This is a genomic window from Microcoleus vaginatus FACHB-2002 (assembly GCF_040004035.1).
Lineage (GTDB): Bacteria > Cyanobacteriota > Cyanobacteriia > Cyanobacteriales > Microcoleaceae > Microcoleus > Microcoleus vaginatus_C.
Window position 1 is genome coordinate 57,672 of sequence record NZ_JAMPLN010000019.1, and the last position, 57,671, is coordinate 115,342.

49 protein-coding genes and 1 other RNA gene (1 of these 50 only partly in view) are annotated in these 57,671 nt (G+C 46.5%); 31 read left to right on the forward strand and 19 right to left on the reverse strand.

Going from position 1 to position 57,671, the window contains the following annotated elements; translation table 11 throughout:
- Positions 1 to 56 precede the first annotated feature (56 nt).
- Positions 57 to 860 carry a DUF2267 domain-containing protein gene (locus tag NDI35_RS17200; protein ID WP_445313800.1) on the forward strand — a complete coding sequence of 268 codons (804 nt, stop codon included), beginning with the start codon at positions 57 to 59 and terminating at the stop codon, positions 858 to 860.
- A gap of 425 nt (positions 861 to 1,285) precedes the next feature.
- Positions 1,286 to 3,895, forward strand: coding sequence for an EAL domain-containing protein (locus NDI35_RS17205; protein ID WP_445313801.1), 2,610 nt, complete (start codon positions 1,286 to 1,288; stop codon positions 3,893 to 3,895).
- A 124-nt stretch (positions 3,896 to 4,019) separates the two neighbouring features.
- Here NDI35_RS17205 and NDI35_RS17210 read toward each other — a convergent pair whose 3' ends face one another.
- The gene (locus NDI35_RS17210; protein WP_445313802.1) at positions 4,020 to 5,672 is read right to left on the reverse strand and encodes an alpha-amylase family glycosyl hydrolase; all 1,653 of its coding nucleotides are present in this window, start codon (positions 5,670 to 5,672) and stop codon (positions 4,020 to 4,022) included.
- 439 nt (positions 5,673 to 6,111) lie between these two features.
- Complete coding sequence (locus NDI35_RS17215; protein ID WP_333057024.1) at positions 6,112 to 6,831, reverse strand: response regulator; 720 nt, start codon at positions 6,829 to 6,831, stop codon at positions 6,112 to 6,114.
- Between the two features lie 397 nt (positions 6,832 to 7,228).
- Here NDI35_RS17215 and NDI35_RS17220 point away from each other — a divergent pair, with 397 nt between their 5' ends.
- Entirely contained in the window at positions 7,229 to 9,097 is a 1,869-nt protein-coding gene (locus tag NDI35_RS17220) for an ATP-binding protein (RefSeq protein WP_445313803.1), read from the forward strand.
- Positions 9,098 to 9,346: 249 nt separating this feature from the next.
- Here the strand turns inward: NDI35_RS17220 and NDI35_RS17225 are convergent, their stop codons facing one another.
- Complete coding sequence (locus NDI35_RS17225; protein ID WP_445313804.1) at positions 9,347 to 9,874, reverse strand: orange carotenoid protein N-terminal domain-containing protein; 528 nt, start codon at positions 9,872 to 9,874, stop codon at positions 9,347 to 9,349.
- Positions 9,875 to 10,202: 328 nt separating this feature from the next.
- Between NDI35_RS17225 and NDI35_RS17230 the strand changes: the two genes are divergently transcribed.
- A complete protein-coding gene (locus NDI35_RS17230; protein WP_445313805.1) occupies positions 10,203 to 10,571 on the forward strand; it encodes a hypothetical protein in 369 nt (122 codons plus the stop codon).
- A 208-nt stretch (positions 10,572 to 10,779) separates the two neighbouring features.
- Here NDI35_RS17230 and NDI35_RS17235 read toward each other — a convergent pair whose 3' ends face one another.
- Both NDI35_RS17235 and NDI35_RS17240 read right to left on the reverse strand, forming a co-directional pair.
- Positions 10,780 to 11,940 (reverse strand): glycerate kinase, encoded by a 1,161-nt coding sequence (locus tag NDI35_RS17235; protein WP_445313806.1) that lies wholly within the window; start codon positions 11,938 to 11,940, stop codon positions 10,780 to 10,782.
- A gap of 203 nt (positions 11,941 to 12,143) precedes the next feature.
- Positions 12,144 to 12,476, reverse strand: coding sequence for a DUF565 domain-containing protein (locus tag NDI35_RS17240; protein WP_445313807.1), 333 nt, complete (start codon positions 12,474 to 12,476; stop codon positions 12,144 to 12,146).
- A gap of 361 nt (positions 12,477 to 12,837) precedes the next feature.
- On the opposite strand from NDI35_RS17240, the gene NDI35_RS17245 reads away from it, so the two are divergent.
- The 4 genes from NDI35_RS17245 (at position 12,838) to NDI35_RS17260 (ending at position 16,652) form a co-directional block, all read left to right on the forward strand.
- Positions 12,838 to 13,416 (forward strand): hypothetical protein, encoded by a 579-nt coding sequence (locus tag NDI35_RS17245; protein WP_445313808.1) that lies wholly within the window; start codon positions 12,838 to 12,840, stop codon positions 13,414 to 13,416.
- Between the two features lie 120 nt (positions 13,417 to 13,536).
- Positions 13,537 to 15,702 carry an ArnT family glycosyltransferase gene (locus NDI35_RS17250; protein ID WP_445313809.1) on the forward strand — a complete coding sequence of 722 codons (2,166 nt, stop codon included), beginning with the start codon at positions 13,537 to 13,539 and terminating at the stop codon, positions 15,700 to 15,702.
- A 42-nt stretch (positions 15,703 to 15,744) separates the two neighbouring features.
- Entirely contained in the window at positions 15,745 to 16,272 is a 528-nt protein-coding gene (locus NDI35_RS17255; protein WP_445313810.1) for a GNAT family N-acetyltransferase, read from the forward strand.
- Positions 16,273 to 16,409: 137 nt separating this feature from the next.
- Entirely contained in the window at positions 16,410 to 16,652 is a 243-nt protein-coding gene (locus tag NDI35_RS17260) for a hypothetical protein (protein WP_445313811.1), read from the forward strand.
- 23 nt (positions 16,653 to 16,675) lie between these two features.
- Here the strand turns inward: NDI35_RS17260 and NDI35_RS17265 are convergent, their stop codons facing one another.
- Positions 16,676 to 17,293: a hypothetical protein gene (locus NDI35_RS17265; RefSeq protein ID WP_445313812.1), complete on the reverse strand. Its 618-nt coding sequence runs from the start codon at positions 17,291 to 17,293 to the stop codon at positions 16,676 to 16,678.
- Positions 17,294 to 17,311: 18 nt separating this feature from the next.
- Here NDI35_RS17265 and NDI35_RS17270 point away from each other — a divergent pair, with 18 nt between their 5' ends.
- The 9 genes from NDI35_RS17270 (at position 17,312) to NDI35_RS17310 (ending at position 25,902) form a co-directional block, all read left to right on the forward strand.
- A complete protein-coding gene (locus NDI35_RS17270) occupies positions 17,312 to 17,530 on the forward strand; it encodes a hypothetical protein (protein WP_333042039.1) in 219 nt (72 codons plus the stop codon).
- Positions 17,527 to 17,796, forward strand: coding sequence for a ParE family toxin-like protein (locus NDI35_RS17275; protein ID WP_445313813.1), 270 nt, complete (start codon positions 17,527 to 17,529; stop codon positions 17,794 to 17,796). Before NDI35_RS17270 ends, NDI35_RS17275 begins: the two co-directional genes overlap by 4 nt.
- 134 nt (positions 17,797 to 17,930) lie before the next feature.
- Positions 17,931 to 19,691 (forward strand): serine/threonine protein kinase, encoded by a 1,761-nt coding sequence (locus tag NDI35_RS17280; protein WP_445313814.1) that lies wholly within the window; start codon positions 17,931 to 17,933, stop codon positions 19,689 to 19,691.
- A 231-nt stretch (positions 19,692 to 19,922) separates the two neighbouring features.
- Positions 19,923 to 20,313, forward strand: a transfer-messenger RNA (tmRNA) gene (gene ssrA, locus NDI35_RS17285).
- A gap of 625 nt (positions 20,314 to 20,938) precedes the next feature.
- Positions 20,939 to 22,057 (forward strand): NADH-quinone oxidoreductase subunit NuoH, encoded by a 1,119-nt coding sequence (nuoH, locus tag NDI35_RS17290; RefSeq protein WP_445313815.1) that lies wholly within the window; start codon positions 20,939 to 20,941, stop codon positions 22,055 to 22,057.
- 103 nt (positions 22,058 to 22,160) lie between these two features.
- A complete protein-coding gene (ndhI, locus tag NDI35_RS17295) occupies positions 22,161 to 22,736 on the forward strand; it encodes an NAD(P)H-quinone oxidoreductase subunit I (RefSeq protein ID WP_333042046.1) in 576 nt (191 codons plus the stop codon).
- 197 nt (positions 22,737 to 22,933) lie between these two features.
- Complete coding sequence (locus NDI35_RS17300) at positions 22,934 to 23,557, forward strand: NADH-quinone oxidoreductase subunit J (protein ID WP_445313816.1); 624 nt, start codon at positions 22,934 to 22,936, stop codon at positions 23,555 to 23,557.
- 193 nt (positions 23,558 to 23,750) lie between these two features.
- Positions 23,751 to 24,056 carry an NADH-quinone oxidoreductase subunit NuoK gene (nuoK, locus tag NDI35_RS17305; RefSeq protein WP_333107704.1) on the forward strand — a complete coding sequence of 102 codons (306 nt, stop codon included), beginning with the start codon at positions 23,751 to 23,753 and terminating at the stop codon, positions 24,054 to 24,056.
- A gap of 295 nt (positions 24,057 to 24,351) precedes the next feature.
- Entirely contained in the window at positions 24,352 to 25,902 is a 1,551-nt protein-coding gene (locus NDI35_RS17310) for an AGE family epimerase/isomerase (RefSeq protein WP_445313817.1), read from the forward strand.
- A gap of 262 nt (positions 25,903 to 26,164) precedes the next feature.
- Here NDI35_RS17310 and folB read toward each other — a convergent pair whose 3' ends face one another.
- The 4 genes from folB to NDI35_RS17330 form a co-directional block, all read right to left on the reverse strand.
- Positions 26,165 to 26,521 carry a dihydroneopterin aldolase gene (folB, locus tag NDI35_RS17315; protein ID WP_445313818.1) on the reverse strand — a complete coding sequence of 119 codons (357 nt, stop codon included), beginning with the start codon at positions 26,519 to 26,521 and terminating at the stop codon, positions 26,165 to 26,167.
- Positions 26,522 to 26,674: 153 nt separating this feature from the next.
- Positions 26,675 to 28,042, reverse strand: coding sequence for a protein kinase domain-containing protein (locus NDI35_RS17320; RefSeq protein WP_445313819.1), 1,368 nt, complete (start codon positions 28,040 to 28,042; stop codon positions 26,675 to 26,677).
- A gap of 397 nt (positions 28,043 to 28,439) precedes the next feature.
- A complete protein-coding gene (locus tag NDI35_RS17325) occupies positions 28,440 to 29,534 on the reverse strand; it encodes a formylglycine-generating enzyme family protein (protein ID WP_445313820.1) in 1,095 nt (364 codons plus the stop codon).
- A 130-nt stretch (positions 29,535 to 29,664) separates the two neighbouring features.
- Complete coding sequence (locus tag NDI35_RS17330; RefSeq protein ID WP_445313821.1) at positions 29,665 to 30,948, reverse strand: glutamate-5-semialdehyde dehydrogenase; 1,284 nt, start codon at positions 30,946 to 30,948, stop codon at positions 29,665 to 29,667.
- A gap of 226 nt (positions 30,949 to 31,174) precedes the next feature.
- Here NDI35_RS17330 and NDI35_RS17335 point away from each other — a divergent pair, with 226 nt between their 5' ends.
- A complete protein-coding gene (locus NDI35_RS17335; RefSeq protein WP_445313822.1) occupies positions 31,175 to 32,887 on the forward strand; it encodes a zinc metalloprotease HtpX in 1,713 nt (570 codons plus the stop codon).
- 155 nt (positions 32,888 to 33,042) lie between these two features.
- On the opposite strand, the gene NDI35_RS17340 is transcribed toward NDI35_RS17335, so the two are convergent.
- The 5 genes from NDI35_RS17340 to NDI35_RS17360 all read right to left on the reverse strand — a co-directional run bounded on the left by NDI35_RS17340 (position 33,043) and on the right by NDI35_RS17360 (position 36,618).
- Positions 33,043 to 33,222 carry a hypothetical protein gene (locus NDI35_RS17340; protein ID WP_445313823.1) on the reverse strand — a complete coding sequence of 60 codons (180 nt, stop codon included), beginning with the start codon at positions 33,220 to 33,222 and terminating at the stop codon, positions 33,043 to 33,045.
- A 4-nt stretch (positions 33,223 to 33,226) separates the two neighbouring features.
- Positions 33,227 to 34,300 carry a class I SAM-dependent methyltransferase gene (locus NDI35_RS17345; RefSeq protein ID WP_445313824.1) on the reverse strand — a complete coding sequence of 358 codons (1,074 nt, stop codon included), beginning with the start codon at positions 34,298 to 34,300 and terminating at the stop codon, positions 33,227 to 33,229.
- Positions 34,301 to 34,381: 81 nt separating this feature from the next.
- The gene (locus NDI35_RS17350) at positions 34,382 to 35,104 is read right to left on the reverse strand and encodes a peptidylprolyl isomerase (protein ID WP_445313825.1); all 723 of its coding nucleotides are present in this window, start codon (positions 35,102 to 35,104) and stop codon (positions 34,382 to 34,384) included.
- 98 nt (positions 35,105 to 35,202) lie between these two features.
- Positions 35,203 to 35,946, reverse strand: coding sequence for a hypothetical protein (locus NDI35_RS17355; RefSeq protein WP_445313826.1), 744 nt, complete (start codon positions 35,944 to 35,946; stop codon positions 35,203 to 35,205).
- Positions 35,947 to 36,096: 150 nt separating this feature from the next.
- A complete protein-coding gene (locus tag NDI35_RS17360) occupies positions 36,097 to 36,618 on the reverse strand; it encodes a DUF4242 domain-containing protein (RefSeq protein ID WP_445313827.1) in 522 nt (173 codons plus the stop codon).
- Positions 36,619 to 37,188: 570 nt separating this feature from the next.
- Between NDI35_RS17360 and NDI35_RS17365 the strand changes: the two genes are divergently transcribed.
- Positions 37,189 to 37,806 (forward strand): hypothetical protein, encoded by a 618-nt coding sequence (locus tag NDI35_RS17365; protein WP_445313828.1) that lies wholly within the window; start codon positions 37,189 to 37,191, stop codon positions 37,804 to 37,806.
- A 42-nt stretch (positions 37,807 to 37,848) separates the two neighbouring features.
- Here the strand turns inward: NDI35_RS17365 and NDI35_RS17370 are convergent, their stop codons facing one another.
- Positions 37,849 to 40,983 (reverse strand): ATP-binding protein, encoded by a 3,135-nt coding sequence (locus NDI35_RS17370; protein ID WP_445313829.1) that lies wholly within the window; start codon positions 40,981 to 40,983, stop codon positions 37,849 to 37,851.
- 401 nt (positions 40,984 to 41,384) lie between these two features.
- Here NDI35_RS17370 and NDI35_RS17375 point away from each other — a divergent pair, with 401 nt between their 5' ends.
- The 7 genes from NDI35_RS17375 (at position 41,385) to NDI35_RS17405 (ending at position 49,759) form a co-directional block, all read left to right on the forward strand.
- Positions 41,385 to 42,230, forward strand: coding sequence for an SMP-30/gluconolactonase/LRE family protein (locus tag NDI35_RS17375; protein ID WP_445313830.1), 846 nt, complete (start codon positions 41,385 to 41,387; stop codon positions 42,228 to 42,230).
- A gap of 122 nt (positions 42,231 to 42,352) precedes the next feature.
- Positions 42,353 to 44,077 carry a hypothetical protein gene (locus NDI35_RS17380; protein WP_445313831.1) on the forward strand — a complete coding sequence of 575 codons (1,725 nt, stop codon included), beginning with the start codon at positions 42,353 to 42,355 and terminating at the stop codon, positions 44,075 to 44,077.
- Positions 44,078 to 44,403: 326 nt separating this feature from the next.
- Positions 44,404 to 45,867: a DUF1565 domain-containing protein gene (locus NDI35_RS17385; protein ID WP_445313832.1), complete on the forward strand. Its 1,464-nt coding sequence runs from the start codon at positions 44,404 to 44,406 to the stop codon at positions 45,865 to 45,867.
- A 338-nt stretch (positions 45,868 to 46,205) separates the two neighbouring features.
- Positions 46,206 to 46,541 carry a photosystem II reaction center protein Psb28 gene (gene psb28, locus NDI35_RS17390; protein WP_333070859.1) on the forward strand — a complete coding sequence of 112 codons (336 nt, stop codon included), beginning with the start codon at positions 46,206 to 46,208 and terminating at the stop codon, positions 46,539 to 46,541.
- 83 nt (positions 46,542 to 46,624) lie between these two features.
- Positions 46,625 to 47,131: a MogA/MoaB family molybdenum cofactor biosynthesis protein gene (locus tag NDI35_RS17395; RefSeq protein ID WP_006632696.1), complete on the forward strand. Its 507-nt coding sequence runs from the start codon at positions 46,625 to 46,627 to the stop codon at positions 47,129 to 47,131.
- Positions 47,132 to 47,413: 282 nt separating this feature from the next.
- The gene (locus tag NDI35_RS17400) at positions 47,414 to 48,283 is read left to right on the forward strand and encodes a methylated-DNA--[protein]-cysteine S-methyltransferase (protein ID WP_445313833.1); all 870 of its coding nucleotides are present in this window, start codon (positions 47,414 to 47,416) and stop codon (positions 48,281 to 48,283) included.
- Between the two features lie 123 nt (positions 48,284 to 48,406).
- Positions 48,407 to 49,759, forward strand: coding sequence for a cytochrome P450 (locus tag NDI35_RS17405; RefSeq protein ID WP_445313834.1), 1,353 nt, complete (start codon positions 48,407 to 48,409; stop codon positions 49,757 to 49,759).
- Positions 49,760 to 49,791: 32 nt separating this feature from the next.
- Here NDI35_RS17405 and NDI35_RS17410 read toward each other — a convergent pair whose 3' ends face one another.
- The gene (locus NDI35_RS17410; RefSeq protein WP_445313835.1) at positions 49,792 to 50,115 is read right to left on the reverse strand and encodes a hypothetical protein; all 324 of its coding nucleotides are present in this window, start codon (positions 50,113 to 50,115) and stop codon (positions 49,792 to 49,794) included.
- A 337-nt stretch (positions 50,116 to 50,452) separates the two neighbouring features.
- Between NDI35_RS17410 and NDI35_RS17415 the strand changes: the two genes are divergently transcribed.
- Positions 50,453 to 50,731: a type II toxin-antitoxin system RelE/ParE family toxin gene (locus tag NDI35_RS17415; RefSeq protein ID WP_445313836.1), complete on the forward strand. Its 279-nt coding sequence runs from the start codon at positions 50,453 to 50,455 to the stop codon at positions 50,729 to 50,731.
- Positions 50,732 to 50,780: 49 nt separating this feature from the next.
- The gene (locus tag NDI35_RS17420; protein ID WP_190743612.1) at positions 50,781 to 51,092 is read left to right on the forward strand and encodes a HigA family addiction module antitoxin; all 312 of its coding nucleotides are present in this window, start codon (positions 50,781 to 50,783) and stop codon (positions 51,090 to 51,092) included.
- A 182-nt stretch (positions 51,093 to 51,274) separates the two neighbouring features.
- Here NDI35_RS17420 and NDI35_RS17425 read toward each other — a convergent pair whose 3' ends face one another.
- Entirely contained in the window at positions 51,275 to 52,105 is an 831-nt protein-coding gene (locus tag NDI35_RS17425) for an abortive infection family protein (RefSeq protein WP_445313837.1), read from the reverse strand.
- Between the two features lie 214 nt (positions 52,106 to 52,319).
- A complete protein-coding gene (locus NDI35_RS17430; protein ID WP_445313838.1) occupies positions 52,320 to 53,267 on the reverse strand; it encodes a class I SAM-dependent methyltransferase in 948 nt (315 codons plus the stop codon).
- 333 nt (positions 53,268 to 53,600) lie between these two features.
- On the opposite strand from NDI35_RS17430, the gene NDI35_RS17435 reads away from it, so the two are divergent.
- From NDI35_RS17435 to NDI35_RS17445, 3 genes are all read left to right on the forward strand, one after another.
- Positions 53,601 to 54,503 carry a hypothetical protein gene (locus NDI35_RS17435; RefSeq protein WP_445313839.1) on the forward strand — a complete coding sequence of 301 codons (903 nt, stop codon included), beginning with the start codon at positions 53,601 to 53,603 and terminating at the stop codon, positions 54,501 to 54,503.
- 207 nt (positions 54,504 to 54,710) lie between these two features.
- Positions 54,711 to 55,652, forward strand: coding sequence for a glutathione S-transferase family protein (locus NDI35_RS17440; protein ID WP_445313855.1), 942 nt, complete (start codon positions 54,711 to 54,713; stop codon positions 55,650 to 55,652).
- Positions 55,653 to 55,975: 323 nt separating this feature from the next.
- Positions 55,976 to 57,671, forward strand: partial view of a COR domain-containing protein gene (locus NDI35_RS17445; protein WP_445313840.1) — the 5' portion only. 1,256 nt of this gene lie beyond the right edge of the window; 1,696 of the gene's 2,952 nt are visible here — the first part of the coding sequence; the start codon lies at positions 55,976 to 55,978; its stop codon lies off the right edge, out of view.

Here is a 57,671-nt window from a genome sequence, read left to right on the forward strand (position 1 = left end):
AGTAAAAAAATCAGTTTTTACATGAGCTTTACCGGATATTAACCTAGGAGGTTTTAATGACAATTCCAATCAGAGACGACCTGACTTACATTTTGCTCAAAAAGATTGACAGCGGCAACGGCAGGGGAGAGTCGGAAATTAGGAAGGCAGCGGAAGAATATGTCGGTCACCCGGTGGCGGAAGCGGAATTGCTCGGTCATTTGGACTACCTCAATCAAAGAGAATTTATCAAAGCTCAGTTTAGTGGCGAGCCTTATGGAGGAGCTGAGTTAGTGCCGCCTTTAGTGGCATTTCAAGAAGCTGAGTTAACAGAAAAAGGTCGCAAACTGTTACACAAAATGGAGACGAATCCTCCGAACTCGCTCCACCACGAAGGATCGGCAGTTCCTATCGCTTCAAAGGATATGCCGTTTTTGGAAAAAGTGATGGTAAACGGTCACTTGGAGGATATTTTTGATGCCCGCGACATTACCGAAGTAGTGTACCGGGTCATGCGCGACGTGATGACAAAAGACGCCATCGAGCACGTGGAATCTGAATTGCACAAAGAAGTTTTGCCTACGGATGACAAAACCCTGCAACAAGAAATAGCAGACCTCTGGAAAGATACCAATCCGCTGGTGGGATTGCTGAGCCGGATACGTCAGCCTTTGACCGGCCCGCCTGCACCTGCGGGGATCGATGGCAATTTGTTTGCACGGAGGGTGGAACTAGAAGGCGCACTTCCTTCAGGAGTAAAACCGGAAACTGCGATCGCGGCTGTATTTTCGGCAACGAAGGATGAGCTGTCCGAGGAGCGAATTCAGGAAATAGCTGGCTTTTTGCCGGACAGAATTCGGGGAATTTGGGAGTCGGCTTAATGAGACCTTTTAAGGTATAAATACTTACCCGCCGGGTTGACCAACCAGTATTCTCCCTCCAGAGGGCAGAATACTGGTTGGTCAACCCGGTTTCTCTATACCTCTTGGCTTGTAACTCTGCAAGGGCTTTGTAGTGAGGACGAAAGTCCCGATCCAACTCGATCGGACTTTCGTCCTCACTACTTGTCAGATCGCTCTTTCCTTGCCTTGTAAGTGCTGTGAAAAACCCGGTTTATCACCGAAATTTGTCGAAAAACCCGAAATATCCCCAGCACCGAGTTTCTCGCTCTTGGGTTGGGTCAAGCCGCTAGACGCCGCGAAAGTGTTGTAATGTATAATACAGGGCAAGTTAAGACTGTGGCTCCTAAAAATGCTGTCAACAGCCCGGGAGATCAAAAGGCATGACCCGCACCAAAGTTAGACAAATGTCACGATCGACTTTAAAACAAGAGATTTTACTCAATCGAATTACCAATCGCATCCGCAACTCTTTAGAACTGCAAGAGATTTTGACGACAACTGCGCGAGAAATCCGCAGCTTTTTAGAGAGCGATCGAGTAAAAGTTTATCGCTTTGAGGCCGACGGTAGCGGTGAGGTCATTGCTGAGTCCATCAACGGCGACAATTTGCCCTCTATGTTGGGTTTGCGCTTTCCACCAGGCGACATTCCCCAGAGTGCTCGGGAAATGTTTCTCAAAGCGCGGCAGCGAGTGATTGTAGATGTGGAATTGAAGCATCAAACAATTAATCGGTTAGATTGTCCCGAAACCGGCAAAACTTTAGCAGTTGAAGATATTAGCTATCGTCCTGTAGACCCCTGTCACGCTGAATATCTGAAGGCTATGGGGGCACGTTCTTCTCTGACAGTGCCGATTGTGCATCAAAATCAGCTTTGGGGACTGTTGGTGTCTCACCACAGCCAACCGAAACGGTTTAGCGATCGAGAATTGAAAATGGTGCAGTTGCTTGTGGATCAACTTTCAATTGCGATCGCCCAATCTTTTCTGCTGAGCCAAGCTCGACAGCAAGCGCGTGACGAAGCCGTTATCAACCAAATTACCAGTTTGCTGCATTCTCCTCTGGAAATCAACGAAATTCGGAAAGCAGTTCTCGAACAAACTGTCAAGCATTTGCGTGGTTCAGGAGGGCGACTCTACATTGCAGCCGAGTTTGGCGATCGGCCTGCTTTGCTTTATACCTGTGGCCAGCAGCCCGCGGACATCGACCTTGAACTCAGCCCATTTTGGCAGCAGATCATGGGGAGGGCAAACCAAGACGATCCATCACAAACTGCTAATCATACAAGCCAATTAGGTATTTTTGAAAATCTCTATTCCCAGCATTACAGTTCAATTGACAGCAATATTTCCAGTTTGATCGTACCGCACTTGTACGCAATTTCCGATATTTCTAAAGAACCTCAACTCAAATCTGTATCTGCCAATTTAGTCGCAGCTTCCATTCGCTCATTTTTGGCAGTACCGCTGCAATATCGCCAACAGTGCATCGGCTGTCTCACCGTTTTTCGCAGCCCTATACAAACCGAAATTTTGTGGGCGGGCCGTTGCAGTTCGGACGCGCGGCACGATCGTCCCCGACAGTCCTTTGCAGCTTGGAAAGAAATCAAAACAGGCGAAGCTCAAAAGTGGACCAGCGAGGAACAAAAGCTAGCACAATCTTTAGGAACTCACCTGTACATGGCTGCAATGCAGAGGCGCGTCGAGGCGATGATCCGACATCAAGCTTCTCACGATCCATTAACGGGTTTACCTAATAGATTACTGTTTAATGAAAGGCTGTCTTTAGCTTTAGCTAGCGCTCACCAAAAGGGAGAAATGCTGGCGGTAATCTTTCTAGATTTGGACAGATTTAAAAATGTTAACGATACTCTCGGTCACCCAGTGGGCGATTTGTTGCTGCAAAGTGTTTCTCGGCGTTTGACTAACTGTTTGCGCGTGGGGGATTCGATGGCTCGTTGGGGCGGAGATGAATTTACTGTACTGCTGTACAATATCAACAGCCCAGAGGAAGCAACTAAAATTTGCCAGCTAATTATCCAGAGTTTAAGCAGTCCTTTTGATTTTGAGGGTCTGGAACTTTATATTAAGGCTAGCTTGGGAATTGCTTTGGCTCCTTACGACGGAGAAGATGCAGAAACCTTGCTGAAAAATGCTGATGCTGCGATGTACAAAGCTAAACAGAAAGGTCGCAATAATTATCAGTTTTACACACAGGCGATCGGCAGTAAAGTCTCCGAGGATCTTAACTTAGAAAATAATCTTTACAAAGCTCTAAAAAATTCTGAGTTTGTGCTGCACTATCAGCCGCAAATAAACTTAAAGACTGGCAAAATAGTGGGCCTGGAAGCTCTGATTCGCTGGGAGCATCCCGAACGCGGTTTGATTTCTCCCGATCGATTTATTCCCTTAGCTGAGGAAACAGGATTAATCTGCCCGATTGACGAATGGGTGATGCGGACTGCTTGCTTGCAAAATCGAGCGTGGCAGTTACAGGGATTGCCGCCGATGCGGATAGCGGTGAATTTATCAGCCCGCCAGTTTCTGCAACCTCACACGGTACAACTCATCGCTGAAATTTTATCCGAAACCAAGTTAAATCCCGAGTATCTAGAAATAGAAATTACTGAGAGCATTGCCATGACAGATGTGAGCTTTACGGTGTCGGTATTGCAGCAGTTGCAGGACATGGGAATTCAGATTGCTCTGGACGATTTTGGCACAGGTTATTCTTCGCTGTGGTCTCTGAAAAACTTTCCCCTCAATAATTTAAAAATAGACAAATCTTTCGTGGCCGATTTGGTGACTGGCAGCAGCGGTGCTACTATTGTGAAACTGGCGATCGCCTTGGGACAGGGCCTGAATTTACAGGTGATTGCTGAGGGAGTGGAAACAGCAGAACAGTTGGCGTTTTTGCGATCGCATCACTGCGATATGGGTCAGGGTTACTTCTTTAGCAAACCCATACCGGCGGCGGCTATAACCCAATTGTGCTTACAAAATCAATCGGGGAAATAATATCAATTCCGGTTGCACCGTCCGTGATTGTTGACTGTTGACTCACCGTGAACAGTCAACAGTCAACAGTCAACAGTCAACAGTCAACAATGATAAGGAGTGCAGCCGGAATCGATAGGACAGCTTACTGCCAAACAAACACTTTCGCTTCGTATTCCGGCAAGTCAATCATAATATTGTCATCGCCAGATTCAATATCATAATTACCTGTCCATTCGTGCCAAGTTCCGTTTGCCGGGAAGTGGGGAACGCTGTAACCTGCTAGATAATTTTCCGACATATTCGCCACTACTACAACTCTCGAACCTTCATCGTTCCAGCGAGTGTAAGCAAAAACTTTCGAGTCGGGGTCTTCGTGGAAAAAGTCGATGTTTTCTGTGTAAAGTGCCTGGTTATTTTTACGCAGGTGAATCAAGCCTTTGTAGTATTCCCACAAACCTTTATTCATGTCATTTCCTAGCAGCGTCCAGTCAATTTTAGATTGCTCAATTGTTTTGGCTTTGTATTCGCCAAATTCTTCGCCCATCCAAATCAGCGGCACGCCAACTGCTGTCATTAACAGCACGGTTCCCAACTTCGCCCGCTTGAATGCTGCTTCATCCAAAATTCCGCGCTCGCCCAATTCGGCAAAAATGCGATCGTGGTCGTGATTACTCAAATAATTGACTACATTCGTAGCACCCAAGAAACCTTGTCGCTTGCAGTCGATTACCTCTTTGAGCCGTTCTAAATCAAAATTGTCCCCGCAGAGTTGTGGAATTATGGAGTGATAGAAACTGTCGTGCCAGCAGCCGTCCATCGGCCCGTCTAAATTCGTGATGCTGGGATTTTCGGGAATGTATTCGGCAACGGTATAAAATGGTTTGGGGCCGGCGACACTTTTGGCTTCTTGAACGACCCAGTGCATGAAATCGTAGTTAGCAATTTGTCGCGCCGCGTCGAAACGAATGCCGTCGAGATGATATTCTTGAATCCAGAAGCGGACTGTATCGCCAGCAAATCTGCGGGCCGGGTAAGTGTCTAAGTTTTCGTCGTAGAATTCGTAGTTAAATTCCGGGCCCCAATTGTTGTCTGGATCGCGGGGTTCGTGGTGATACCAATAATCGTGATCGATTTGAGTGAGGGGGCTCGATGCTTCCGAGTGGTTGTAAATCCCGTCGATGATGACGCGAATGCCGCGCCCGTGACACTCGTCTATCAGGTTTTTGAGTTCTTCTGTGGTTCCGTAGCTGGACTCGGCAGCGAAGAAGTAGCGGGGGTTGTAGCCCCAACTGTAGTCGCCTGGGTATTCTTTGAGGGGCATGAGTTCGATCGCGTTGACGCCGAGTTCGACTAGGTAATCGAGTTTTTCGACGACGTGCTTGTACTTGCCGCGGGCGAAGGGATCATCTTCGCCGCCGGAAAAGTCAGCAACGTGCATTTCGTAAATCACTAATTCCCGATCGGCGGGTAGCGGTTTGTCGTCGTGTTTCCACACGTAGGTATCGACAATGCGATCGCCATCTTTGATCCGAACAAGGCCGTTTTGAGTAGGATCGTCGATGTCAGTCGCGTAGGGATCGACTATATCTACCCACTGATCGGCTTCCAGAAACCAGCTTTTCGACTGAACGCGAAATTTGTATTGATAAACGCCATCCTCCAACTCAACTCGCGTGCGAAAATAACCCTCTTCGTCCTTTTCCATCGGAATCTCTTCCCAATTAGAAAAAGAGCCAATCAAGACCGCTCCTTTGTTATAGGGAGCAAATAACTTGAATTCAATTGGGGCGGCCATAATACCTCTTTCTAAAATATTTCAGTAGCAGTTGATACTTTTAATTTCGCAACTTTAAGCGAACTCAGCATCGCTCTGCGGATATAATTTTTTTAAGGCTTAAGTATTCCTAAAAGTATGTTATTCTTCCCTCTGCCTGCGCCTTTTCTGAATTGATCTCGCGCAATATTGGCAGTGCGAGCGAAATTTATCTAACTGGGGATCGCTCAACAATAAGTATTAGTAATATGGTAGCTTTTTATCATCTATCTCAAGATAGATTTACTTCTCAAAAGTTTAAATAAAATATCTGTACTGGGATAGATGCGGCCTTAAAGTTTGGCTTTTTTTAACAATAAACAATTAGTAAGTCGGTGTGCAGTGCACACCCTAAATCAGTGGTCGTAAGGTGCGCCTAGCGCACCCTACTTTTAACTTGATTTTGCCTGATGATAAGGCTTCATCCAACCAAGCCAGAACGCAGGGCGAGAACGGCAGCCTGAGTGCGGTCATCAGCACACAACTTGTTCAAAATATTGCGGACGTGAGTCTTGACTGTACCGACAGTAATGTACAGCTTTTCGGCGATTGCAGCATTGCTGTAACCCTGCACGATCAGTTCCAAAACCTCTAATTCCCGTTCCGTTAAAGGGTAAGTCTCAATGATGTGACTAAACTCAGGTTCAGCAGCCTTAATTGTGACTCTTTTGCCCTCAGCCTTCGGTTCTTCCGGCGCAGGCTCCTGAGTGCGAGCTTGTTTCAGAACGATACGGGCGATCGCCGGATCGATCCAAGAGTTACCTTCGTGAGTTACTTTTACTACATCTAATAACTGATCGAAGCTAATATCTTTCATGCAGTAAGAGTCAGCTCCAGCGGCAAAAGCTGCTAGAACTTCTTCTTCATTGTCCTGGAAAGTCAGAATCAAAATTTTTGTATCAGGATCGGACTCCGCTACGGATTTTTTGAATTTTTGTGTAAGTTCAATGCCATCAAAATCCGGCAAGCCAATATCTACAATTGCCACGTCAGGTTTTGAAGACTGAAGCAGTTTCAATCCCTCTGTAGCGTTAGCCGCATCGCCGACAACTTCTATCGTGTCACGCTGTTGTAAAGCTGTGCGGATGCCGACTCTTGTCAGGTCATGGTCTTCTACCAAAGCAACGCGAATTTTACTCATCTTTCTTCCAATAGTCCGCTAAACTTTTAAAATATCGTCAACTGACTCAGCTAAACTGAGTAAATTTGAGAATGTGTCCTGATTTAGGGTTTTACAGGTCGCACATCATTTTAAAGCATACTCATGCAGCCGCCAAGAATGCAAGTTAATTTTTAAGTTATTTTGCGGCGATGCCTGCACGAGCCTTCCTCGGGACAGGTAAGCTCTCAATGTTTCAACATTTTAACTGAATTATCTCCTTGTCCGCCCGTTGATAGAGGTAAAGATTCTACTACCCAGATAAATTTAAAGTATAAAAATTTTGATGCACTTGGGCCCTCAAAATCAATAAAGCTAGCAGCACGAGTCTTTAGCCGGTGTTAGGGGTCTAGTCCTATGCTTATTTATATAACCTGTTATGACTCAGTATCACGGCAATAAGTCTTTTCCGTCGGAGATTTCCGACTCGGAAATATTACACAAAGTATCTGAAATAACATCCCCCCAACCGCAAGTTTGCGACTGCCCAACTCAGGACGATCGCCTGTGGTCGGCAATTCCTCACATAATTTGGAAAACAAATGCCGACGGCTGGGCGACTTATTTCAGTCAGCGCTGGGAGGAGTACACCGGGGTACCAGCAGCAGCAGCTTTGGGTTTCGGCTATCTGGCGCGCGTCCACCCAGAAGACCGCCCTCGTCTATTGGCGAGATCGCACACTTCTAAGTTCCCGCCGCCAAGCTACGAAATTCTATTTCGTCTGCAGACGCGAGAGGGCACTTACCGCTGGAACGTAGCCAGAGGATGGCCCGCTAACCCCGACAGTCAGGAAGTTTTGGAGTGGGTGGGAACCTACATAGATATGGAGCCGATCAAACAAACTCAAGCCGAGCCCCCAGCAGAACAAGAGTTTTGGCGCGATCAAGCGCGCTCGGAAGCTAACTTCAAAGATCAAAAATGGTGCGAAGCCCCGACGGTAATAGAGGCTGGGCGGGAGTTAGAGGTGATAGAGCAGTTTACAAATATATTGAGCCAGCGCGCGGGTAGCTTGTGCCAGTTGTTGCAAGGCATTGCGGATGCGACTGTAGAGGCGATAGCAGGAGCGGAATTTTGCCTAGTTGCTCTCCTGGAGTCGGATTGCAGCGGCCTCAAACTCAGCGCTGTCGGGGGCACGGAAAACTTTGGTGAGGGCAAAACCCCGCACGTGCAAAACAAGCTGCTGTGGAAAGCATTTGCGACGGGAGAGTCTGTACTGTGGCGGTCGGAGGGCCACCTAGGCTGGCTGCCGGCGGCGGCTTGTGCAGCGGCGATCGAGTCGGGGCCAAGCGGGCGTTTGGGTGTGTTGGCCATCGGCAACGGGGAAGACAGCACGGCGATTGACGGGGATACTCAGCAACTGCTGGCGGTGATGGGAAAACAAGCTGCGATCGCGATTAACAACGCGCTGGCGATCGAAAAATTAAAAAAGCAGGAACAGCTTTTAGACTTGCAAAACGAGCTGCTAATTCGCCAGCAGGAAGAACTGGAAAAGCAGGGGCGACGCATTCAACAGCAAAAATTGCAACTGCTAGAAGCCACCAAGTTAAAATCGCAATTTTTGGGCATTATGTCCCACGAATTGCGAACTCCCATGAATTCGATTATCGGCTTTTCCCAATTGCTGCTGCGCCAGCACAAACAACTGCTGACCGCCCAGCAAACAGAGATGGTGGGGCGCATTTTACATAACGGCAAAAATCTGCTACTGCTGATTAACGATATCCTCGACCTCTCCAAAATCGAGAGTGGCCGCACAGAATTAAAAATTGAAAAATTTAATTTAGCGCATTTAGTAATGGATGTCGCCCTGGAATTCGGAAATCAAGCCACCGATAAGAACGTGGCCTTGTCCGTCAGCGTGTGCTTGCAGGATCAGTTGATAGTTAATGACAAATTACGCCTGCGGCAAATTTTGGTGAATCTCGTTTCCAACGCGGTTAAATTCACGCATGAGGGGAGCATTTACATTGAGGTGCGGGAATTAAATTGCGATCGGCTAATTATCACCGTTCGGGATACAGGAATCGGCATCTGTGAAAAGGCTCTTCCCCACATTTTCGACAAGTTCCACCAAGGCGACCAAACCACAACTCGCCAATATCCAGGCACCGGTTTAGGACTAGCTATTTGTGCTTCTTTAGTCAAGCTGATCGACGGTACAATTACTGCCGAAAGTCAACCCAAAAAAGGTTCGATATTTCGGATGGAATTCCCGCGAAAAGTTTACCCTAAAAAACTCACTTGCTGACTGAAGACCTTTTTATATTTCTCAGACGAGCCGATTTTAACTGATCATACAAAAACCTTCGTCCCTCTCTAAGACACGAAAGAATAAATATGAGTAAGAGCCAAAAAAGGTTTTACCTACTAATTATAGCGGTAGGGTGCGCCGAGGTGCACCCTACATATAGAGGTTTTGGGTAATTCCTTTATTTTTGAGTCCCTCTCTGCTAGGAGGAGAGTTTGTGTAGGATAGGTTGCAACAGCAGACTCTTATCTACAGACTAGAAGTTTTCCCTACTTCCGCCTGAGTAGCAATTGGTTTAACATCGGTGTAGCCCATATTATTAGCTACGTCGCGCAGCACTGTAATTTGCTGTTCAAACTCAAGACCTTCAATTTGACCCAACACGCCATTGACAGCCTCAGTTGCCTCATATCCTTCGGGGATATCGACAATTGTTTCTCCCATACCAATAGCCCAAGCATACCAAACCACCAACTGATTGTTAGCAGTTAAAGCTCCGTAAGCGTGGGAATAGGGCGTGTCGTCGCGGTTGACAATACCCCGCATTATATTCAGTTGTTGGTCATGGGAAAGCTTGTAAAAATCATCCAGCAGCATGGGAGCTAATTCTGGTTCGGCGGCGGCGGGAGCGGCTGGTGTAATTGAATCTCCCATTTTTTCATAAACAAAGTAGAGCAGCGCCAGTTTTTCATCTGTACCCAACCCGTTGATTGTCTGAACGATGTTTTGAGTGTCGTTGGAGAGAGAGTGAGGATTGGTCGCGGCGGGTGAGTTCATAAATAAAATTCCTTAAAAAATGTTTCCAGAATATATAAGTATCAAGATTTGTAAGTGCAAGTCACCATCCCCTAGAGGTAATACGATTTGAGATTTGAGATTTGAGATTTGAGATTAAACAATGGGGAATGGCTTAGTATGTATGGGTTGGGAGCTTGCCTAAAGCTGCATTTTTTTCGGAAAGTGGTGTAATGTTAACACACCACCCTAGAATAAATCATCCTTAAGATAGAAGCCAACGATACATCTGCGGGTAGATGAAAAAGCCGGGAACTAAAGTAATAATTGATACAGTGAATTGTTAAATAAAACTAGCAAGGAGTCGGCTATGTCTGAAATCAATACAGAAGTCAATAACATTGAAAACTTTGACGCTCAGCAGATCAATGAAAGCGCGGAAGCTGGAGAACAAAAGTTGCCGACCGTTAATGTATCAGCAGACTACGAAGCTTCAAAAGAATTCAGCGTTAGTGACATCGATCGCACGGGTGCCGGCGCTCAAGCTGCCGCCGCTGCAACTGCACCTAAATTTCCTATTCCCGCTGCTCAAGATAATATTGCAAAGCCGGCAGATACAAGCGGCAATCCCAATGATTTTCGTTCGATGGCTCAGGAAATTAAGCCTGCAGGTACACCGGGCGATGTTAGCGACGATTTGATCCAGAAAGCGATCGATCTTGGTACTCCTGGCAGTTAATTTATAAATTCTCGCTCCTCAATGCAAAACCTCTGTATTGTAGGGTGCTGATGCCCCGCCTTACCCCTATAATTCCCGCGTCAAATCACGTTTTGCATAAGTCCTGAATTGTCAAGTGAGTGCAGGATAAGCTGCCATACAGTAGGGACACAACATAGTTGTGTCCTTAACGGCTGCAATAGGGTAGGGACACAACTATGTTGTGTCCTTAAAGGTTTAATTTTAAGTCGATCGCCCGACAAATTTTGCCGACAGTGCGATCGCCCAAAATTTCAATTACTAAATCCACGCGATCGCCCTCCAGCATCGACTTAATAAATAACTCTGGATGCAGCGCTTTCCAGAAATATTCAACAAACCGATTAATTTCAGCTTCTGACATTCCCGACTTCCCCGCCGCCATCATTTCCCGTTCCGCCTGATTGCGCCAGACTTGAGAAATGCGATAATTTTGGGGATACAAAACCATCAACCGATCTAATCGGTTCCACAGCGGCAGATAGTCGTGCAGCTTCGCATTCATATCGCGCGCAAACTGACAGTCGCTTTCTGTGGAAATCGGAAACGGTGCAGCCGCCAAAAACTCGTTCAATTTGGCATCAACCACCGGATTCACACCGACAAACCAACCTTCAAAAAGTACAATATCCGCACCCGAAATAATTTCCGGTTGACTTCTATCTCCAGCACCTCCGTAGGCAGATTTGTCAAACCTGGGAATTTCTATATTTTTATTAATTATATCCGGTTTGATGGCATTAGATTTAGGATTTTCCCCGACTGCTAAATTGTGAGTTTGAGAACCGCGCAACTTGTCTAAAACTGCGATTCCCAAGTCAATATCGTGAGTGCCGGGGGGGCCGCGCCAAATTAAACGCGGGTCTGCTTTTTGGAGTTGTTGGCGATCGGCATAAGTCTTGTAAAGATCGTCTAAAGAAAGGCTGATAGTAGAATATCCCAATTTTCCCAGAATCAGCCTCAAAACTTGGCATAAAGTAGTTTTTCCCGTTCCTTGCACTCCTAAAATTCCTTGAATTAAAGGACGGTTTAAACTTTGTTTTGCAGTCGATAATTGCATGGCCAGCGGCAGCCACAGATTCCACAAAGTTTCGAGGAAAACAGTTGACTTTATGGGGAAAGTATGCAGTTCGTCAAGAAGAGAAAAGAATAAATCGGTTTTGCAGCGGACAATATCGGCTACATTGTCGGGAGTAATGCCAAAAGCGCGCGTTAGCGAAGCCCTCGAAGAGGATTGCCCATCATCCGCAAGTTCCCAAAAAGCCAGGTGATCGAAGTCGGCAGCGATCGGGCGATCGCCGGCTTGCCATCGATGTAAAATTTCAACAGGGGTTACAGTCGATCGATCCATATCCTAAAAACTCTCTATGCGGGGGCGGGTTTTGTACAAATACTATCTGTAATTGACAAATATTTGACCCCACCCAACAACGAATACAAGCCCCAACTCCGGTCGTGGAGAGTTCAAAAATTCCGACCCTAGTTCAAATTAAAATTTTTTAAGATCACGTTTTTATAAATACTATCTACAGCAGACCAATATTTCACCATTTTTTAAGAACCTAGTTTGAAAGCTTCCACAAATAAATTGTAAGTCACGCCAATTTTCAGAGCATTGAGCATATCTACCCAAAAAGAACCTGCTACAGGCCGCGGCCCGGCGTAAACCAACCAGTTGGCGAACTCCGTCAACAACACCAACAGCCCGGCCGCGATAATATCCCAATCAGCAGATTGTCCAGTGATCGTCGAAATAGCTGTTCCCAAAAAAGTGCCGAACAGCAGGCTAATTAGGAGGAGCGAAATCCGCCGCCAAGGATTTTTCAGCCAGCCTCGGAAGCGATCGCCCAGAACATCAATTAATCTGTTAATTCGGGTATTCTGCATAAAAGTTATACGATTTGAGATTTGAGATTTGAGATTTGAGATGCGGAATGACTGATGAATATTGGGGTTGGCAGTACGGGCCTATAGTGGTACTCTTTTTTTCAACTGCTATTAAAAGCTATACCGATGAGTAAACAAATGACCCTCCCGACCAACTCCAAATCCTTACCGGAGTCAGTATGTCGCCATCTAAAATCTCAAATTTAACATCTAAGATGGTATTGAGCGATCGCGGACTTATAGCCGAGAACGGTCAAGTAATTAAGTGTAACTGTATCTTGTGGCACAGCAGCCCCTGGTTTTACATTAAAAATAGTTAAGACTCATTACCGGTGCAGTCTATCCTGTAAGCCTAAAATTTATGAATCTTAAAATTTACCAGATCGTAATTGGAGCGTCGATCGTCCTAATTACAGGAATGTTTCTAGGACGTTTTGAAATCACTATCTCCAACGGTTCAAATCAGTCGAGCGACTGGCCCTCACAAGCCACCGCACTCCCCCCAATACCCCCCGTTTCCCCAGTTGAGACAGCTTCTGCCGACACCGCCAGCGAGCCCAAGCCCGACTCAACACCAACCCCCCCAGATCCAGAGGAGGAATTGCTTTCCTCAGTCCCTGTAAATGCTAAAGCCTCCGGCCTTTTGCGCGTCAGCAACCGCAGCGAACACCCAGTGCGAGTGGCCCTGCTGTCGAAACGGCAAGCCAAGGAATCCTATGGAAAACCCGCGCACTGGGATTTTGCGCCGGGGGAAGGCGGCGGCAAGGGACTGATGCTATCGCTGCCGGAGGGCAAGTTAAAAGTCAAAGGGGGAGACATTCTGGTGGTTTTTGCTCAGGATGGTTCTCGCCGCTACTGGGGGCCTTTCGTCGCCGGGGAGACACCCTCGCCGGCTTGGAACAGCACAGCCGGAGAATGGCAGTTAATTTTGCAGCCGTGAACGCTTAGCTGCAGATGCCGAGATTTTGGTCGAGAAAGCCGGTTGATACGGTTTTATTGAGAATGGTGCCGCTATGGGAGTTAACCTCAGATAGCGGCATCATTATAAGGAACAGGCAAGATGCCTGTGAAGCGAAGAGTGAATTTTCTTGTGGCGAGTAGGGTTTGGGCAGCAGAACCCGCCCATGAAAGCCTTGTTGAGAATGTTGCAACATCTCTGTTTAATCGGATTCGATCGAGTTGGGAGTTTCGAGAATGCGAATCTTTCGGTAGACTCTCTAAGCGAGCTAAAATTTTAAATCTAAAATCGCAGGAAGTTTGGGTGAAGGAAGTTATTAAAAATTTGTCAGAGTTTAGAAATCGCCGGATCGCACCAAAGCTGCTGTCGCTGTTGTGGCTGTTCGCGATCGCCTGGGTAGGTTTCTTGTGGAATCTCGGCAACATCGGTTTAGTTGACGAAACGGAACCGTTGTTTGCCGAAGCCGCCCGTCAAATGACGGTGACAGGACATTGGATCACTCCTTATTTCAACGGCGAAACCAGGTTTGACAAGCCGCCGTTGATTTACTGGCTGATGGCGGTGGCTTACCGCACTCTGGGCGTTAACGAATGGGCCGTGCGTCTTCCCTCGGCCTTGTGCGCGATCGGTCTGACTTGCCTCGGATTTTATACCTTATGGAAGGAAGAAGGAAGAAGGAAGAAGGAAGAAGGAAGAAGGAAGGAGGAAGAAGGAAGAAGGAAGAAGGAAGAAGGGCACGACACGGATTCGGACACGGATACACGGATGAATGTAACTGTCTTTCCTCCCTCAGTCTCCGACTCTCCGACTCTCCCACTCTCCCCCTCTCCCCGTCTTCCCCTCTTTTTTTCTACTCCTTGGATTGGTGCTGCCCTAATAGCTTTAAATCCCCAAACTATAGCCTGGGGACGGACTGGCGTTTCAGATATGCTATTAGTTAGTTGTATGTGTTCGGCACTACTCGCATTTTTCCTCGGTTACACTCTAGAAGAACAGAGAGAAAAAGCAGAATTTTCCACTGTTTCCGCTTCCAGATTTCCCAATAAGTGGTATCTGACTTTTTACGTACTAATTGCCTTAGCAATTCTGGCTAAGGGGCCTGTGGGAATTGTCATTCCAGCGCTGATTGTTGGCAGCTTCGGGCTTTATTTGGGAAATTTTCGGCAACTTTGGCGCGAAATGCGTCCGGTGTCGGGAATCTTGATTATTCTGGCGATCGCCTTGCCTTGGTACATTTTGGTTATTTTAGACAACGGTCAAACTTATATTGACAGCTTTTTTGGCTATCACAATTTCCAGCGTTTTACTGGAGTAGTCAACAAGCACTCGGCGCCTTGGTATTTTTACTTTTTTGTAGTGCTAGTGGGTTTTGCACCTTGGTCGATTTATTTGCCGGTGGCGATCGCCCGCACCCGTTTTTGGCAGCGCAGTTACTGGCGCCGTCAACCGCGATCGGCTCAGTTGAGTTTATTTGCCTTATTTTGGTTCGGCTGCATCTTTGGCTTTTTTACGATTGCCGTGACAAAATTGCCGAGTTATGTATTGCCTTTAATCCCCGCCGCTGCGATTTTGGTAACGCTACTGTGGAGCGATATTATTGCAGGTAACGAACCAGAAAACAGGCGGATAAAGTTAGAAAAGAAACCGAATTCTTTACCGCGAGGGCTGTTAGTTACATACATTTTCAATGTCATATTTTTATTAATTGTAGCCGGAGCAACTTTCTACTGCTACAACTGGCTGGGAGACGACCCGGCAATGCCCAATTTTCCCCAAGCAATTCAGCAGTCGGGATTGCTGATTGTAGGGGGTGCGATTTGGATAATTACAGCAGTCGCGATCGCACTTTTACTTTGGCAGCGGCAACAGCGCTGGATTTTGGTTGCTAACCTCATCGGGTTAGTAGCATTTATCATCTTTGGTCTTACTCCCGCCTACAAATTGGTCGATATCAACCGCCAGTTACCTCTGAGACAGTTAGCGCAGGTTGCGGTTCAACAAAAACTGCCGGGGGAAGAGTTTATTATGGTTGGTTTCTGGAAACCCAGTCTGGTTTTTTATACCCAAGAGCCGGTGACTTACTACCGAGCTGTCACAAAGGCGATCGACTACATTAAGGAAGCTCAAAACCAAACTTCTCCCTCTGTTTTGTTGCTGGGATATCCAGAGAAATTTGTGCAATTAGGATTGCAGCCAAATCAATATCAATTGTTGGACAGTCGGGGCGCTTACCAACTCGCCAGGGTTCCGAGACAAGCGTTTCGATAGTGCCTATAGTGTGAACTCATACTTGTTGAACAAGGTAGAAAAATGATTACAACTAAGAATCTTCAACTACTTGCCGTCGAAAGGATTCACATAGAAGCTTTCTTACGAAGTAAAAGCGAGCTGGCAGCAATTTTAAATGTCATAGTGCCTAATAGCTGGCCTCTTTTCCCGGAAGCATTTTCCCTCCCTGCTGACGAATCTTGCGAATCCAATCCGCCTCCAACTGACTGGCACAGCTACTTCTTTATTCATCCAAAAAATGAAGTGCTTGTCGGCAACGGAGGTTTCAAAGGCTCACCTGATGAATCGGGGACTATAGAGATAGGTTATGAAATTGCTTCCGAATATTGGAATCGTGGATTTGCAACTGAGGTGGCACAGGGAATGATCGATTATGCTTTCGCTCACGAGGAGGTGAAAGCAGTCATCGCTCACACTTTAGCTGAAAAAAATGCCTCGAATAGCGTGTTGCAAAAAGTGGGAATGAAGTTCATTGCAGAGGTGGACGATCCTGAAGAAGGCAAGATATGGCGATGGCAAATAAGCAGGGATGAATATCATCCGACTTGAACTGTAACGCCGTTTCGCTGTTTAAGTCATTGGTTTTGGCGGTAATTTGAAGGTTCTCGGTTGGAACATTAAATCTGGCAGATTGAATAAAAGCTATAATCTAGTCACTACCTAAAACCCGAAGCTCGGAGCCTACAATGGTTTCAATTCTCAACAAACCCTCCTCGTTAATCCATGAGATTTGCATTGAAAAAGTCGATCGGTGGAAGTTGTTCAAATTTAGTGAGTCGCTCCAACAGCGCAGGGAAAATTTGTTAGAGAAGAAGAAGGCAGACCAACTAATGGCAGAAGAGGCAGCCGAACTCGACGCCATTGGGGAATTAGATCGCATCTTTACCCATATCAATGCAATGATGGTGGCTCAAGATGTCAATCAGTGAGGTGACGATATAGAACGTTTTGGTTAGCCTCGCCCTTCAATGTATCCCTTGACAAGTTGGGTAAAAGCTAATATCTCAAGCATTAAGTAAGTGAATAAATTAGCTATTAAGAATGATTTCTTCACTTTGCTTTTTTCAATTTTTTTTACTCCCCAACTCCCTATTAATAATTCTAGGTAAACGGAAAAGAAAAACATAGGAATCAGTGTAATCATAATTTCCAACGGCAGAAATGGAAAAGAACCAGGCTGTACACGCACGGTTGTGTGGAAGACGATATGTCCAATAAACGCCCCAATACAGAGGATAATAAAACCTCCCCCAATCGTCGATATGATATTTGTTATAAAAGCAATAAAAATTGCTTTTAGGATACTGAGATTGAGTATTTTTTTGTGAAGGAAAGCTTCTATCGCGATAATTGGGATTAGCAAAATAATTTGATAGAAAACACTCTGACTGAATAATGGAATCCCTGCATTTGCGATATATAGAGATGTATTTAAGTGCATGAAAAAGCTAATAGAAAACATAGAAGTGGGTTTCCCGTAGTTATTAATGATGATAATTAGCCTGCCATTTGTTCGACCTACCCTCAACTTGGCTGAAACAAGGGATAATAGATAGGATGCCATTTTCATTGTAAAAGTGTGGTAGCCATGACTGAGTTACTCGAACGTGCGATCGCCAAGTTAAAAACATTGTCTGCCAGCGAGCAAGATGCCCTCGCTTCAATGATTCTGGAAGAACTTGAAGACGATAGGCGCTGGGATCAAGCATTCTCCCGTTCCCCAGATGCTCTTGCTAAACTCGCAGCGGCCGCAATGGCTGAGTATCGTGCAGGCAAAACCCAAGAACTCGATCCAGAAACATTGTGAAGTCAAACACTACAACCGAGTTCCGTAGATTATTTGCTGATTTACCCGAACAAGTTCAACAGCAGACACGCGGGGCGTATCGCCAGTTCAAGGAAGACCCAAGTCATCCAAGCCTGCGTTTCAAGAAGGTGCATCCTGACTTACCAATTTACTCAGCCCGAATTAGCAAAAACTATCGAGCAGTTGGTCAGTTGGATGGAGACACTGCGATCTGGTTTTGGGTTGGTTCACACGCAGATTACGATAAATTGCTGGGGCAGTTGTAGCACGATGGGGGGAATCAATTCGGGAAGGAATGGCAACGCCGATCGCACTTCTCGATCGCCCTTTAGACTGGTAACTTAGCCGACCATACGTGCAATAATCAGCCATATTATCTGGTACGCGATCGCCTGAACCTATGGATGCGCTAATCGGCAAAACTTTACAGGGTGGAAAGTACACCCTCGAACAAGAATTGGGCCGCGGCGGCTTTGGAATAACTTTCAGGGCAAATCACCGCTATTTAGGACAGCCTGTAGTCATTAAAACCCTCAACGAATCTCTGCGGCAGCAACCCAATTTTGCTGAGTTCGATCGCAAGTTTCAAGACGAAGCGAGGCGGTTGGCTTCCTGCGTTCATCCGAATATTGTCCGCGTCAGCGATTTCTTTGTGGAAGACGGGCAGCCTTACATGGTGATGGACTACATAGCCGGTCAGAATTTGGGCGATGTAGTTGGTTCAAATAATCCGCTGCCAGAAAATCTCGCAATTCTCTACATCACTCAAATTGGGGCTGCTTTGAAGGCAGTTCATCAAAAGGGTTTGCTGCACCGAGATGTCAAGCCGCAAAACATTCTTTTGCGCCAAGGTACTCAGGAAGTCGTGCTGATTGATTTTGGCATTGCCCGCGAGTTTACTCCCGGTGCAACCCAAAGTCACACTAATATGGTGTCCGACGGCTACGCGCCACCAGAACAGTATTTTGCCCAAGGAAAATATACGCCCGCAACAGATGTTTATGGTATGGCGGCGACGCTTTACACTTTACTGACAGCACAGGTGCCGGTGGCTGCAATTTTGCGTACCAGTCAGCCGATGCCTTCACCCCGCGACTTGCAGCCTCAGCTAAGTGCGGCTGTCAGTTCTGCGGTGATGCGGGGGATGACGGTAGAAGCTCAAAATCGCCCTGCTACCGTGGATGAGTGGCTGTCGCTGCTGCATGGGCAGCCTCATGGTGCAGCGTCGCCGAGCACCGGGCCGACGGTGGCGGTGATTCCGGGACACGGGCCTCAGTCGCCTGCGGGTTCCAGAACAGCGCCTGCTGTGGTGTCTTCTGGGGACAACAACCGCAAGGTTTGGTGGATTTTGGGGTTCGTGGCGATCGCACTTTTTGTGGCAGGTTTGGTCGGGATTGCTAGGGTTTTCCTCAGCCGGCCGTCTTCGGAACCCGCACCGGTGGTCCAGGACGATCGCACTTCGGCCCCTGCTGATCCAGACGCGCGCTCAAGCCCCGCACCAATTCCCGCGCCCACACCAACGCCTTTCTCGCCGACTCCCAGAGAAACTCCGCCGCCTGCTGCTGAAACTCCAGCGCCTGCTGCTGAAACTCCAGCGCCCGCTGCTGAAACTCCAACACCAGCCCCAGCGCCAACACCAGCGCCTTCTCCCGAGGCTGTCGAACCCACACCAACGGAAAAACTTGTTGACAAAGAGTTGCCGCCAGATCGATCGCCCGCACCCAGCGAACAACCGGGAACCAATTATCAGAAGACTCCCACCATCCCTGGGTATGCCGTTGGTACGCCGGAAAGTCAGATTTTATCCGAATTGGGAGAACCGACAGACTCTCAAGCGCGGGGCTATTGGCCGAATACTCGCACCGCACTTTACGAAATATTGCCAAATCGGATTACTCTCGGCTACATTTACGATCGCGATTCGGGCCAGCTAGTACAAACAGAGGGTTCTTTTGCCCAGTCAGTGGACGCTTTGGTAGTGCGAACCGCGTTAAACGGGATGGTGGGCGGCGCCAGCCGAGAGATTTTGCAAGGGCTCGGCGACGTGCAGCAGCGCCGGAGTAATCGGTTTACGTTTAGGAAGGGTTCGCTGGAAGGGACGATCGAACGCAATGAGCGCGATCGGATTTACATCGGCGTCTGGGACGAAAATTTGCATTAAACTTGGCAGGGCTGACATTTTGCACCCTTGTCAATAAACCTGGGCGGGCTCTTCGGCCCACCCCACAGGAAAACTCAACTCTTGTGGAACAGGCCGGAAAGCCTGTTCAAGAAAATGGTGCACGATGTAAATATTCCCGACTCAGCTTTGTGCCAAAATCCAAAATCCAAAACCTAAAATCGGTTGACTTGACGCAACACGAAATATTGTCTATCATAAAAGAACACACGAGGGGCTGTAATGGTTTCGACAGGGTGGCGAAAGCTGCTCCGTGATGCAGGTCGAGAGGGAGTCTACTCTCGTTAATATCGGCTCAAAAAAAATAGTAAATGCGAACAACATCGTTCCTTTCGCTCGCAAAGCCGTAGCTGTAGCCTAAAAACTTCTTGAGCTCGGTTTAGAGTGTATGCCACCTCACTCCGTTAAAGGTAGCATAACAACCCCCAACGGATGCCCTAGCTAAACGTTTCTAGTCGGCTAGCTAGGAAAGCAATCACTAGAAAATCCCCCCATTTGGGATAAAAATGGTTCCCGCCCCGAGGATTAGAGGGGATAAACCTGTGAACGATCGGAAGGTAAATACCCGCTTTGGACGGCAGTTCGATTCTGCCCAGTTCCATAAAAAAAGTAGCGTAAAATCAATGGTTTAAGCCATTTGAAAGTTACTTTAAAGCATTAAAAGGGCCCAGAGTTAACTCTGGGCCCTTTTGTTTGGCCTATATCTGGCTTATAGCTGAGTCTAGATCCCCCTCGCATCCCAGGGCTGTTTCATTCTCAGGAAAATCAGGGTTTTGTGGGGGTAGTGCCCCTGTGCCTACCCCCTCACCGACGATCAAATGGGCGTTTCAGGCATCGGGGCAACGACGGGGGGGTTTGCCCCGGAGCGAGAATGAAACAGCCCTGCCTCGCATCCCCATAATTAATTAAAGGGAGTCGGGGGGATCGAGGTTTGAGACACGAGACTGCATAAATCCAGATTGATTTCTTACTCAAAATCGATCGGGCACTCAACAGTCAACAGTCAACAGTCAACAGCCAACCCTCAACCATAAGTTACCCACCCATTAGCTACGCTGCGGGCTCATATAATTAGAACTTCACCCTGTCTGTGCGTTCTTGGAGCCTGTCGGGCGATATACTATTAGGCGGTAAAGCATTAAAAATCTTTACAAAGACCCCGATTTCTAAGCCTACTCCTACAAAGGACGGGTGAAAAATTATATGCTGATCGCTCAAAAGCTGGACAAATGAACCCAGGAATTGACTTACAAGGAAGTTTCGTAGAAGCCCTCATGAATTTGGGCTTACCGGCGGACATCGCCCAAGTGCTTTGGCTACCGCTGCCAATGTTGCTGATGATTGTCGCTGCCGTTTTCGGGGTACTCACTAGCGTCTGGCTGGAACGGAAAATTTCCGCCGCCGCTCAACAGCGGGTAGGCCCGGAATTCATCGGCCCTCTGGGAGTTTTAGCACCCGTTGCTGACGGTCTGAAGTTGGTATTCAAAGAAGACATCGTACCTGCAAAAGCTGACGCGCTGCTATTTACCCTAGGCCCGGTAATTGTGGTGATTCCAGTTTTTCTCTCCTACTTAATCGTCCCCTTCGGAGAGCATATGCTGATCGCCGATATGGGGACAGCGATATTTCTGTGGATTGCCCTGTCTAGCATTCAGCCGATCGGCTTGCTGATGTCCGGCTATGCTTCAAACAACAAATACGCCCTCCTCGGAGGACTCAGAGCCGCGGCTCAATCCCTCAGCTACGAAATTCCCCTAGCTTTGGCAGTATTGGCAGTCGTGATGATGTCCAATAGCCTCAGTACGATCGACATCGTACACCAGCAAGCCGACTACGGCATTCTCGGCTGGAATATCTGGCGGCAACCAGCAGGTTTCCTGATTTTCTGGATCGCAGCACTAGCAGAATGCGAACGGTTGCCCTTTGACCTCCCGGAAGCAGAAGAAGAATTGGTAGCAGGATATCAGACTGAGTACACAGGCATGAAATTTGCTTTGTACTATATCGCTTCCTACGTTAACCTCGTCCTTTCTTGCCTGCTAGTAGCAGTTTTGTACCTCGGCGGCTGGGAATGCCCGATTCCTGTCGAAGTGCTGACAAATGCCCTGGGATTGAGCGAGACGACTCCTTGGTTGCAGGTAATTACTGGCTTGGTGGGCATTACGATGACCATGTTGAAAGCCTACTTTTTCCTGTTTCTGGCAGTTCTGCTCCGCTGGACTCTGCCGCGAGTTCGGATAGACCAATTGCTAGATTTGGGATGGAAGTTTTTACTTCCTGTTTCTCTAGTTAATTTGCTATTGACCGCAGCTTTGAAACTTGCCTTTCCCTTTGCTTTTGGCGGTTAATTAATAATAGGTAAAGGGCAACAGCTAAACAAAAATAGCTGTTAACCAATTACCTATTATAAATTAGCAATCACCAAAAACTCAAGTACAGAGAGAGAACACCATGCTAAAATTCCTCAATCAAGTAGGCGAATACGCCAAAGAGACTCTTCAAGCTGCTAAGTATATCGGTCAAGGGCTATCTGTTACATTTGACCACATGAGACGCCGGCCGATTACGGTGCAGTATCCTTACGAGAAACTAATTCCTTCCGAACGTTTCCGGGGCAGAATTCACTTTGAATTTGACAAGTGCATCTCCTGCGAAGTCTGCGTTCGGGTATGTCCGATAAACTTACCTGTAGTGGATTGGGAATTTAACAAAGAAACTAAGAAGAAACAACTCAAGCACTACAGTATCGATTTCGGAGTCTGTATCTTCTGCGGCAACTGCGTAGAATATTGTCCGACTAATTGTTTGTCGATGACAGAAGAGTATGAGTTAGCCACCTACGAACGTCATGAATTGAATTTTGACAACGTGGCCCTCGGACGTTTGCCCTACAAGGTTACAGATGACCCGATGGTGACACCGATGCGCGAATTCGCTTATTTGCCGAAAGGTGCGATCGACCCTCATGAAGTTTCCTACACCGATCGCCGCGCCGGTCTGCGTCCAGAGGAAATTATCGAAAAGTAAGTAATGGGGCATGGGGCATGGGGCATGGGGCATGGGGCATAGTTAGTAGTTAGTGGTTAATGGTTAATGATTACTTGTTAGTAGTTTTTCTAATAACAAATAACAAATTTCCAATGCCAAATGCCCAATGCCAAATGCCCAATGCCCAATGCCCAATGCCCAATGCCCAATGCCCAATTAACAGAGGATAAAAAATTGTGAATCTAGCTGAAGGGGTTCAAATTGTTTCATTTGGCATACTGTCGGTAATGATGATTGCAGGAGCATTAGGAGTAGTGCTGTTCTCCAACATCGTTTACTCAGCATTTTTGCTGTGCGGCGTATTTACCAGCATTGCCGGCTTGTACCTGTTGCTGAATGCCGACTTTGTAGCAGCAGCGCAGGTATTGATTTATGTTGGCGCTGTTAACGTCTTGATTTTGTTTGCGATTATGTTGGTGAACAAGCGAGAAGATTTCCGCACAATTCCCAACGCTTGGGTGCGTCAAGTAGCAACAGCAGTAGTTTGCGTAGGCTTGTTTGCGCTGTTGGGTACGATGGTGGTGTCTACTCCTTGGGCTATTGTCGCGACGACAGGATCACCTGCCGAAAGTTCGATCGTCACTATCGCCAAACATTTCTTCACCGACTTTTTGCTGCCTTTCGAGTTAGCATCAGTGTTTTTGTTGATGGCAATGGTGGGAGCAATTGTGTTGGCGCGCCGCGATTTTTTCCCGGATGAACTGTCAAAGAAGCTATCCGAAACACCTGCTTTGAGTTTGCCGGAAAGACCTCGCGAATTAGTTTCTGCCGGAGATGTGTCTTCGCCAGAATCTAAGTAAAAGTAGTGAGTCTAAATGATTCGTACAATTAAGGTAGGGGCAATTTCCCCGTGGTTGCCCAGTTCGGAGGTAGGTACGGAGCACTACCCCTACTGTATGAATGATTTAGACACGCTATAGTAGGGTGTTCACTGCACCTATCTTTCTGTCTTGTAGTAATGTGGATTGAGAAAGACTCAAAAAATTTATGCAACTGCAACTCCAGTATTTCCTGTTATTAGGCGCCGCACTTTTCTGTATTGGTATTTACGGTTTGATTACCAGCAGAAATGCAGTGCGCGTGTTGATGTCGATCGAGTTGATGCTGAATGCTGTCAATCTCAATTTGATGGGTTTCTCCAATTATCTCGACCCCGTACAAATTAAGGGCCAAGTATTTACCGTGTTTGTAGTTACGGTAGCGGCGGCTGAAGCTGCGGTGGGTTTGGCAATTGTTTTGGCGATTTATCGCAACCGCAATACCGTAGACATGGAAGAATTTAACTTGTTGAAGTGGTAATTAGTCAGTTAGCCATAGGCAGTAGGCATTGGTGTCAACTTAAGACTGAAAACCTCTGTAAATCTCGCTTGTAGTCGAGTCTATATCCCCCTAAATCCACGCCCCACCGCGATACTTGGGGAGACCCTTCTGGCGGCAGCGGCTCCCCTTAATAAGGGGGACTTTGAGAAATACTCTTGTCCCCCCCGATGTTTTGGGGGACTTAGGGAGTTTTTGGTTATTTGCCTCTGGGAAGGACTTTCTTAGCCCAATCGCGATCGAGTAAACAAACATTTCGCTCTTCCTCTATAAAAATATGCGATGGAATTCGATTCAATTTACCATCACTTCTTTAGCTGTTTGTTTACTGTGCGTTTTACCTTTTGGTAGCTACTTTGGGGTGGCTTCTTGGGCTACGAATGCCCGGCCAGGTTATTCTCAGCATCAAGTTATTCTGCCTGCCCTAACCTCTACTAACCATCTTCCCTCCCAACTTCCAACTGCCCAACGTTGGTTGAATCATGTCCAGAATGAACTTCTTCCCTTCTGGACAATGCCGACTGCTTTAGGAGATCCAATCGGCAATTTCCCTTCTGTTCGTTGTAACGATGGAACACTGCTTGACCGTAGCAATCCCTGCCCGGAAATTAAAGACAACGCTTGGCTGATGAGGAATCGCAACTATGTTGTTTCTGTATCTCGGCAGATCTATGGCTATGGAGTAGCCTTCCACTTAACGGGTGATTCCAACTATTTGCAGTATGCGAAAGCAGGTGTAGATTATCTGCGTCACAACAGTTTCGATCGCCAACATGGTGGCACCTATGCCTTCTGGGATGGTGAAACAAAGTCTTGGCAACCATCGGTTGAGTACCGCAATCCTCAAGAACTGGCTTATTCTCTTCTGGGCATCAGCTTTTATTACTACTTGACCCGTGATCCAGAAGTCTTACCCGACATTCTAGCCGTCAAAGATTATATTTTCAAAACATACTATAACCCAAAACTGAAGGCGCTACAGTGGCAGTTAAAAGACGGAGACGATGGGAAAGCTCTTGATAAGCGTTTGACTGCTCAACTAGACCAGATGAACGCATACATGGTTCTGATTACTCCAATCCTGCCTGAACCATACCAAGCGGAATGGAAACAGGATTTGGTAGATCTTTCAAATATTATGCTTAATCAATTCTATTTTCCTAATGAGAATTTGTTTTTTTATGCCGCGAATTCACCCTTTGATAGGGATATCCAAAACATAAAAGTTGATTTTGGACACACTATTAAAGCGATGTGGATGATCCGTATGGCTGGTTTACTTAGTGGCAACCAGACACTGGTCAAGTTTGCCGAAAAAAATGGGCCCAAGGTTCTAGAACGAGCCTATCTCCCTAAATCGGGTTCCTGGGCATCCGAAATCAATCAAGGGGGTAAAGTTAACATAAATAAAGATTGGTGGATATATGCAGAACTCGACCAATTTGCTGCCTCACTGGCTTTAGAAAACCCATCTTTAGCAATTTACCTTCCACAAACTTACGATTACTGGTTCAAGTATTTTGTTGATCGGAAGTACGGTGAAGTTTGGACTGGCGTTGATGATTCAACGAACAAACCTCTTCAGGAGCTACCCAAACAGTGGCCTTGGAAAAATGCTTACCATTCTTTTGAACACGCTCTGGTTGGGTATATCACAGCCTGTCAGTTTCATCAGGAACCAGTGGTACTGTACTACGCCTTCAAGCAAATGCCATCGGTTAATACAATTCGACCTTATTTCTATAAAGGTAAGATTGATAAAATCGAACCTATGACTAATCAAGAACCCGACAGTTTATACACAATCAAATTCTCAGATATTCATTAAGAGCTGTACTGAGATTAATCAAGTGCGATCGCGGAGATGGGTTTTGACTGTGCCTAGGAACTAGGGCGTGTTTTCAAACCCTTATATTCCCCCATCCCCCTTCAAAAGAGCAAATACCTCAAAGTGGGTATTTTTAAGGGGGATTTAGGGAAATCTCCGAGCTGTGAAGTTCACAATCAGTAGTTTGAAAACACGCCCTAGCGGGTATCGGGAAGACAGTAGAGTGGCTAAGTATTAAGGGCTAATGACTGATGACTATTGACTAATGACTTCTAGTAATTTCTAGAGTAATTCTGCCACCAAAATTAGGGATAGGGGCGGCAGGTTTTGAGAGTTGTAATTTGACTTTGTCGACTAACGGTAGTTCTAAAAGCGCTTGAGCAATAGTATCTGCTAGGCGTTCGATTAATAAAAACTTCGACTCTTGGACTAGCTTTTGAATCAGAGTAATTGCGCTGCGGTAATCAAGAGTATGTTGAATATCATCACTTTTTCCAGCTTGCGATAAATCCAGCCAGAGAGTAACATCCACTTCAAACCACTGCCCCAAAACTTGCTCTTCCGGAAGATAGCCCGTATATCCGTAACAGCGAATTCCTGTAAGTTGAATAGAATCCATTTTGCAATAAACTAAAAGTGCGTTATCTATACCAATTTGTATTAAACCAGATAAAGTTCTCTTTCTCTTCCCTCTCTTTTTTTAGCTTTTTCCTTCTCCCTCTGCGCTCTTTGCGCCCTCTGCGGTTCAATCACTCTTATTCTATCTTAAATTTCACAACTCTCCTCCTTTCTCCAACTTGTCCAATAAATCCTCAGCAACTTCATACCATTTCCGCCTAATTTCAGCATCTTCTGGCTTTTCTGTCAAGGTACGACCTTGGAATTGGGGATATTTATTGTAATATAATTCATCCACTTTTTGATAGAAAATATCTTGATTAATGTTGAGATTTTTGCGCCGTTTACCAATCTTTTCTTGACGAATTATTTCTGCTTGCTCTAAGGATGTATCGGGAGGTTGCTGGCGCGAAGAAAATTTAGGTAAATCCGGCAACTTGGGAAACGTGAAACCAGATTTGACTACACTAAAAGCTAAAATTCCCGGCACCAAAATGACACTTAAACTGCCTAGGGTTTTCCAAGGAATTAACTTGAATGTACTGTTGTGGTTAACAATTTGAGGATTTTGGTGAACAGGAGTATGATTGCTGGTAGCACTTTGAGTGGTGTTTTTGAAGGGGCGGCCGACAAAGTTCATTGTCACCATTTGGGAAATTATACTGCCAATGTGAGAGAGTTTTGGATCTTTGAGTGCTTCGCGGACTGCTTTTGCAGATTGGTAGCGATCGCCCGGTTGTTCTGCTAACATCCGATCCAATACCGTGGCTAAATTTGAGCTGACACTGACGTGCGATCGCCAATCCCAAGTTTTATTATTGATATCGTACAATTTTTGAGGCTTTTTGCCGCTTAGCAGTACCAAAGCCGTGACGGCTAAAGCGTACAAATCGCTAGCAGCAGAAACTTTCCCCAGCCGCATTTGTTCGGCTGGCGAATAACCCTGTTTGCCGATCGCCGTATCCGATTGTCCGTTAAACTGAACTACGGCATTTGCTGCGATTTGTTTGACAGAACCGAAATCAATTAAAAATGGCAGTTTGTCAGCATCATGCTGAATAATATTATCCGGGGAAATATCGCGGTGAATTAAATTTTTCGAGTGGATGTATTCTAAAATGGGTAAAAGCTGAAATAGCAGTTGAGTAACTTCGGCTTCGGTAAAATTTTTACCTTGCTGCTGGCGCGATATCAATATTTCTTCGTAGGTTTGACCTTTGATATAATCTTGGACTAAAAATAAAGATTGATTGCCGCCCAAATCCGTTCGCAGGAGTTCTCGAAACCTGGGGATTTGCGGGTGTTGGAGGTGGTAAAGCATACTCGCTTCGCGATCGAACAATTCGGCGGCTTTGGGGCTGTGAACTACCGGAGAAAACTCTTTGAGCACGCAATGTTCGTTGTAGCGGTTGATGTCTTCGGCGAGGTAAGTGCGCCCGAAGCCACCGCGGCCTAATTCGCGGAGAATGCGGTAGCGTTTTTCGAGAGTCGAACCGGGGGCGAGGAGGGAGGAGTTAGACATAAACAACGGAAAATTGTTCGAGTTGGGGAGTCGCCGAGCACAGTATAGCTTATTGTAGCTAAGTTTGTTTGAATGTCAGGGCGATCGCTTTTTTTGGGATGGATGAAGGAGAAGAGACACTTTGCTTAAGATGCAGTATCTACAGGCTATTGGGTGGGTTTTACCAGCCATGTATGTCGGAAACAAACAATAATATAACAGCGCACTCTTAAAATCATCCCCACTGCGATCGCGCTTATTTACCTGCTTTTTCTGCTAACTTATGCTCTTTGAAAGCTTCTAACAGCTTTCTATTTTAAAATTTAGGTACAATTCGATTTCGATCGCCCTCCGGTCTTCATGGAAAAGGAAAAAGTGCAAAGGGTAAAAGGGTAGAGAAGAGTCCTCGCCGGGAAAACTAGGACGAGGAAGAAACCGCTACGCGGAAACCCCCGTACCCCCTCCTATCCTCCGAGACCAAGCAGCGATAGTCACTGCGGCAAACGCCCGCCAAGCTACCCCAGTCGCCCCCACGCATCACTCGGTAATTATTTGTGGTTTCCCCGGAACTTCCGTCAGTTGGTGCGCCGTTATAGTTTTCGTGACACCTATCGCTGCACCATTCCCAAACATTGCCGTGCATATCGTACAGTCCAAAGGCATTGGGGGGAAAACTCCCGACATCGGTTGGTTGTTTCGAGTGGAGTGGTATGTCGTCGGGGTATCCGGGGCAGTGTTCCTCATGGTTGACTAATTTCCGAGTAATGGTTTCCCCAAAATGAAAGGGGGTTGTTGTACCCGCACGACAGGCATATTCCCATTCTGCTTCACTCAGGAGGCGATATTTTTTCCCGGTTTGTTGCAAGAGTCGATCGCAGAATTCGACGGCCTCATCCCACGATACTTCTACAGGACGTTTTTCAAAATTTAACCACGATGGGTTGTTTCCCATCAGTGGTTGCCACTGTGCTCGGGTGATGGAATATTTGCTTGCAAAAAAAGCAGGTACTGTCACTTGATGCTGCGGACTTTCATTATCTCTTCTATATTTATCTGTTGCTGGGGAACCCATCATAAATGTGCCGCCGGGAATATAAACCATTTCCAGTACACTTCCATTCCCTAAGTCTTCAGGGAAGAAGTGAGCATAATGACGGTGGCGACTGTTTTCTTTTCCTTGAGCATTTACTGTTATTACATCAAACTCAAAAGTAGGCAAATATTTTTGGAACTGCTGTTTTAGATTTGGTTCATCTCTATCCTTCAGCAGCGAATAGGCTGCAAATCTCACCGCAATTGATTCATCTTGCAGTGCCCGAATTATTAAATCTAAACCTGCATCTCCATATTTTAGTGCTTCAGACAGTGCAGCAATTTTTACCTCAACAATGGGAGAAGCTAACCGACTTTTAACGCCGGGAATCCCGCCTAAAACGGCCGCAGACAATGCCACTTGAGATTCACCGCCTAGGACAGCATCGTATTCTCTGGGTTGATTTGGATTTTCTGTCATAATCGGGACTTAGGTAAGTGTCACACTTCTATCCAGTTGTATGGTGGGTCAAACTCAGTTCTAGGGTGATTATTCAGGGCATAGAATTCTGACCCACCATACTAATTATGCCAGTTGCGTAAATCTTGTCTTACAAATCTCGATGCGTAAATTCCTTAGCATCTTTCCCTACATAATTCGCGGCAACATGACCATCTCCAACAACTCGATACTTATAGGTAATTAACCCCTCTAAACCAACAGGCCCGCGAGGCGGCATTTGCTGCGTGCTAATCCCCACTTCTGCACCGAAACCGTAGCGGAAACCGTCGGCAAATCGAGTCGAACAATTGTGATAAACTCCTGCCGCATCGACTCCATTTAAAAAAGTTTCGGCCGCTTCGCTGTCTTCGGTGACAATGACATCTGTGTGTCTAGAACCGTAAGTATTGATGTGATTAATTGCTTCTTCCACAGAATCTACTATTTTGATTGACAAAATTAAATCGCTGTATTCTGTAGACCAATCCGCTTCTGTCGCTTCGGCAATATTTTGTAGGATGGCGCGAGTTTTTTCGTCTCCCCGCAATTCGACTTTTTTCTGCTGCAAAGCTTCGGCAACAGCGGGCAGGAATTTGGGGGCGATCGCACTGTGAACTAACAAGGTTTCAATGGCATTGCAGGCGGCTGGATACTGGGTTTTTGCATCGACAGAAATGTCTACTGCTTTCTGAAGATCCGCCGCTTTGTCTGCGTACAAATGACAAATTCCGTCGGCGTGTCCCAAGACGGGAATTCGGGTGTTTTCCTGCACGAACCGCACGAAGGAATTAGAACCTCTGGGAATAATCAAATCTACATACTCATCCATTTTCAGCAGTTCGATTGTTTCTTCCCGCGTGGTCAGCAACTGCACGACTTCTGGATTAACCGCAGTTTCTGCTAATGCTTGATGTATCACTTTTGTCAATATTTCGCAGGAACGGACTGCCTCTTTGCCACCTTTGAGAATAACGCCGTTTCCTGATTTGATTGCTAAGGATACTATCTGAATTAAAGCTTCGGGGCGCGCTTCAAAAATAATGCCTAAAACGCCCAAAGGACAGGTGATGCGCTTCAGAATTAATCCTGTATCCAATTCACGGTGAATTTGCACGACACCTACGGGATCTGGGAGTTTCGCAACGTCGCGCACGCCCGCGATCGCACTTTTCAACTTGCTCTCATCCAACTTGAGGCGATCGTACAGCGGTTTCGCAATTCCATCCACCTCAGCCGCCTTGCAGTCAGCCGCATTCGCCGCCACAATATCCGGCGCAGCAGCTTCTAAAGCTTTAGCTATAGCTTCAATAGCTTGATTTTTGACCTCAGCGGACAAAACCGCCAATTTTCTAGCAGATACGCGCGTTTTTTGGGCAATTTCAATAATAGACATGGCAGTAACTTTTAAATAGTTTTGATTGTTGGGTTTTGAATTTTGAGTGTTGAATTGAATCCGCACAAATAAATTTCGGGGCGGTTTTCAGTCTTAACAATTCTAGAGGAAATTCTATATTTTTGTTGAGACTCCTTACAGCAATCCGCATTAACAGGTTAAAACAGTGAAGTATAGATAAAATCCCACGGTCATTTCCATTTGTCAATAACCTTTGGAGAGTATTATGTCATCTCACGCCCCTTTACGCAAGGCAGGGCGAGCCGCCAAAGCCGGCGTTAAACTGATACAGAAAACTGGCGGAAATCTCGTTTTAGCTTCCGGCGTCACCATCAGCCTGCTGTTTGGTATGGTGTTAGCGCTATCTTTAGCCTCAGTTTTGATTCTCAACAGTCCCGATCCAGTCGCCGGATTGGCGATCGCACTTCCGATAACTCTGATTTTTAACATCGCTGCTTTTTTCCTATCGCCTTACTTGATGGACTTAAGCCAAAATTGGCTCTACAATACCCGCTGGGTTTCCCTAGCAGAAATTGAAAGCCTAAGTCCCGAAACAGCGAAAGTTATTCAGAAGGTTTGCAAGCAGAAAAAACTCCAGCCGCCGCGTTTAGGAATTATCGACGACCAAAACCCTACTGCGTTTACTTACGGTTCATTTCCAAACAGCGCTCGCTTAGTCGTCAGTCAAGGTCTTTTCACCTATTTAGACGACGAAGAAATTGCCACTGTTTACGCCCACGAACTCGGTCATATCGTCCACTGGGACTTTGCAGTAATGACTTTAGCTTCGACTTTGGTGCAGATTACTTATTTAATTTACACTACAACTCAAAGAATGGGTCGAAGTGGTGGCGACAAAGCTAAAGATGCTGCAGGTACGGTAGCTGCTGTTGCTTATTTGTTTTACATCGCTGGCACTTATTTATTGCTGTATTTGTCGCGGACGCGAGAATATTTTGCCGACCATTTTGCAGCCGAAACAACCGGAAATCCCAATGCTTTGTCTCGCGCTTTGGTAAAAATTGCTTACGGTATTTTGGAAGAAGGACAAAGAGCCACCGAACCCAGCCGCTTATTAGAAGGAACTCGCGCTTTAGGCATTTACGATGCCAAAGCTGCCACATCTACTGGCACTGCTTACCGGATTTCTTCGGAAGCAGAAAAGATTGGGCGAGTGTTTTTGTGGGATATGTTTAATCCGTGGGGTTGGTGGATGGAGTTGAACTCGACTCACCCGCTGACTGGTAAACGAGTTCGCGCTTTGAGCACTTATGCCGAACAATTAGGCTTGGATATTGAGTTTGACATGGGCCGGATTGTCGGCGAAGGCAACGATTTGAGCAAGCGGAGATTGTACGGCAATTTTGTGTTCGATTTACTGCTGTACAGTGCAGAAACTCTGGGGTTAGCGGTGGGTTTTGCGATCGGCATTTCCCTGTATGCTGTAAACCCGATGATGATGGTTGCTTGTCCCTTAATCGGTTTAGGGACGGGAATTTTACTCAAGACTTTGGTGATGTTCCCGAATTACGAACAAGCAGAACATTTGGATGTTTTAACTTTAATGTCTGACCCTTATGCAAGTCCTTTGCGGGGTCAACCGGCGCAACTACAAGGCGAATTAATTGGTCGTGGCGATGCGGGTTATACCTTCGGTTCTGATTTGAAATTGCAAGATAGAACGGGAATGATTTATCTGCGCTATGCTTCTCGCTTTGGGCCAATTGGTAATTTTCTGTTTGGCATGAAACGAGTTGAAAGTTTGATTGGGATGGATGTTAGGACTTTGGGTTGGTTCCGCCGGGGTGTTGCACCTTGGATGGATTTGATTCAGCTTGAAAGCGATAGCGGTACGACGGTTAAGAGTTATCACCGCTTCTGGTCTTTTGTCATGAGTATCGGTGCGATCGTTCTTGGTATTGCGGCGCTATTTGTTTGATTTCCCGCTTGAAAGTTGAACGCAATAAAGTCTTTACTACAAATAGGTTCATAGTGAAGACTTTATTCGCCTTAAGTCAGGGTTAAGGAGGAAAGCATTCGTACCAACATAAGCAGTTGAGAGATTAACATCTTCCTGATTAGAATCCCTGAGTGTTAAACCAGGGGCTTAACTGATGACTGAGGATTGTTAGGTGGTTTAGCAGATTTGAATTCCGGTGTGGAGGACAATTGTTTCAAATCGATGAAGACCGAAAATTGGCTGGTATCCAACAACCCGGATTTAAGTTGTTTTTTCTTCTGCAAGTGTTTACCGATCGCACAAATTTTGCACATGATTTTAGCTCTTTTTGATGATATAATAGTCGTTTTGGAAATCATGGGCTAGTTGCTTGATTTCAACGCTGCTAAACCCAGCTTCACTCAACATTTGCAGCGCTTTTTCTTGACCCCACATCGTGCCCAATCCCATGCCGCCGTAGGCTAAAGAAACAGTCATGCAGTGCATACAAGAAATGGTGTAGAGTAAGGGCGCAATGGGATGCTCTAGATTACCGCCGACATCGGTTGTGGCGCGGATATCTTGCATCAAGTAAACACCATCGGGACGCAGAGCTTTGTAGATGTTGTGGAGTACAATATCGGGTCTGGCTTGATCGTGAATTGCATCAAATGTGGTGATCCAATGGTAGCGATCGCACTCATCCAATGTGGCGGCATCCTTCACCTCAAACTGGATATTATTTAACTTCCGCAATTGCGCTTCGGTGTTGGCAGTGGCGATGGCTTCTCCCGAAAAATCGTAGCCTGTGAATCGGCTATTCGGAAAGGCGACCGCCAGCTTGTTGAGTGCTCGCCCGCTACCGCAGCCGACATCTAGCACCTCAATACCCTTTTCCAACGCTTCGTTAAGTCCGGGAATCAGTGGCAGAATGTGGTCAAATAGAGCAGATACCACGGTTTGACCGCTATCTTCTGCCATCACGGCATGAAAACGTTTGAACTCGGAGTAGGGTACGCCGCCACCTTTGTAGAAACAATCGATAATCCGATCTTCCACCGATGCCAACACCGGAATGAATTGAGCAAAGGGGGCAATGTTGTCAGAAGCTGCAGCCCGTGTCAGGAATGCTGCATATTCTGTCGGCAAAGTGTAGGTTTTGTCGATCGAATTATAATCCACTAAGCGACCCGTTACCATTGCACCGAGCCATTCCCTCACGTAGCGTTCGTTCAATCCGGCAGCATCGGCAATTTGCTGACTGGTAGAGGGCGGCAATTCTGCCATTGTGTCAAACAGTTCGGTGCGATGCCCGATCGAAATCATGACTGCGAGTGCGCCACTGTTGAGAATGTCCAGCATCCGTTGGGCGAATGCTTCTGCTTTGGTTTGATCGAATGTTTGTGTCTTCATAATTTAATAGTGATGGTATTCAAAAGTTTCTATTGGGAAGATTTGATTTTGGCAGGGGTACGATCGTCAGATTCCTGCCCGTCAATTCAACATTTCACCTATCTGTTCTTGCACCCAAATTTCAAACAATTCGCGGAGCAAACGCTGACGCATCGCTAAATCAAACTGAGCCGGAATCAATGTTTCTAATCTGACGATCGCCAGCCATCCTTCTACAGGGATAGGATGCCAAAGCTGACCGGGCAGGCTTATCGCCAACAGATGCGCCAAATTCGGGTGGATTGTGCCGAGTTCCGCCGGGCCAAGAATCCCATTGACTTGAGCTTCTGGGCCTTGGGAATACTCGCGCGCCAGTTCGGCAAAGGATTGCTCTTTTTCTTGAATCCGAAAATAGAGTTCTCGCGCAATTTCTGCCTCTTTAACCCGAATCAAAGAATAGATGACTCGATCTAGCGATCGCTTGCGTTGCAGAAAATAGGACTCTAGTTTGTGATGCCAATTTTGGTGTTTGAATTTCTCAATTTTGAGCAGCCGCGGAATGAAAACTGTCTCTAAAAAATCCCGACTCATCCCGTGCTGTTTTAGCCAAAGCTGCTGTGTGGTTTGGTCGAGCAGTTGATTTTGTTCGTAGAACTGCTGGCTGGCATTCACGATTTCTTCAGCGGTGCAATCGATGGGGGCGATGGCTTCATCAATGATGCTCTCGCGGTATAATTGGGGCAGCATTTGGTAGCTGGCAAGTCGAGGAACTATCTCCTCCCCACAGAGGGTGCGATTGCGGATTTGTAATAAAACTGCGGTCATAGCTGTCTGGCTTCAATTAAAGTCATTTGAACGAACAATTGGTAGGGTAAGGTGCACAGTGTGCACCCTACAGATAAAGTTTTTACATCCAGGACTTTCTAGTTGGGAATCGGAGTCAAGGTAACAGAGTAATTAGTGTTACCTGTGAATTGAGAGGCTTGAAGATAGTAGTTAGTTGCAGGAGCCAAGTTTTGGACAAATCCTTCGGAAATAGTGCCTCGCTTAACCACACTTCCAATTACCTCACCTGCATCGACGGCGCGATTGTTGTTTTTGTCTTGAATCAATCGGAGATCGGCATCAGCGCTGAGATTATTGAGACCAAAGTGATAAAATCCCTGGGTATTGACAGCCAGATGGATAGTATCGGTGGTGTCGGTGTTACCCACAGAACCTTGATGAGTTCTTGGTTTGTCGTTGGAAAAGACGGCACCGAAATCATCTTCTACGGCGAGGACTTTGCTGGGTGTTCCGATCGCGTCAGCCGATACTCTCAAATTGTAGGGAGTATCGTTGAACGCACGGTTCCGATTGACTTGCACCACGTAATTGCCTGCATCAACGTCAGCAACTGCTGAGGACAAGTTGATTACTTCATCCAAACGCAATCGATCGGAAATAGCAATTTGCTTATCGTTACCATCAACTAAGCCATTGCCATTGAAATCGCGAAATAGTTGAACATTCAGATCGTCGGTCATACCAACCAGCCCAAGGTTGATATTTTTATCGCTATCCAGACGGAAACTGTAGGTGTCTTTGCTGTTGAGATTACTGATAGTGCGGCGCGGAACTACTACGGCACTATTAGATGGCAAGGTACCAAGGTTAAATTCAGCCATTTTATTTCTCCTTAAAGTGTAAAGGGATTAGTTAATTTGCTGGTTGTTTGCTTAACTTGATATCAATCTAACGAGGCGATCGTTCCGAAAGCGTTCCGAAAGCGTTCTCGAAGCGTTCCCAAAGCCTCCAAGCGCGATCTCCGCACGAATTCAAGGTCTCAGAACTTCCGCAGACCAAACGCAATCGAAGGGAATTCCAGCTTTACGGTGGGCTTCTCGAATCACTTCCGCATCGGGCGCGTTCAGTTCCCACAGCACACGAGTTTTATCCTGCGACGCATAGGAACGCACCCATTCAATACCTCGTTCCTGATAGCACTGTAAAATTAATCGCTGGGCTTCCTTCCACTCTTCATCGGTAAAGCCATTCGGATAGCTTCCCTCCAACAGCTTGAGGATTGGTTCGTTCCATACAGATGGCACACCTTCAGGTTCAATAACTTGGGCTGTCCAAACCTTGGTAAACCCAACATCAGCTTGGCGATAAGCTTGTCGGACAGACTCTGCATCTGGTGCCTCAAAAGTGCAAATCATGCGATGGCGATCGGCTGATAGTAAAGAGTAGCGCCACGTGCCATTTCTTGCCTCAAGACAATCCAAAACTCGCGTATCAGCTAACATTTCTGCGGTTATGGGTCGATCGGCAACGGTTTCAACTTTGATAAGAGCCATAATTCAATAGTTGAGAGTTGATAGTTGATCTGTCGGTTGGGTTCAACGAAGTGAAACGCAACAATCTCTATCCTACAACCCCTTATTTATCTTGGTTCTGGGGCGCTTGTCGCCCCCTGAACTACTTCGCCTTTTTCTATAGCGCCCAGAGCTTTCAGCGTGACTATCTGTGCTACGGTTAAACCTGTCATTCCAGTGATATTCATGCAGACCCATTTGGTCGATGATTCCCGCGACTAGACCGCAGGCGTCTAGATATTGTACTCTAATGGTAGATGCTATAGATTTCATCCTATAAAAATACCATTCCTTTCTTCCTCAACTTGCGGAATCTAGGTTGTAATCCAGGCAGGTAGTAAATCTTGATTTCACGTTTTATTTGAATCGGACATGAGTAAATTAACTGAAGGAACGCAAAATTTCTGGTCACAAATCAGGAGTTACCTACTTTCATCAGGCTTGACAATTGTCATAGCTTTTTTGGCGCTTGGATGGCAGATGGGAAGCACAATTACTTTTTTTCTAGTCCTTTGCTTTCTGTGGTTTTTGTCTGATACCAAAGAAAAAATTTTGAGAAATTTACCAGATCGATTCGATTATACACCAGCAATTTTGCAAGACTATCCTTTGCTAAGTTTTACTTGGTTGGATCGACAAACTCAAGAATTAGAAAGTTTAGGGTTTGTTCAATTAATTGATTATACAACCGGTGCTAACCCCGCATTTGCCAGGTGTTTTGCTCACCCAAAACATTATTGCTACGCTGAAGTGTGTCAAGTTTTCAAGGCAAATGGCGAATCATTTTCTAGACAAGCGGTTATTTTCAGTGCTTTCGAGCAAAGATGGGAGTTAGCGAATATTAACCGAGAAGTCAATATTACAGATAGTATTGCTTATGGTTTCTGGCGAAATGGCAAAAAAATCCGAATTTACCATCCTATCTCTAGCTTAGATAACCTGTTGCAAAATCATTTAAACTGGAGACAGCGAATGCAGACAGATCTAGGGATAGCTTTACTGAGAGATATTTCCTGGGAAAATTATGTAAGACTCGAAGAAGAGGCTGTTGCTTATCGCAAACAAGCATTGAAAAAGAAAATTTTGCTGTTGGCGATGATAGAAGTGAGGAAATTTGAATTGAACCCCAAGTCAGAATGGTTAGGAGATTATGCTAAGCTTGTAGCTTAGATAAGAAAATGATTGAAAGAAGCAGAAACTCTTTAAGATAATTTAATGGTTTTGTTCGAGAATTTTCTGCATTAGCACGATCGCCCGCTCGACCTCGGTGCAAGCGCGGAAACTCAGCGCAGGACGATCGATGCGATCTCGCAGCGATTCAAACCGCGCAGTCGCCCCTTCTCGATCGCCCAAAGCTAAAGCACCCTGAATCAAAATCGCCCAAGCCAGAGCAATCTCGCTGGGATGCTCGACCGTCTGAGCGGCTTCTAAAGCAACTTCAGCGCGGGCTGTTGCCAAAAGAGGTCGATCGCACTCTAAATCCACTTGAGCCGCCCCAATCAGCACATAAGACAGCATCCGTTTGGCATCCACCTGTTGCAAAGTCGCGATCGCCCGCTCCAAAGCAGCATCCGCACCAATTTGCTGAAGCTGATAGTTTGCTAAAGCTAAAAGCGCATTGGCCACCGCACCTTCACTGCCTTCGCCTTGGATTTTCGCGGAGACGATCGCCATTTCCTGACAATAAGGCAAGGCCGCAGCCGGATCGCCCGCTTCCAGTTCCGTCATCGCCAAATAGCTGAGGTTATAAAACTCGCACCAGCGATCCTGCTGGGCCTGGGCCAATTGCCACGCCTGTTGCAACAGAGTTCGCGCTTGGGCATAGTTCCCGTGATGGCGCCCTACAGCCCCCAACCCTTGGGCAATTCCGATGTTTTTAGCGCCAACTCTCCCCGCCAGGGACTGCGCCTCCAGCAACAATGCTTCTGCCCGCGTCATTTCCCGTCCAATTTCCGCCAAGCAAGACCCGCTATATACCAGCAATCGCACGGCAGTAGCTGGACTGGATGCGCGACTTACCTCTGCTGCCCGCAGCGAGTGTTGGTGAACGTTAGCGAAGTTGCTGCGATCGAAATGCAGGATCACCAATGCCTCAAGTCCCGTGGCTTCTGCTTCTTCTAAACCTAGATCATTGGCTTCATCGATTAAGCGGTGCACCTCGCTGTCGAGTTGACAAACTCGATCGCCCGTAACGCCTGCGATCGCGCTAACCCGCAACAATTTTAAATGCAATTGAATGCGAGTGCGATCGTCAAGTCCTTGACACTGCTCGATCCCAAGCTGAGCCAATTCTGATGCTTCCGCGTAGGCAAACAATTTCAAGCAGCGTTCGGCGGCTGACAAGGCGCTAGACGCGGCCAATCCGCGATCGCCCCCGATGGCCGCGTGACGGGCAATATCGCCAGCCAAGGCGTTGTCTGGTGTGGAGAGTTGATTCAATTTATGGGCAATTTGCAAATGGATCAAATGGCGGCGCGGTTGTGACAACTGCCGGTAGACAGCCTGACGCACAATATCGTGAGCAAAGTCATAGCCGATTTCGTCACCGACAGAGGCGCTGGGACGGATAATGGTTTGTTGTTCGAGCTGTTCGATCGCCGCGAGCAATTTGGGCAGCGGATAGTCTGCCACATGAGCCACCGCTGTCGGTTTGAAGCTGCGCCCCAATGCAGCGGCCCAAGGCAAAAATTCGCGAGCCGTGTCATCCAATTGGTGGAGGCGATCGCGGATCAAAGCCTCTAAATTATCAGCATGAGTAGACCGATCCTGGGACAATGCGCGGGCAACTTCCAGCGCAAACAGGGGATTCCCCCCACTATCGATAAATACGCGCTCGACCGCTTCTGGAGAGAGTTCTAACGGATTAACCGCTGGCTGTTTGCGAATCAATTCAGCCGTTTGTTGTCGATCCAAAGGATGCAATTCCAGCGTTAGCAGCCGTCGCTCTCGTCTGAGTGCCTGCACCACCCGCGAGATGCCCGCATTCTCCTCTAGTTCCCTGGAACGCCCGGTGCAGGCGAATAAAATCGGCTTATGACTCAGCAAGCGGATGGCGTAGTGTAGCAAGGCCGATGAGGCTTCATCGATCCACTGAATGTCATCCAGAATGACGATTAATGCAGCCTCACTGGCAGATTGAGCCAGCAATTGTACCACCGCATCAAACAAATGACTGCGATCGGGCGGAGCTTTCCCAGGTTGAGCGAGCTCTGGGAGCAAGAAACCTAGCTCCGGCGGAATGTTGAGGGCGGGGGGAATAACGATCGATCGCAAGGCATCAATCCAGATGCCGTAGGGTCGCACCATCTCGGCCGCAAATCCTCGTCCCCACAGCACTTGCACCGCCTCTGCCGCCGATCGCAGCTCCTCCAGCAAGCGAGTTTTGCCGATTCCGGGTTCGCCCGCGAGCAAGAGCACTGGCGATGCCTCAGCGCTGGCGATCGCGCCGCAGTTCGCAAGCAGTATCGGCTTTGCCCACTGTTGAATCGATGCCCATTCGCGATCGCGTCCCACTAGAGGCGACAAAGCCACAGGCGAGGGAAACAAATTCGTTTGGGGCGGCCCGGCGGAGTGAGAGGATGGTTGAATGTCGGGCGCTGCGTCTTCCAGCAACAGTTGCTCGTAGAGCTTGCGAGTGCTCGCACTAGGGTCAACTCCTAGTTCCTCGCGCAGCAAAGTCATGCAGCGGTGGTAGACTTGCAGTGCATTGGCGCGATCGCCGTTCAAATGGTGCGATCGCATCAAAGCTGCGTAGCTGGTTTCGTGCAACGGATCGATCTCCAGTAAGCGCTGTGCAGAGCGGATTGCAGCCCGATAATCACCCTGAGCTTCCGACAGGCGAGTCAGAGATTCGAGCGCATGAAGCAATTTCTGTCGCAGGTGTTCGCGCTCTGGAAAAATCCACTCATCCTCACAACTCGGCAGCAAATCACCGCCGTAAAGCGCGATCGCTTGCTCCCAGGCTGTTCTGGCACCGTTAACATCTGCGGCTCGTTCCGCTGCTTCTGCTGCGGCGAATGCCCGTTCAAACTCAGCCACATCCAGCACGAAAGAGGCATGGGGATTCCATTGCAGGGTTTTGGCATCCGCCAGCAGGTAGCGATCGGCATCGGGGAGTCCCTGACGCAAATGATGCAATTCCCGGCGCAAGTTGGTGCGAGCTTGGGCCTCGGTTGAATCGGCCCAGAATTGAAAGGCAAGCCGCTGACGGGTTTGCGGGATATCGCGGTGCAGTACCAGGTAAGCCAACAAAGCTTGCGGGCGCTCTGTGGTGACACCGACAACGGGCTTGTCTGCACAGGAAAGGCAGAATCCGCCTAGTAGTTTGATATCTAAGGTAGCAAGCATATAGCTAGATATTATTTGTGATTTTAATCCATGCTCCGGCGTGTTAACTTCAGGAATGTCAGCAGGTGGCGATCGCAAATTTAAAGGACATTGCTATACTATGTTATCCGCGCGGCGGTCTGTTGGAAGCCACAATTTTGTATTCTTAATATAAATGTAATATAGGTGCGGTATGATCGCTTTTACTACGACTCTCACTCAATGCAATTAACAAGGCAAACATGATCGCCAAAATTGCTACCCTCAGCCTCTTGTTTATAGTTTTGACTCTAGCATTCAGCAACACGCTTTTCAAAAATCATCTGTTAAAACCTTTCAAGGACACCAATTTGTCCAACCAGTTAACATCTGATTTGACCAAATTGACCTCCCAAACGGAAAGCCAGGACAAAAAAAATACCATGCAACGTATTCTCGATGACAGCGCAAAATTAGAAAAACTAGCTGGGGATTTCCAATTTATAGAAGGCCCGATTTGGCATCCAGACGGCTTTTTGCTGTTTAGCGATATTCCCGCCAATATTATCTATAAATTCGGCTCAAATCAGCAAGTTGAGGTATTTCGCCGCCCTTCGGGAAAAGCCAACGGGAATACTTTAGACAAAGAAAACCGCTTACTTACTGCCGAACACGAAAATCGCCGCCTATCCCGCACTGAAAAAGACGGCAAAGTTATCACATTGGCGGATAGATACGAGGGAAAAAAGCTCAACAGTCCGAACGATTTGGTTGTTAAATCCGACGGCAGCATTTATTTTACAGATCCGTCCTACGGTGTTAGTAAAGACCAGGAAGAATTGGGTTTTTACGGTGTTTACAGGCTGGCATCAGACGGGAAATTAACTCTGCTGGTTAAGGATTTGGTGCTGCCGAATGGCATCGCTTTTTCACCAGACGAGCAAAAACTTTATGTCAACAATTCGGAAGCGGGATACATTGCGGTTTTTGATGTAAAACCGGACGGAACTGTTACCAACCAGCAGCTTTTTGCGGAGTTAAAAGACGCTAGTCAAGGGGGGGTTCCCGACGGTTTAAAAGTTGATGTAGAGGGGAATGTTTACAGCACCGGGCCGGGGGGAGTGTGGATTTTCTCGCCGGATGGCAAGCTTTTGGGGAAGATTTCTGTACCTGAGACTGCGACTAATTTGGCTTGGGGAGAAAGCGATCGCAAAACGCTTTATATTACTGCAAGTAAAAGTCTTTATCGGATTCGGCTTAAAATTCCGGGCGTGCGGGCTGGAAAATAATCTAAAATCGGGGGAAGTTGAAAGTAAAGTGACATTTGCAGGCGAATCTCATATAAAGTATTTGTTTGTAGTAGTTCTTCAGCGCTGCTGCGAACTTTTATTGAAGACATTTTTTGACTGCGATGTTCATAGCCCGCTTGCATAAATTTCTGACTGCGACTGTGGATGAAAAATCCCGATCGCACACAATATTTTGGTTAACTCTGAGCTTGACATTTGCCGCAGTTTATGCTATTTTAGGACTCAAGCAAGTCTTCAGCGCCGAGTATATGGTGCAAGACGATGCGAGGCAGCACGTTTTCTGGATGATGCGGTTTGTCGATCCTGAATTATTCCCCAACGATTTCATTGCTAATTACTTTCAATCAGTCGCCCCTGCAGGATACAGCACGCTCTACAAATTAGCCGCAACAGTTGGCATTCATCCGCTATTTCTTCACAAAATATTGCCGCTATTTCTCGGCTTAATCTCCACTTATTACTGTTTTGGCCTGTGCCTAGAAATGCTGCCAGTGCCGATGACTGGATTTATTGCATCTTTGCTGCTAAATCAGCATATGTGGATGACCGACGATTTGGCTTCCACAACGCCAAGAGCTTTTATCTATCCGATATTTCTGGGTTTTTTATATTATTTGTCGCGCACTTCCTTGCTGCCTTGTTTGGGGGCGATCGCGCTGATCGGACTATTCTATCCTCCTTACGCCTTGGTTGCTGCCGGAATTTTAGTTTTGCGCCTGCTATGCTGGAAAAACGGCGGTTTGCGCTTGTCGGGCGATCGAACTAATTACCTATTTTGCACTACAGGTTTGGGAGTAATCTTTTTAGTAATGCTGCCCTATGCCTTAGATAACTCTGAATTTGGCCCAACTTATACCGCAGCAGAAGCGAAGCAAATGGCCGAATTTGTTCCCAGCGGCAGAAATGCTTTTTTTCGTCCAAATCCTAAAGATTATTGGTTGACAGGGCGGGGCAGCGGGATGTTTCCCAAGTCGCTGTTTACGCCTGTAACTCACTGTGTCGGGCTGTTATTTCCGCTGCTGCTGTTTTTGCGATCGGCTTTTCCCTTAGCAAATCAGATTCAAAGCAAAATGTGGCTTTTGCTTCAGCTATTTTTAGCATCCTCGGCGATGTTTTTAGCGGCTCACGCTACCATTTTTAAGTTGTATCAACCAGGTCGCTATACTGCCTACAGCTTGCGATTTATTGTTGTGTTGATAACTGCGATCGCCCTAACTTTAATTATCGATGGAGTCTGTCTTTGGGCATCAACAACAGCAACAAGATTTGATGTAAAAAACCTAGTTGCACTAATTACGACAGCGATTATCGCTATCGCCGTTGTCCTTTATCCCTGCTTGACCGAAAAATTTCCCACCGTCGGGTATGTAGAAGGTAAAATATCGGGTTTGTACAAATTTTTTCAGCAACAACCTAAAGATATCTTGATTGCTTCAATAGCGGGAGAGACTGACCACTTGCCAACATTTAGTCAGCGTTCTGTTCTGGTGGCCAAGGAATATGCAGTGCCTTATCAGAAAGGCTATTACAGCAAATATCAACAGCGACTTAACAATTTAATTCGCGCTCAATACACTCCCGATCGAGCTGTATTGCAAAATTTTATTAATCAATATGGAGTAGATTTTTGGATGCTCGATCGCAATGCTTTCACTCTTCAGTATGTCAAGGATGATCGCTGGCTAAATCAATTTGATTCTACACCGGAGGCGAGGCTTTCTCTAGAACAAGGGAAAATTCCAGCCTTAGCTTCAGCAATGACAAGTTGTGCGGTTTTTCAGAATGAAATTCTAGTGGTTTTGGAGGCGTCTTGTATTGTGAAATAGGCTGGGAGTTAAGGCGAGGCAGAGCCTTGGGATATGCGTTCCCATGAAGATCCGGGTAACTAGGAAGAAACCGGGTTTCTTAACTAAAAATTTTGGTTTTTAGGTTTAACCGGAGGCAAAAAACTCGGTTTCAGACGCTAAAATTAGTAATTTAGTGATTTGTAGGGACAATCCCCCTGCGGTTGCCACTCCTGAGAGGTAATGTTGCAGATATCGTGCAATTAAATAATCTCCGCAATCAAAGGTGAATATAGATCCGGGGTCAAGTTCGCAGACAATGAAAATTGCACAAAAGCTCGATCGCCAATTATCTCTTGGGCAAAAACATGACAACACTTTACGTCAACCCGCAAACAGGCAGCGATTCCGCAGTCGGTAGCCAATCGGCTCCATTCAAAACTATAGCCCGCGCGATCATCGGTCGCGCTGCATCGGGAACTACGATTCAGCTAGCAGCGGGAACTTACAGCGCTGCTAGTGGCGAAAAATTCCCCTTGGAAATTCCCTCTGGAGTAAAAGTTATTGGTAATGAAACTAACAAAGGTAGAGGGATTCTGATTCAAGGCAGCGGCAAATTTGTCAGTCCCACCGCCGCAGGCCAAAATATCACCATACTACTAGCAAGTAATTCCCAATTGCGCGGAGTAACTGTTACTAATCTCGATAGTCGCGGTACGGGAGTCTGGATTGAGTCAACTTCTCCGACTGTGGCTAACTGCACTTTCACTCAATGCAAGCGCGAAGGCATTTTTGCCACGGGCAGCGCTAATCCTGCGATTCTCGACAACATATTTGTGGCAAACTCTGCGGCTGGGGTGATTATGGCGGGAACTGCTAAGGGAGTAATACGGCGCAATATTTTTCAAAAGACAGGTTTCGGCATTTCTCTGCAAGCTCAGTCGGCTCCTTTGATTGCTGATAACCAAATTTTGGAAAATCGCTCCGGTATCGTTTTAGCGGGGGAATCTCAGCCAATTTTACGCAATAATCGCATTGAAAAAAATACCGAAGACGGTTTGACTGCGGTGGAGAAGTCCTTGCCAGATATGGGTAATGCTCAAGATTTGGGGGGCAATATCTTTCAGAATAACGGCGAATTCGACTTGCAAAATGCGACTGGAGTTAAGATTTTTGCGGTGGGAAATCAACTCAATTCTTCGCGGGTGAAAGGTTTATTTGATTGGGGCAATGTGACGCCAACTCCGACTCCAGGCGGGCTAAAGTTCAGCGACATCAGCACGCATTGGGCCAAGGATTTTATCGAGCGCTTGGCAAAGATGAATATTGTTAGCGGGTTTCCCAACGGCACTTTTCAACCTTACGAGATTGTAACTAGAGCTCAGTATGCGGCTATGTTGGCGAAGGCGTTTGAATTGGTGCCGCGCCGTGAGGCGACGGTTTTTAAAGATGTGGCGCCGGATTTTTGGGCCAAGGGAGCGATCGACCAAGCTAATCGAGCTGGGTTTTTGGCTGGATATCCAGACAGCACGTTTCGCCCGGAGCAGAATTTGACTAGGGTTCAGGCGATCGTATCTTTGGTAAACGGCTTGCAGTTGGCGGGGGGCAACCCCAATTCTTTGAGCGTTTATGTCGATCGAGCTCAGATTCCCAGTTTTGCCACCGACGAGATAGCAACCGCCACAGAGCGCAAAATCGTGGTCAACTATCCCGTGCGCGAAAAGCTTTCCCCCGCCCACGACATCACCCGTGGCGAGATATCCGCCCTCATCTACCAAACTCTGGTAGCCACAAAGCGAACCGAGCCCATTAACTCTCCCTACATCGTCTAAGGGAATTAGGAGACAAGGCAGAGGATAACTTGGGGTACAAAGAACTCACCTCTTGCACCATTCTTAAGAACAGGCTTTCGGGCCTGTTCCACAAAGAGTAGATTTTCTTGTGGGGTGGGCCGAAGAGCCCGCCCTGAAAGGATTATTGAGAATGGTGCAATATCTCAGAATAACCAACCCATATCCCCTCGCCCTTGTCACCGATTGCCTCGTTCTCACCCACTCTCACCCACTCTCACCCACTCACACTCTCCCAAGTCTTGATTTGCGAGTACCCGAATCGTTTTATGATTAAACATTAAGAAATTAAGCAATCCTTAAGGTTCGACTGTCAGATTATGGCTAAAATTCAATTCTCTCGGGGTATAGACGAAGATGTTGTGCCCGAAGTGCGCCTAACCCGTTCTAAAAGCGGAGAGCAAGGCACTGCCACGTTTCTCTTTGAAAATCCCAAAGCTCTCAGCAGCACCAGTACCGAAGACATTACTGGAATGTACCTGATCGACGACGAAGGCGAACTCCTCACTCGCGAGGTTAAGGCTAAGTTCATCAACGGTCAGCCTGCGGGTTTGGAAGCTCTTTATATAATGAAAAGTTCCGCCGAATGGGATCGATTTATGCGTTTCATGGAACGCTACTCGGAAGCTAACGGTTTAGGATTTAGCAAGGCATAATGGGTAGTTGGTAATTGGTAATTGGTAATTGGTAATTAGCCGATCGCCGGTTGCCGGTTGCCGATTGCTTAGAAGAAGAAACTATGACGCAAATTCCTCACCCCGACTTATCTAAAATAACCGTAAACTGCGCTATCATTACTGTTAGCGACACGCGCTCCGCTGAAACCGACAATAGTGGCTTGTTAACTAAGAAGCTGCTAAAAGATGCGGGTCACTCGGTGGTAGCTTACACTGTTGTTAAAGATGATGCGGCCAAAATTGTATTGCAAATGCAGGCTTTTTCCCAGCGTGAAGATGTGGATGCAATCATTTTTAACGGCGGCACGGGCATCGCTCCGCGAGATACGACTTATGATGTGATGGAGAGTTTGCTAGACAGGATTTTACCAGGATTTGGTGAGATATTTCGGTTTTTGAGCTATCAAGAAATTGGTTCGAGGGCGATCGCCTCTCGCGCAGTTGCAGGCGTGTATCAAGGCAAATTAGTCTTTTCTCTTCCGGGATCTAGCAATGGTGTGAAACTAGCTGTGGAAAAGCTAATTTTACCTGAATTAGTTCACTTGGTGACGCAGTTGCGCGGTGGGTGAGGGCGAAAGTTCGGTTAATTGATTGACAATGAAGCAATTTGGTTACAAGCCCCCCGATTCATCTGCGGATCGATAAAAAAGCTCGCTCATCCTCATCGCCAGCCCCCGGGTCGATCGGTGAGGTAGCTTTCTTCAATCTCTTCAATCTCTTCAATCTCTTCAATCTCTTCAATCTAAAATCTACTGACTGGATTCACCGCAAGAAACGGGTGGCTTTGAGCCTAGTCTATGGCTAAAGTGAGGAAACATCAAAATTCCCTTGACTTACACTAGATGATTTCGATGCAGAATGCGAGTGTCTATGCTAGCGAAGATTATCACCGGATTGCTCGGGCGATCGCCTTTATGCGACAACACCACCTAAACCAGCCCAATCTGGCAACTGTGGCCCAACACATAGGACTGAGTGAATATCATTTTCAACGGCTATTTACTCAATGGGCCGGCATTAGCCCCAAGCGGTTTTTGCAATATCTGACAGTTGAATATGCCAAGTCAAAAATCACTCAGACTAAAAGCCTTCTAGACCTAACATTGGACGTGAGGCTATCGAGTCCCGGACGATTACACGATTTATTTGTCACCTTGGAAGCAATGTCACCAGGGGAGTTCAAAGCAGGCGGAGCAGGTTTGCAAATTCGCTATGGCATTCATGATACCCCCTTTGGCCAATCTCTAATCGCGACAACTGCCCGTGGTATTTGTAATCTTTATTTCTTGGAGACAACAGACGAACAAACCGTTGCACAAAGACTGCGATTGGAATGGAAAAACGCTGAAATCATTCGTGATGAGCAAGCCACTCAATCATTGCGTGACCTGATTTTCAATTCAGAAACTTTCAGCGAGCAAAAACCACTAACGCTCTTGGTAAAAGGCACTAACTTTCAGATTCAAGTTTGGCGAGCACTTTTGCAATTGCCCTTTGGTGCGATCGCCACTTATCAGAGTATAGCTCAAATGGTAGCTCGCCCAACTGCTGCTAGAGCTGTAGGAAATGCGATCGGTAACAATCCGATTGGCTATCTAATTCCATGTCACCGAGTCATTCGAGAATCTGGAGAACTCGGTGGCTATTGCTGGGGACTAGAGCGTAAAACAGTCATGTTAGGTTGGGAAGCTAGCCGTACAATCTGCGATCGATCCCGATAGCATTACTATTTTTGCTACTTGCCTTCGCAATCGATCGCAGATAAATTTAAGGCGGCAAGGTCGATCGAGGACTTCGGAGTATGTCAAAATACACTAGAAATATTGTGTATCGCCAGTTTTTCAATGACGCTGCCTACCGGATCTCGTTCTCCTGCTCTGTTCCAAACGCTTTCGCTGGTAGCTGACCCGATCGCATTTTTCGATCGCTACTCTGCCAAATACGGCGATACATTTACCGCCCGCGTGTTGGGGCCCTCTTCGCCCCCCGTGGTGTTTCTGGGCAGTCCAGAAGCGATTCAGGCGGTGTTTACGACCTTAGCCGATGCCTTTGAGTTTGGCAAAGTGACCAACGTATTTCGCCCGCTGGTGGGAAATGAATCCCTAATTATGAATGAAGGGCCGCGACATCTGCGACAGCGACAGCTATTAATGCCCGCGCTGCATCGGGAACAGTTGCACAGTCAAGGGCATTTGATTGTTGATTTGACGAAAAAGCAGACGATCGACTGGAAAGCCCCAGATGCGATCGCAGTCCGCGAAGAAATGTCAGAAATTTCGCTGCAAGTAATCTTGCAAGTCGTGTTTGGATTAGTGCCGGGAGAGCGCTACGAACGGCTGAAACAATTGCTCAGCAAGCTTTTAGAGGCGATTACCTCTGAGCTGTACTCGATACAATTTTTCTTTGAGCCCTTGCAGCAAAATTTGGGGCCTTGGAGTCCGTGGGGGCAGTTTTTGCAGCAGATGGCGCAGATTGACTCGCTGATTTATGCGGAAATTGCCGAGAGGCGATCGCATTCTCTCGATTCGTCTCGCACGGATATTCTGTCGGTGTTGATGATGGCCCGCGACGACACCGGCGAATCCATCGGCGATCGAGAATTGCGCGATCAGTTGATGACGCTGTTGTTGTTGGGACATGAAACCACTGGATCGGCGTTGACTTGGGCGTTTTACTGGCTGCATCAGTTTCCCGAATGCCTTGCTCGGTTGCGGCAGGAATTGGATGAATTAGGGGAAAATCCCGATCCGATCGCGCTTTCGCAGTCGCCCTACTTAACAGCAGTCTGCAAAGAAGCGCTGCGGGTTTATCCAATTGCCTTAATTTCGCAGCCGCGCAAGGTGAAACGGACGATCGAACTCGAAGGCTATACATATCAACCGGGAACGATTTTAATCCCCTGTGTCTATTTGGCGCACCGTCGCCCTGAAACCTACGAAAATCCCGCTCAATTCAATCCCGATCGCTTTTTAGAGCGCAAGTTTTCCGCCTCTGAATTTTTACCGTTTGGAGGCGGAAGTCGAAGCTGCATCGGGATGGCGTTATCGATGTTTGAAATGAAGCTGGTTTTAGCAACGGTGCTGTCTTCGCGTGAGTTTGTATCGAATCTCGATCGGCCAATTCGTCCGGCGCGGCGGGGAATCACATTTGTGCCGCCCGATCGGTTTCGATTAACGGTTGTGGGCGATCGGCGTTAGATTCAGTGAAACGCCGTGTCAAGAAAGATATGTTATTCGATGAAAATCCCAGCAACTTTGTCTCCATTCATCGTCATGTGTGCCACAAATTCATCTCCACCATCTTCAAAACTCAGCTTCCACAAATAAATCGGACTATTACCTTGTTTTATCTCACCAAAATAAGTAATTGAATATCCCTTTTGCAGGCGTGAAGCGAGCTGCTCGCTAACATCGTCAAACATTTGTTGTGTAATGCTCGCTTTGTAGCCTGCATCGCCCACTGTGGTAAAAAGCTCGTAATTTTTCGATGCAGTCGCATCCAAAATAACGTGCAAACAATTGATGACGTTTTCAGAGGGGGCTGTCGAGTTCATGATGATGTCCTTCTTTTAGGATTTTATTAAAATGTTCTAGCTCAGACTGCTATCTAACGATTAATTGTACCCCTATTGCGATCGAATCCAGTTTTGGAGCGTCATTGACCACCAACACCCTCCGCTTAGCTCAGCCGCTACGATCACTTTTTCGTTCTCCCAGATCCAGCCCTGTTAGTAGATGGGAGGGATTTTTGCTTTTGCAATCATTTTAGGCTTGACATCTGTAATCTCATAGGTTACAGTAGTAAAGTAATCTCAAAGGTTACAAAAACTTTTAATTAATATATAAGTGCTATGAACTGGATATTCAGCCTTGATTGAAGGATTATTTCACATGATACAAACTTTTAAAAATAAAGCATTAGAAAGATTATTGAGGGAAGGTAATACAAAAGGAATTCCTAAAGAACTTGAAAAAAGGATAAGAACAAGACTTGAAGTAATAGATACAGCAATAATTATAGATGATATTAGAATACCAGGCTATGATTTACACGAGCTTAAAGGTGATAGACAGGGAACTTGGTCAATAAAAGTATCAGGTAACTGGCGTATAACTTTTACATTTCAGGATAACAACGCATACGATATAGATCTCGAAGATTATCACTAGCCCATAAAACAAAATCTAAAAATTTAACTTCAAGCGTAAGGAGAATTGCATGAAAGACATACAAAACATTATTCAAGGGAGGAAAGTCAGACCAGTACATCCGGGCGAGGTCATTTCAGATGTGCTTGAAGATCTTGAAATGACTCAAACCAGGTTTGCTGAGATACTTGGTGTATCCCGCCGTAGTGTCAACGAAATTGTTTTAGGTCAAAGACCAATTACAGTAGACATGGCAATTCGGATTGGGAAAGCGTTAGGGAATGGCCCTCAACTATGGCTTAATCTTCAGCAAAAGGTTGATATTTGGGATGCAGTGCAAAAACACAGTGAAGAGTACGAAAAAGTATCTACGGTAGCATAGCGCGATATGTTAATCTCAGTAAAAAGAGCATAGGGCGGTTGAAACCGCAACTATACAAACGAAGTCCGCGCAGGCGGACTTCGAGATCGAGGAAGTATTTAACCAGGATGGGGTATCCTGTAAACAGGAACGATATTGCAACACGATTGTTAGGGTGCGGATTGACAAAACAGCAAACCTATTCAGAAGGGAATCTCATCCCACTCTGCTTGAACTTCGTCTTGTTCATCAACTTCTGATTTTTCTTTTTCAATGGCTTCTATAAACTTAATCGCGCTTGAAACATTGTTAAATATCAGAACACTCTCATGATAATTCAAAATAGGATTGTCATGAGCCAGACTTTGGTGGTTTCTAACATGATTAAAATCATCCAGAATTTTAGTCGAATGTTTTAGAATCTTTTCGGTCATTTGTGACTCAATAAAGCGGTTCTGTCTTAGATAGTTTACATATTCTCCAAAAAGGCTATGCAATGGTTTGTTTTTGTCATAACTGATCCCATGTTTATCGCATAGCTTCTTTGTATACTTCACCATATAAGTATGCAGTCTATCTAATGCTACTTCTGGCTCATTATTTTGAATACTTTCCCTTATTGATTTTGCTAATACCGAAAACTCTTTGTCATTAGAATATGGTTGAATTGCATCAATATTTTCAACGATACTATCTTGCTTAAGTCGTTTTGCTATTGTATAGCAATCATCAAACAAGGCTTGCTGGGCTTGGCTTATTTCTATGTGATTTATCAGTTTTTTTGTTTTCCAATATTCCAACAAATCTGCAATTAATTTTCCAACAGTATAGTTAGATTCTTGAGTCCAAAAGGCTCTTAATCGATTAGCTTTAGATCCGCTAGCGTAATCGTACTTGCCGTCATATATGTTAATATTTGTATTTTCAATTATGAATTCCAGGAAAGTTCTGTCTGTAAAATCAAGAACATAACCACCTTCCATCTCAAACATTTTTTCAAGTTTTAGTTTTTCAATGCTCGACAAGTCAGACATTTGCAGTAACCTGTAAATTTATAATTGATTGTAACTACTCAAGACCAATTAGATATGCGATCGCTTTACTGCTTCCTGATGAGCCTCGGAGACTGATACATAGCTTTACTGTAATTCCTCAGCCATAGTATGAAGCAGGCTAACTATTAATTGTACCGCAGTTGCGGTATAATAGACTTAAAAAGTTTATTATACCGCCAACATATTTCAAATATCAAACCGGACTATTTATTACCTTAGCAACAATAGTGCGGTGTCGGACTGTATTGCAAGTGATTGTCGGCTGGGCAAAACCCGAATCAACTAAAGCTTGCTCAATATCCAACCCAAAATACTGATCCAAATAAGGCTCTGTACTCTTGAGCAAAGTCAAAATATAAGGAGGCATTTTGGCATAAACTTCCGACTGAGGATTCATATCCATAATTGTCAAATGTCCGCCAACACGTAGCAAACGCCTCGCTTCCCGGAACACTTCTCTAGTAGCTTTCTGCGGCAATTCGTGACAAACTAAACAAATAGAAACTAAATCAAAAGCAGCCGCAGGCAAACCAGTAGATTCAGCAGCAGCGTGAACCCAAGTCGGAGATTTTTGATTTAAAGATTCAGATTCTCGGTGTTGGGAACGGTATTTAGCAACTGCTAAAAAATAAGGAGACAACTCCACCCCAGTCATCTTCGCTTCCGGGTAAACATCCCCAAGTGCAAAGGTACTCATTCCCACACTGCATCCCAAATCAACAATATCTCGCGGCGAAGAAGCAATTTGAGATTTGATGACTTCGTGATAGCTGGCGCGGAGTTTTGCATCGCCTTCTGCACCCGCTTCCGGCCAAATTCCCGCGTGAACTGTACGGGCGGCAACTTCTACTTCTGTAGCAGCTTCCCAGCTCATATTACCTTGTTCGTAAGCGTGAAATGAAGTTAGATAATATTTTGGGTAAACAAGATCGGGATTTTGGACACTGAGCAATTCTGCATCCCAATTTCGAGCTAAAAGTGCTTGGGCTTCTTGTCGCCAATGCACTCCGATTTTTTCTGCTCTTGTTATCATCATTTCCCGCGCTTGGTGCTTGGCTAGATTAGCCAAAGGTTTGATGGAGAGTACGCCATTTACTAAACGCGAGGCTAATCCCGGAGTTTTGTTAACTGCAACCGTCATATTTTATGTTTTTCTATTTTGCGCCATTTATTTTAACACAGTGCGAGGATTTTGAGTCGGTCAATATAATGAAACTTAACTTGGTGAGGGCAAGTGAAATGCAAATGTTTTGTGGAAAAGACTTTTTTTTAATGAACCGCAGAGGTCGCAGAGAACGCAGAGGAGCGAGAAGAGAGAAAAGAGAACTGTAGGGCAAAACTGGATCGGGTGGTATAATATTTATTTGTGCTTACCTACTTAGTGCTGGGGAATTTACCCGCAATCTGGAATCGGATTTGCCGAAGTTGGAGTATTTGGAAGAACACTTTAAATCTGGCTATTTAGGAGTTTGTGATGAGCAAATCTATTGTGGAATTGGTTGACAATTTGCCGTCTGATGGCATCACTGTGAAAATGTTAAAATCTCTCGATTTTGTGGTGCCGGGGGAGTGGAACAATCTAACGGGTTTTGATAATACTATTGAAGCGGTGACAGGGGAAACAAAGCGCAAATTAGTTGGGAAAATTCGCGATCGCGCGATCGAGCTTTACGCCAACCCCAACGAGCCCTATCAAGGCGTAGTCAGGCTTTACCAGTTAGCAGACAGCGCCGACAGTGCGTTAGGTGCAACGGCTATGGCCAGTAAAATCGGCGAAAACATCGGCTTTCTTTCCTTTCTCAACCGCCTCACTCCCAAAGCTGACACAACTCAAACGATCGACTTGTGCGTCAAAGTGGCGATCGAGCTAATTGCCTACTGCAAACTTAACAATATTTCCCTTGACAATGTGGGAAGCTTTGGTAATTATTTATCTCATTACAAAGGCGAATCTCTGATGCGGATGGCTGCTTTAGTTTGTGCTGACGGTTTAATTCCCCTTGGCCCGGACTTCATTAGAGTAGCACAAAATACGATAGGCGGATTGAATCCTTCAACCTTGCAGCAAAACTCAACATTCCAAAATATCAGTAACCTAATTCCCGGCGCAAATAACTCACAAAAGTTCGGATTTTTGACGGCAACTTTCGCCTCAGCGCAAGGTTGGATGAACAATTTAGTACAGTCTCGCGGCTTAACTCCCGCTATAGTTTTAGGCCATCTCAAGCAATACATTGATGTTGCCGATGACAAATTGGATTATGTGGCGGCGTTTTTAGACATGACTACCAATTATTACGAACATACGGGAATTCAGACGGTTTCTCGCCGATTGATCGATCGAGCTTATGGCGAAATAGCCTCTGGCAGATTTTAGAAAACTCGTTCTCAGGTGAGGGAACAGATCGAGGCAGAGCCTCTGGATCTGCCTTCCCAGGCTCTGCCTGGGAACGAGGGAATAAACCTCGCAATGTGAGTTAAAATAAGCAGATTATGTTAGCAAACCTCTTTTAATCGCATTGTGAAAAACAAATCGCTTCCTTCATCCGTAACAGTCAAGCTAGGCAAATTTGTCTGGACATCAATGTGGCAATTAATGATGTCAAAACTAGCGCCGCCCGATCGCACGGGAGCATACATTCGGCCCAGCAGCAGTTTCCGCAACTTTGTCAGCACTGCACCAGACAACCCTCACGGGCCCGCTGCGGGACGGTATCGCCTCTTCGTGGGTACGGGATGCCCTTGGGCGCACCGCACTCTGGTGACGAGAGCGCTCAAAGGGCTAGAAGATGCGATATCCGTGTCTATTGTCTATCCCTCGGAAGGGGGAATGTGGGTGATGGAGTCGGAGACTTTTGGCTGCAACACGATGCCGGAACTTTACCAGTTGGCTTTACCGGCCTATCAGGGGCGGTGTACTGTGCCGGTGCTGTGGGATGACTCGACAAAGACGATCGTCAATAACGAGAGTTCGGAAATTATTGTGATGCTAAACTCGGAGTTTAACGAGTTTGCTAGCAATCCTCAAATGGATCTTTATCCTCTGGATTTGCGATCGCAAATTGACCAGTGGAATGACAAGATTTACCAATCGGTGAATAACGGCGTTTATCGCTGCGGTTTCGCGCAATCTCAAGCTGCTTATGACTCGGCTTGCAGTGAATTGTTTGCTGTTTTAGACGAGATCGATCGATCGCTCTTGAGGAGTCGTTACCTTTGTGGCGATCGGGTGACATTAGCAGACGTGCGGCTTTTTACTACTCTATTCCGTTTTGATGCCGTTTACTACAGCTTGTTCAAATGCAATGTGCGCCGCATTCAAGATTACGAGCATTTGGGAGCTTATCTGCGCGATTTGTACCAGTTACCGGGAGTTGCTGGCACTTGCGATTTGGAGGCTGTGAAGCGCGATTATTACGGCAATTTGTTCCCGCTGAATCCTGGCTGCATTATCCCCGCTGGGCCCGATCCGCGGAGTTTGCTCAAAGCTCACGATCGCGCAGGGCTCAGAAACCGGGTTTCTTAACAAAATCAGGCGTGAAGATGCCAGAATAATCGCAGAAACCCGGTTTCTAGGATGCTTGGGCGATCGCGCAGGAAATCAGAAACCGGGTTTAGCTCGTTCCCAGGCTCTGCCTGGTAACGCATATCCAGAGGCTCTGCCTCGCCTTAACCCTCCAACAAACCCTCCATTCTCTCCTTTACCCAAACCTCACGATCGACAAAATATTGATGTTATTTTGAAGTGAGTTTAATCAATATTCAAAATCAAATCATGTCTGGCGATCGCCCGAGTCATCTCAAAAGGCGATCGTACTTATATACAAAAATCCAAACAAGGAATTGGCAATGTTAAGAAATGAGGGCGATCGGGAAGCACGACGGCGCATTGAAAAGGCACGGCAAGAGGGAGCAAGAGAACTCGATCTTAGCGGTCTGGAACTGACGGAACTGCCAGATGCGATCGCATCTCTCACCCAGTTGCGAACGCTTTATCTCTTCAACAACGAACTGAGGGAACTGCCAGAGGCAATCGCATCTCTCACTCAGTTGCGATTGCTTTACCTCAAGAGCAACGAACTGAGAGAATTGCCAGAGGCAATCGCATCCCTCACCCGGTTGCAAGAACTTTACCTCCAAAACAACGAACTGAGGGAATTGTCAGAGGCGATTGCCTCCCTCACCCAGTTGCGACAGCTTGATCTCCACAACAACCAACTGAGGGAACTGCCAGAGGCGATTGCCTTCCTCACCGAATTGCGACAGCTTGATCTCTACAACAACCAACTGAGAGAACTGCCAGAAGCGATCGCATCCCTTACCCAGTTGCAAGAGCTTAACCTCTCCGACAACCAATTGAGAGAACTACCAGACGCGATCGTCTCCTTTAAACAGTTCAAACTGCGAGGGCTTAAGATTGACAACAATCCTTTCAATCCTGACCTCGCTGCTGCCTATGAACAAGGTACTGAAGCGCTCTGGCAATACCTGCGGGCAAAGGCAGAAGCACAAATCACGCTGAATGAAGCCAAGCTGATTTTGATCGGTGAAGGCGACGTGGGTAAGAGTTGTCTATTGGGGGCATTGCGGGAAGATGAATGGCTAGAAAGTCGTCCCACCACTCACGGCATTGAAATTAAGCCAGTTATTGTCACTCATCCCGACAGTGGCACAGAGATATCACTCAATGGTTGGGATTTTGGCGGTCAACCCGTTTATCGACCCACCCACCAGTTGTTTTTCAGTGCACCAGCCGTGTATCTGGTAGTGTGGAAGCCGCGGGAAGGCCCCCAGCAGGGCTTGGTCAAAGAGTGGATTACGCTAATCAAGCATCGGGAACCAGATGCCAAGGTGCTAGTAGTCGCAACCCACGGCGGCCCCGGACAGCGACAACCGGACATTGACAGACAGGAAATTCAGGATCGATTCGGCAGCGATACGGTGCTTGACTTCTTCCATGTAGACAGCAAACCTGACCTTCAGAACTCCTGCACCGGGCTGGCAGAATTAAAAGCAAAGATTGCTAGTGTCGCCGCATCTCTTCCGGAAATGGGACGTTCCGTTCCCGCCAAGTGGCAGCGAGTGCGGAAAATCTTGCAGACACACGACAAAGCCTATCTGCCCTACGATGAAGTCCTTGCCATCTGCGCTCAACAGGGAATCGATAAGGAACAAGCAGAACTTTTCCTTCGCATTTCCCATACCTTGGGGCATTTCATCCATTACCATTACGATCCAATACTGCGAGATATCGTCATCCTCAAACCCGACTGGCTAGCAAAGGCAATCAGCTTCGTACTCGATGATGAAACAACCCGCCGCCGCAACGGTTTAGTAGATTTTGAGCATCTGGGCGAATTATGGAGTAATCCCCCGTTTCCAGGCGAGGACGGCTACCCGAAAGAACTACATCCCATCTTTCTCAAGCTGATGGAACGCTTCGATTTGTCCTACCGGGTGGTGCTCGACCCAGCTAAACCCAGCAATACCAGCTTGATTGCTCAACTTGTACGCGATACACGCCCGGAATTGCCCAATTGGGGAG

Excerpts from the sequence above, each read along its gene's own strand:
- NDI35_RS17200 (WP_445313800.1), top strand. The coding sequence starts at position 57 with ATGACAATTCCAATCAGAGACGACCTGACTTACATTTTGCTCAAAAAG.
- NDI35_RS17205 (WP_445313801.1), top strand. The coding sequence starts at position 1,286 with ATGTCACGATCGACTTTAAAACAAGAGATTTTACTCAATCGAATTACC.
- NDI35_RS17210 (WP_445313802.1), bottom strand. The coding sequence starts at position 5,672 with ATGGCCGCCCCAATTGAATTCAAGTTATTTGCTCCCTATAACAAAGGA.
- NDI35_RS17215 (WP_333057024.1), bottom strand. The coding sequence starts at position 6,831 with ATGAGTAAAATTCGCGTTGCTTTGGTAGAAGACCATGACCTGACAAGA.
- NDI35_RS17220 (WP_445313803.1), top strand. The coding sequence starts at position 7,229 with ATGACTCAGTATCACGGCAATAAGTCTTTTCCGTCGGAGATTTCCGAC.
- NDI35_RS17225 (WP_445313804.1), bottom strand. The coding sequence starts at position 9,874 with ATGAACTCACCCGCCGCGACCAATCCTCACTCTCTCTCCAACGACACT.
- NDI35_RS17230 (WP_445313805.1), top strand. The coding sequence starts at position 10,203 with ATGTCTGAAATCAATACAGAAGTCAATAACATTGAAAACTTTGACGCT.
- NDI35_RS17235 (WP_445313806.1), bottom strand. The coding sequence starts at position 11,940 with ATGGATCGATCGACTGTAACCCCTGTTGAAATTTTACATCGATGGCAA.
- NDI35_RS17240 (WP_445313807.1), bottom strand. The coding sequence starts at position 12,476 with ATGCAGAATACCCGAATTAACAGATTAATTGATGTTCTGGGCGATCGC.
- NDI35_RS17245 (WP_445313808.1), top strand. The coding sequence starts at position 12,838 with ATGAATCTTAAAATTTACCAGATCGTAATTGGAGCGTCGATCGTCCTA.
- NDI35_RS17250 (WP_445313809.1), top strand. The coding sequence starts at position 13,537 with ATGCCTGTGAAGCGAAGAGTGAATTTTCTTGTGGCGAGTAGGGTTTGG.
- NDI35_RS17255 (WP_445313810.1), top strand. The coding sequence starts at position 15,745 with ATGATTACAACTAAGAATCTTCAACTACTTGCCGTCGAAAGGATTCAC.
- NDI35_RS17260 (WP_445313811.1), top strand. The coding sequence starts at position 16,410 with ATGGTTTCAATTCTCAACAAACCCTCCTCGTTAATCCATGAGATTTGC.
- NDI35_RS17265 (WP_445313812.1), bottom strand. The coding sequence starts at position 17,293 with ATGAAAATGGCATCCTATCTATTATCCCTTGTTTCAGCCAAGTTGAGG.
- NDI35_RS17270 (WP_333042039.1), top strand. The coding sequence starts at position 17,312 with ATGACTGAGTTACTCGAACGTGCGATCGCCAAGTTAAAAACATTGTCT.
- NDI35_RS17280 (WP_445313814.1), top strand. The coding sequence starts at position 17,931 with ATGGATGCGCTAATCGGCAAAACTTTACAGGGTGGAAAGTACACCCTC.
- nuoH (WP_445313815.1), top strand. The coding sequence starts at position 20,939 with ATGAACCCAGGAATTGACTTACAAGGAAGTTTCGTAGAAGCCCTCATG.
- ndhI (WP_333042046.1), top strand. The coding sequence starts at position 22,161 with ATGCTAAAATTCCTCAATCAAGTAGGCGAATACGCCAAAGAGACTCTT.
- NDI35_RS17310 (WP_445313817.1), top strand. The coding sequence starts at position 24,352 with ATGCGATGGAATTCGATTCAATTTACCATCACTTCTTTAGCTGTTTGT.
- folB (WP_445313818.1), bottom strand. The coding sequence starts at position 26,521 with ATGGATTCTATTCAACTTACAGGAATTCGCTGTTACGGATATACGGGC.
- NDI35_RS17320 (WP_445313819.1), bottom strand. The coding sequence starts at position 28,042 with ATGTCTAACTCCTCCCTCCTCGCCCCCGGTTCGACTCTCGAAAAACGC.
- NDI35_RS17325 (WP_445313820.1), bottom strand. The coding sequence starts at position 29,534 with ATGACAGAAAATCCAAATCAACCCAGAGAATACGATGCTGTCCTAGGC.
- NDI35_RS17330 (WP_445313821.1), bottom strand. The coding sequence starts at position 30,948 with ATGTCTATTATTGAAATTGCCCAAAAAACGCGCGTATCTGCTAGAAAA.
- NDI35_RS17335 (WP_445313822.1), top strand. The coding sequence starts at position 31,175 with ATGTCATCTCACGCCCCTTTACGCAAGGCAGGGCGAGCCGCCAAAGCC.
- NDI35_RS17340 (WP_445313823.1), bottom strand. The coding sequence starts at position 33,222 with ATGTGCAAAATTTGTGCGATCGGTAAACACTTGCAGAAGAAAAAACAA.
- NDI35_RS17345 (WP_445313824.1), bottom strand. The coding sequence starts at position 34,300 with ATGAAGACACAAACATTCGATCAAACCAAAGCAGAAGCATTCGCCCAA.
- NDI35_RS17350 (WP_445313825.1), bottom strand. The coding sequence starts at position 35,104 with ATGACCGCAGTTTTATTACAAATCCGCAATCGCACCCTCTGTGGGGAG.
- NDI35_RS17355 (WP_445313826.1), bottom strand. The coding sequence starts at position 35,946 with ATGGCTGAATTTAACCTTGGTACCTTGCCATCTAATAGTGCCGTAGTA.
- NDI35_RS17360 (WP_445313827.1), bottom strand. The coding sequence starts at position 36,618 with ATGGCTCTTATCAAAGTTGAAACCGTTGCCGATCGACCCATAACCGCA.
- NDI35_RS17370 (WP_445313829.1), bottom strand. The coding sequence starts at position 40,983 with ATGCTTGCTACCTTAGATATCAAACTACTAGGCGGATTCTGCCTTTCC.
- NDI35_RS17375 (WP_445313830.1), top strand. The coding sequence starts at position 41,385 with ATGCAACGTATTCTCGATGACAGCGCAAAATTAGAAAAACTAGCTGGG.
- NDI35_RS17380 (WP_445313831.1), top strand. The coding sequence starts at position 42,353 with ATGTTCATAGCCCGCTTGCATAAATTTCTGACTGCGACTGTGGATGAA.
- NDI35_RS17385 (WP_445313832.1), top strand. The coding sequence starts at position 44,404 with ATGACAACACTTTACGTCAACCCGCAAACAGGCAGCGATTCCGCAGTC.
- psb28 (WP_333070859.1), top strand. The coding sequence starts at position 46,206 with ATGGCTAAAATTCAATTCTCTCGGGGTATAGACGAAGATGTTGTGCCC.
- NDI35_RS17395 (WP_006632696.1), top strand. The coding sequence starts at position 46,625 with ATGACGCAAATTCCTCACCCCGACTTATCTAAAATAACCGTAAACTGC.
- NDI35_RS17400 (WP_445313833.1), top strand. The coding sequence starts at position 47,414 with ATGCAGAATGCGAGTGTCTATGCTAGCGAAGATTATCACCGGATTGCT.
- NDI35_RS17405 (WP_445313834.1), top strand. The coding sequence starts at position 48,407 with ATGACGCTGCCTACCGGATCTCGTTCTCCTGCTCTGTTCCAAACGCTT.
- NDI35_RS17410 (WP_445313835.1), bottom strand. The coding sequence starts at position 50,115 with ATGAACTCGACAGCCCCCTCTGAAAACGTCATCAATTGTTTGCACGTT.
- NDI35_RS17415 (WP_445313836.1), top strand. The coding sequence starts at position 50,453 with ATGATACAAACTTTTAAAAATAAAGCATTAGAAAGATTATTGAGGGAA.
- NDI35_RS17420 (WP_190743612.1), top strand. The coding sequence starts at position 50,781 with ATGAAAGACATACAAAACATTATTCAAGGGAGGAAAGTCAGACCAGTA.
- NDI35_RS17425 (WP_445313837.1), bottom strand. The coding sequence starts at position 52,105 with ATGTCTGACTTGTCGAGCATTGAAAAACTAAAACTTGAAAAAATGTTT.
- NDI35_RS17430 (WP_445313838.1), bottom strand. The coding sequence starts at position 53,267 with ATGACGGTTGCAGTTAACAAAACTCCGGGATTAGCCTCGCGTTTAGTA.
- NDI35_RS17435 (WP_445313839.1), top strand. The coding sequence starts at position 53,601 with ATGAGCAAATCTATTGTGGAATTGGTTGACAATTTGCCGTCTGATGGC.
- NDI35_RS17440 (WP_445313855.1), top strand. The coding sequence starts at position 54,711 with ATGTGGCAATTAATGATGTCAAAACTAGCGCCGCCCGATCGCACGGGA.